This window comes from Flavobacterium sp. H4147 (genome assembly GCF_029360735.1).
In the GTDB taxonomy this organism is placed as follows: domain Bacteria; phylum Bacteroidota; class Bacteroidia; order Flavobacteriales; family Flavobacteriaceae; genus Flavobacterium; species Flavobacterium endoglycinae.
In genome coordinates, this window is record NZ_JARKNB010000003.1 from 173,014 (window position 1) to 230,684 (window position 57,671).

General features: G+C 35.3%; 43 protein-coding genes (2 of these 43 only partly in view). 22 read left to right on the forward strand and 21 right to left on the reverse strand.

From position 1 onward, the window contains the following. The 9 genes from P2W75_RS15035 to P2W75_RS15075 all read right to left on the reverse strand — a co-directional run. On the reverse strand, positions 1 to 771 hold the 5' portion of the coding sequence (locus P2W75_RS15035; RefSeq protein ID WP_207296037.1) for a glycosyl hydrolase family 32. It extends 744 nt beyond the left edge of the window; the window shows 771 of its 1,515 coding nt (coding positions 1–771); its start codon is at positions 769 to 771; its stop codon lies off the left edge, out of view. 155 nt (positions 772 to 926) lie between these two features. Continuing rightward, the gene (locus P2W75_RS15040) at positions 927 to 3,107 is read right to left on the reverse strand and encodes an HAD-IIB family hydrolase (RefSeq protein ID WP_276381095.1); all 2,181 of its coding nucleotides are present in this window, start codon (positions 3,105 to 3,107) and stop codon (positions 927 to 929) included. A 176-nt stretch (positions 3,108 to 3,283) separates the two neighbouring features. Further along, positions 3,284 to 3,712 (reverse strand): hypothetical protein, encoded by a 429-nt coding sequence (locus tag P2W75_RS15045; RefSeq protein ID WP_276381096.1) that lies wholly within the window; start codon positions 3,710 to 3,712, stop codon positions 3,284 to 3,286. Positions 3,713 to 3,893: 181 nt separating this feature from the next. Next, complete coding sequence (locus P2W75_RS15050; RefSeq protein ID WP_276381097.1) at positions 3,894 to 4,661, reverse strand: methyltransferase domain-containing protein; 768 nt, start codon at positions 4,659 to 4,661, stop codon at positions 3,894 to 3,896. 152 nt (positions 4,662 to 4,813) lie between these two features. Further along, positions 4,814 to 5,509: a CPBP family intramembrane glutamic endopeptidase gene (locus tag P2W75_RS15055; protein WP_276381098.1), complete on the reverse strand. Its 696-nt coding sequence runs from the start codon at positions 5,507 to 5,509 to the stop codon at positions 4,814 to 4,816. A 74-nt stretch (positions 5,510 to 5,583) separates the two neighbouring features. Beyond that, the gene (locus P2W75_RS15060) at positions 5,584 to 6,177 is read right to left on the reverse strand and encodes a Crp/Fnr family transcriptional regulator (protein WP_276381099.1); all 594 of its coding nucleotides are present in this window, start codon (positions 6,175 to 6,177) and stop codon (positions 5,584 to 5,586) included. Positions 6,178 to 6,261: 84 nt separating this feature from the next. Then, positions 6,262 to 6,912, reverse strand: coding sequence for a carbohydrate-binding protein (locus tag P2W75_RS15065; protein ID WP_276381100.1), 651 nt, complete (start codon positions 6,910 to 6,912; stop codon positions 6,262 to 6,264). A 70-nt stretch (positions 6,913 to 6,982) separates the two neighbouring features. Beyond that, on the reverse strand, positions 6,983 to 8,317 hold the full coding sequence (locus tag P2W75_RS15070) for a PAS domain-containing sensor histidine kinase (RefSeq protein ID WP_276381101.1): 1,335 nt from the start codon (positions 8,315 to 8,317) through the stop codon (positions 6,983 to 6,985). 1 nt (position 8,318) lies between these two features. After that, on the reverse strand, positions 8,319 to 9,668 hold the full coding sequence (locus P2W75_RS15075) for a sigma-54 dependent transcriptional regulator (RefSeq protein ID WP_276381102.1): 1,350 nt from the start codon (positions 9,666 to 9,668) through the stop codon (positions 8,319 to 8,321). A 287-nt stretch (positions 9,669 to 9,955) separates the two neighbouring features. Between P2W75_RS15075 and P2W75_RS15080 the strand changes: the two genes are divergently transcribed. From P2W75_RS15080 to P2W75_RS15115, 8 genes are all read left to right on the forward strand, one after another. Continuing rightward, on the forward strand, positions 9,956 to 10,666 hold the full coding sequence (locus P2W75_RS15080; RefSeq protein WP_207296028.1) for an ABC transporter ATP-binding protein: 711 nt from the start codon (positions 9,956 to 9,958) through the stop codon (positions 10,664 to 10,666). Positions 10,667 to 10,670: 4 nt separating this feature from the next. Continuing rightward, positions 10,671 to 13,094 carry an ABC transporter permease gene (locus P2W75_RS15085; RefSeq protein ID WP_276381103.1) on the forward strand — a complete coding sequence of 808 codons (2,424 nt, stop codon included), beginning with the start codon at positions 10,671 to 10,673 and terminating at the stop codon, positions 13,092 to 13,094. A 134-nt stretch (positions 13,095 to 13,228) separates the two neighbouring features. Next, positions 13,229 to 14,140 (forward strand): phytanoyl-CoA dioxygenase family protein, encoded by a 912-nt coding sequence (locus P2W75_RS15090; protein WP_276381104.1) that lies wholly within the window; start codon positions 13,229 to 13,231, stop codon positions 14,138 to 14,140. 173 nt (positions 14,141 to 14,313) lie between these two features. Continuing rightward, on the forward strand, positions 14,314 to 16,455 hold the full coding sequence (locus P2W75_RS15095) for a catalase (protein ID WP_207296025.1): 2,142 nt from the start codon (positions 14,314 to 14,316) through the stop codon (positions 16,453 to 16,455). 187 nt (positions 16,456 to 16,642) lie between these two features. Next, a complete protein-coding gene (locus P2W75_RS15100; RefSeq protein ID WP_207296024.1) occupies positions 16,643 to 17,041 on the forward strand; it encodes a YidH family protein in 399 nt (132 codons plus the stop codon). Beyond that, positions 17,038 to 17,760 carry a YqjF family protein gene (locus P2W75_RS15105; protein ID WP_276381105.1) on the forward strand — a complete coding sequence of 241 codons (723 nt, stop codon included), beginning with the start codon at positions 17,038 to 17,040 and terminating at the stop codon, positions 17,758 to 17,760. Before P2W75_RS15100 ends, P2W75_RS15105 begins: the two co-directional genes overlap by 4 nt. A gap of 103 nt (positions 17,761 to 17,863) precedes the next feature. Then, complete coding sequence (locus P2W75_RS15110) at positions 17,864 to 18,022, forward strand: hypothetical protein (protein ID WP_276381106.1); 159 nt, start codon at positions 17,864 to 17,866, stop codon at positions 18,020 to 18,022. Between the two features lie 313 nt (positions 18,023 to 18,335). Then, positions 18,336 to 20,618: a cation:proton antiporter gene (locus P2W75_RS15115; protein ID WP_276381107.1), complete on the forward strand. Its 2,283-nt coding sequence runs from the start codon at positions 18,336 to 18,338 to the stop codon at positions 20,616 to 20,618. An 86-nt stretch (positions 20,619 to 20,704) separates the two neighbouring features. Here P2W75_RS15115 and P2W75_RS15120 read toward each other — a convergent pair whose 3' ends face one another. Together P2W75_RS15120 and P2W75_RS15125 are read right to left on the reverse strand one after the other, a co-directional pair. Continuing rightward, positions 20,705 to 21,751 carry a beta-ketoacyl-ACP synthase III gene (locus tag P2W75_RS15120; protein WP_207296021.1) on the reverse strand — a complete coding sequence of 349 codons (1,047 nt, stop codon included), beginning with the start codon at positions 21,749 to 21,751 and terminating at the stop codon, positions 20,705 to 20,707. A 50-nt stretch (positions 21,752 to 21,801) separates the two neighbouring features. Beyond that, positions 21,802 to 22,893 (reverse strand): hypothetical protein, encoded by a 1,092-nt coding sequence (locus tag P2W75_RS15125; RefSeq protein ID WP_276381108.1) that lies wholly within the window; start codon positions 22,891 to 22,893, stop codon positions 21,802 to 21,804. Between the two features lie 514 nt (positions 22,894 to 23,407). Here P2W75_RS15125 and P2W75_RS15130 point away from each other — a divergent pair. From P2W75_RS15130 to P2W75_RS15160, 7 genes are all read left to right on the forward strand, one after another. Continuing rightward, positions 23,408 to 24,238, forward strand: a complete 831-nt coding sequence (locus P2W75_RS15130) for an AraC family transcriptional regulator (RefSeq protein ID WP_276381109.1) — start codon at positions 23,408 to 23,410, stop codon at positions 24,236 to 24,238. Between the two features lie 84 nt (positions 24,239 to 24,322). Further along, positions 24,323 to 25,213, forward strand: a complete 891-nt coding sequence (gene ygiD, locus P2W75_RS15135; protein ID WP_276381110.1) for a 4,5-DOPA dioxygenase extradiol — start codon at positions 24,323 to 24,325, stop codon at positions 25,211 to 25,213. 71 nt (positions 25,214 to 25,284) lie between these two features. Beyond that, positions 25,285 to 25,941, forward strand: a complete 657-nt coding sequence (locus P2W75_RS15140; protein ID WP_276381111.1) for an alpha/beta hydrolase — start codon at positions 25,285 to 25,287, stop codon at positions 25,939 to 25,941. A 116-nt stretch (positions 25,942 to 26,057) separates the two neighbouring features. Then, positions 26,058 to 26,735, forward strand: coding sequence for a response regulator transcription factor (locus tag P2W75_RS15145; protein ID WP_276381112.1), 678 nt, complete (start codon positions 26,058 to 26,060; stop codon positions 26,733 to 26,735). Next, positions 26,725 to 27,993, forward strand: a complete 1,269-nt coding sequence (locus P2W75_RS15150) for a HAMP domain-containing sensor histidine kinase (protein ID WP_276381113.1) — start codon at positions 26,725 to 26,727, stop codon at positions 27,991 to 27,993. The genes P2W75_RS15145 and P2W75_RS15150 overlap by 11 nt, the downstream gene beginning before the upstream one ends. Before the next feature lie 62 nt (positions 27,994 to 28,055). Then, positions 28,056 to 30,482: a TonB-dependent receptor domain-containing protein gene (locus P2W75_RS15155; RefSeq protein ID WP_276381114.1), complete on the forward strand. Its 2,427-nt coding sequence runs from the start codon at positions 28,056 to 28,058 to the stop codon at positions 30,480 to 30,482. Positions 30,483 to 30,580: 98 nt separating this feature from the next. Next, entirely contained in the window at positions 30,581 to 31,354 is a 774-nt protein-coding gene (locus P2W75_RS15160; RefSeq protein WP_276381115.1) for a phosphatase PAP2 family protein, read from the forward strand. Between the two features lie 162 nt (positions 31,355 to 31,516). Here P2W75_RS15160 and P2W75_RS15165 read toward each other — a convergent pair whose 3' ends face one another. The 4 genes from P2W75_RS15165 to P2W75_RS15180 form a co-directional block, all read right to left on the reverse strand. Then, positions 31,517 to 32,650, reverse strand: a complete 1,134-nt coding sequence (locus P2W75_RS15165; RefSeq protein WP_276381116.1) for an efflux RND transporter periplasmic adaptor subunit — start codon at positions 32,648 to 32,650, stop codon at positions 31,517 to 31,519. 4 nt (positions 32,651 to 32,654) lie between these two features. Further along, entirely contained in the window at positions 32,655 to 37,034 is a 4,380-nt protein-coding gene (locus tag P2W75_RS15170; RefSeq protein ID WP_276381117.1) for a CusA/CzcA family heavy metal efflux RND transporter, read from the reverse strand. 79 nt (positions 37,035 to 37,113) lie between these two features. Next, positions 37,114 to 37,464, reverse strand: a complete 351-nt coding sequence (locus tag P2W75_RS15175) for a hypothetical protein (RefSeq protein ID WP_276381118.1) — start codon at positions 37,462 to 37,464, stop codon at positions 37,114 to 37,116. A 226-nt stretch (positions 37,465 to 37,690) separates the two neighbouring features. Beyond that, the gene (locus P2W75_RS15180; RefSeq protein WP_276381119.1) at positions 37,691 to 38,053 is read right to left on the reverse strand and encodes a helix-turn-helix domain-containing protein; all 363 of its coding nucleotides are present in this window, start codon (positions 38,051 to 38,053) and stop codon (positions 37,691 to 37,693) included. 78 nt (positions 38,054 to 38,131) lie between these two features. Between P2W75_RS15180 and P2W75_RS15185 the strand changes: the two genes are divergently transcribed. Beyond that, positions 38,132 to 39,007, forward strand: a complete 876-nt coding sequence (locus P2W75_RS15185) for an NAD(P)H-binding protein (RefSeq protein WP_276381120.1) — start codon at positions 38,132 to 38,134, stop codon at positions 39,005 to 39,007. Positions 39,008 to 39,100: 93 nt separating this feature from the next. Here P2W75_RS15185 and P2W75_RS15190 read toward each other — a convergent pair whose 3' ends face one another. The 5 genes from P2W75_RS15190 to P2W75_RS15210 form a co-directional block, all read right to left on the reverse strand. After that, positions 39,101 to 40,519, reverse strand: coding sequence for a TolC family protein (locus P2W75_RS15190; protein ID WP_207296008.1), 1,419 nt, complete (start codon positions 40,517 to 40,519; stop codon positions 39,101 to 39,103). Continuing rightward, positions 40,500 to 41,855 carry an HlyD family secretion protein gene (locus P2W75_RS15195; RefSeq protein WP_276381121.1) on the reverse strand — a complete coding sequence of 452 codons (1,356 nt, stop codon included), beginning with the start codon at positions 41,853 to 41,855 and terminating at the stop codon, positions 40,500 to 40,502. Before P2W75_RS15195 ends, P2W75_RS15190 begins: the two co-directional genes overlap by 20 nt. Before the next feature lie 2 nt (positions 41,856 to 41,857). After that, positions 41,858 to 43,513: a peptidase domain-containing ABC transporter gene (locus P2W75_RS15200; protein WP_207296006.1), complete on the reverse strand. Its 1,656-nt coding sequence runs from the start codon at positions 43,511 to 43,513 to the stop codon at positions 41,858 to 41,860. 101 nt (positions 43,514 to 43,614) lie between these two features. Then, the gene (locus P2W75_RS15205; RefSeq protein WP_239023144.1) at positions 43,615 to 43,950 is read right to left on the reverse strand and encodes a hypothetical protein; all 336 of its coding nucleotides are present in this window, start codon (positions 43,948 to 43,950) and stop codon (positions 43,615 to 43,617) included. Positions 43,951 to 44,236: 286 nt separating this feature from the next. Then, positions 44,237 to 44,638: a DoxX family protein gene (locus tag P2W75_RS15210; protein ID WP_276381122.1), complete on the reverse strand. Its 402-nt coding sequence runs from the start codon at positions 44,636 to 44,638 to the stop codon at positions 44,237 to 44,239. Between the two features lie 189 nt (positions 44,639 to 44,827). Between P2W75_RS15210 and P2W75_RS15215 the strand changes: the two genes are divergently transcribed. From P2W75_RS15215 to P2W75_RS15240, 6 genes are all read left to right on the forward strand, one after another. Further along, positions 44,828 to 45,421: a TetR/AcrR family transcriptional regulator gene (locus tag P2W75_RS15215; protein WP_207296003.1), complete on the forward strand. Its 594-nt coding sequence runs from the start codon at positions 44,828 to 44,830 to the stop codon at positions 45,419 to 45,421. Positions 45,422 to 45,432: 11 nt separating this feature from the next. Then, positions 45,433 to 45,645, forward strand: coding sequence for a hypothetical protein (locus P2W75_RS15220; protein WP_207296002.1), 213 nt, complete (start codon positions 45,433 to 45,435; stop codon positions 45,643 to 45,645). Positions 45,646 to 45,648: 3 nt separating this feature from the next. Next, entirely contained in the window at positions 45,649 to 46,887 is a 1,239-nt protein-coding gene (locus P2W75_RS15225) for an MFS transporter (RefSeq protein ID WP_276381123.1), read from the forward strand. A 303-nt stretch (positions 46,888 to 47,190) separates the two neighbouring features. Beyond that, positions 47,191 to 48,123, forward strand: coding sequence for a quinolinate synthase NadA (gene nadA / locus P2W75_RS15230; RefSeq protein ID WP_276381449.1), 933 nt, complete (start codon positions 47,191 to 47,193; stop codon positions 48,121 to 48,123). A gap of 27 nt (positions 48,124 to 48,150) precedes the next feature. Beyond that, positions 48,151 to 49,659 (forward strand): L-aspartate oxidase, encoded by a 1,509-nt coding sequence (gene nadB / locus P2W75_RS15235; RefSeq protein WP_276381124.1) that lies wholly within the window; start codon positions 48,151 to 48,153, stop codon positions 49,657 to 49,659. Between the two features lie 194 nt (positions 49,660 to 49,853). Beyond that, positions 49,854 to 50,300 (forward strand): CopD family protein, encoded by a 447-nt coding sequence (locus P2W75_RS15240; protein WP_276381125.1) that lies wholly within the window; start codon positions 49,854 to 49,856, stop codon positions 50,298 to 50,300. Positions 50,301 to 50,371: 71 nt separating this feature from the next. On the opposite strand, the gene P2W75_RS15245 is transcribed toward P2W75_RS15240, so the two are convergent. Then, on the reverse strand, positions 50,372 to 57,671 hold the 3' portion of the coding sequence (locus P2W75_RS15245) for a T9SS type A sorting domain-containing protein (protein WP_276381126.1). 953 nt of this gene lie beyond the right edge of the window; only the last 7,300 of its 8,253 coding nucleotides appear in the window; its start codon lies beyond the right edge, outside the window; its stop codon occupies positions 50,372 to 50,374.

Genomic DNA, 57,671 nt, shown 5'->3' on the forward strand with positions numbered 1-57,671 from the left:
CTTTCCGTCTTTTACTACTCGGGCGGCATAATTTCCCTGCGGCATTAATACATTGTTATGAAAAGCACAATATTCTCCTCTAAATTCCGGCGCCGACCAATAACGAACTTTAATATCTTCCCGAATTGATCCCAATAAATAATGCGTTCCTTTGATTTCAAACACACACGGACATTCTACGTCATCATACACATACGGAATATGAAGCGGTTTCTGCAGCACAAATCCGGTTTCATCTCTTTTTGCCACGCCAATACAGCCTCTGCGATAAGTTGGACCAGAAGCACTTCTGGCACAGATTAATAAATAATCTTCGCCTTTGTATTGGTATTTAAACGGATCTCGAAAACTAATCCATTGGCGTGGATTGTTGTTTGGACCTTCATAATGTGGTGCTTCACTTTTAAAAGGAAGTCCGTATAGGTTTTCTTTTTTCCAATTAATTAAATCGGTAGAAACGGCTCTTCCAATTTTTTGTTCAATTCCTTTATCCTGACGTTTTAATCCGGTATAATACATTTCATAACCTTCTCCTTCTGATTTTTTGCTCACGTGCATCGTCCACAGCATATCGTCGTCCCATTCTCCGGGATCGCCCACAAAAAGAGCATTTTTAACTCTTTTCCACGATAAACCGTCATTTGAAACGGCATGCGCAATATAATCGTGATTAGGAATAATTAAATGAAATAAATGATGAATTCCTTTTTCATCTATAAATACATCAACATCTCCAATTTCCCAGTTGCTAAATCCTGAACCTGAATACATTTTATTACTTATTTAATCTGTTAGTATTTTTTATAGCCACGAATTCACGAATTCGCTTGAATTTTAAATCTGATGAACTTTTTCAAAGTTTCAAACTTTGAAAAAGTTGCCGTTGTGCTATGTCTCTATGTGTTTATATTTTTTAAGTAAACCAATTACTTTATGATTTTATAATATTTCAAACCTTCTAAAATTCCGGCTGATGCAGCGGTTTTGGCTACGTAAATACTTTTTGTAGTTTCGTACTCTGCTAGTTCTGCACTTCTGTTTCCCACAATAATTCCTTTTACGGGACCTCTAAACATGTCAACATCATTTCCAGAATCTCCTGCAGCAATAACATTTCCTAATGGAATCGACCATTTTCGGCACAAGAATTTAATCGCATTTCCCTTAGAAGCTCTCTTGGGAATAAAATCCAAATACTGACCGTGACTCGCAATAATGTTGACTTTGTACCAGCCCGTTCCTAAAACCCGGATTAATTCATCGTGATCGTACTGTTCCTTATCGTAATAATAGGAGATTTTATACGGGTTTTGCGCCTCTTCTTCTTGAAGTTTAATCCATTTAACGCCGTTGAGTTTATTCACGATTTCTTCTCTTTTCCAGCGGCCGGATAAGAATTTCGCCCAGCCTTTATCGAGAATATATTCTTTTCCGTTGGTATAATAAATTTCGGTTCCAACCGAACAGATAATAAAATCCGGAAGGGGAAATTGTTCTTCATCAATCACTTTTTTAACCAATGCTAAATTCCTTCCAGATGCCATGGCAAAAGCCATTTTATCGGTTCGATTGATTAAATGTGTTTTTAATTCTATTAAACCTGGATTTTCAAGTTTAGGTTCGATCAGTGTTCCGTCAATATCTGAAACTAATAGATTATCAATTTTTCGTTTTAAACGGCTGATATTGATATTTGGATAATGCTGTTTTTTGATTCCCGCGCCAGATGATAAAGAAAGATTTTCATTAACCAATTCAACATATTGATTAACATGGCTGATCCAGCTGTAATGTTTTTGAATATTGATTGCTCCGTTATTCGAATAATATTTCCATTGATTTTCATCAGTAAGAATATTGCGGAGTGCTTTTTTAATCTGGCTTTCTTCCTGCGGATTTACTAATTCTCCGTTTTGGCAGACTGGAATAATTTCCGACGGTCCTCCATTTTTCGTCACCACAACCGGAAGTCCCGAACTAGCAGATTCGATAACGGTCAAGCCGAAATTTTCATGCAAAGCTAAATTCACAAAAACACCTCTTTTTTCGGCAGCATAACGGTAAATAATCGAAACTTCATTTTCGACATCATGCTTTTTCGGAATGGCCATTTTTCCGTATAAATCGTATTTGTCCATTAAGAGAAGTAAATCCGTTAGAACGTTTTTTTCGGATTCCGGCATTTTGGCAATGTCTTTTCGGATTCCGGCAAAAATGACCAAATTGGCAATACTCTGCAGTTCTTTGTCTTTTCCGTACACTTCAATTAAAGTATTCAAGTTTTTGTGTCGGTCAGGTCTCGAAAGGGCCAGAATAATAGGTTTATGCGGATTGGTCAGAAATTTTGAAATAGTTTCGGCAACCCAGTATTTTCGCTGTGCTTCTTCCATATGTTTTTCCGAATCATTTTCTTGAAAATAATACGGAACAAACTTTCGCGTATCGATTCCTGGAGAAATCGCATGGTATTTTCCGAGTTCAAAATTTTTATAGGCTTTATAGGTTTCAATTTCCTGCTCGGTAGAAGTAACAATGAATTCAGCAAGTTCAAGAGTTCGTTCTTCGGCTGTAATTCTGGCTTTGAACTTGAACTTTTTTTCGAGTTCGTCTTCTGGATTTCCGGCTTCAAGTAATTTTTTCTTTTTATAAAAACCTAATGAATGTCCGGTATGTGCAAATGGAATATTTAAAACCGAAGATAATTCCGCAGCAGCGTAACCCGCATCGGCATAATGTGAATGAATCCAGTCTGGAAAAATATTATATTGTTTGATATGCTGCATAACACCATTCACGAAAGTGTCAAGACCTTCCCAGAGCTGTTCTTTTGCTCTGTATTTTTTTCCAAGAAACGGAATACGTCTGATGTCTAATTTGTCATTAAGAATTTCAACAGGAACGGCATATTCTGGTGAAAGTGAGGGATCGTCTATTAAGCGGGTAAAAAGATGTACGTGTTCGACATCTTCATGTTGTGATAAGAATTCTGCTAATTCAAAAATATATTTAGTCTGTCCTCCATTGTCGGCATCGCGTCCAATTTCGAGTCCAGAACCTTTTAAAAGTCCGTGTATATTGATAAGTGCTATTCGTAATTTTTTCATCATAAAATGTATTTGAATTTCAAATTACAAATTATCGAGCACTTTAATGGTATTTTGAGAATGCTAAAATGTTAATTTTAAAGCCAATATGGGAATCCTGAAAATCTTAAGAATGAATTGTATAAAAAGCAGGCTGGCATAAAAAAAGCCTGAGTTACATCAGGCTTTTGTTTTTTTATTTATGCTATCTTCAAAAGTGGCTTTTTTTTATCTTTTTTCACCTGCCATGATCGAACAATTGAATTGATGACTTCTGTAAATTTGTTTTCATTGTACGGAGCTGTAAAATAACTCTTTGCTGGTATTGAAGAACTGTCTACCACAAAACATTGTGTAAACAAAATTGAAAAATACAAACATGGGCATTTCAATTTTAAAAACATATTTTTTTGGTGGCTGGACTGTTTATGGTCTTCGCTAAACTGCAAAACATTGGAAAAAAGTAAAAACGGTTTTATTTTCTCTGAAATAATATGTCTCTGTGCTTCAGCAAATGTTGTAAAACAAAGAAGGCCGTTTTCCAATTCCATTCCTGTGAAAATCTGTTCAAATAATAAACGATTTTCCTTATTTTCCTCAATAAGTACTATAGGTCCTTGTTTGTTCATGATGCGGGATTTTTGGGGGTTACTGTTTTCAGAAATTACTTATACAAAGTTTGTTCTTTTAATCCCTAACGGTTTACATAATTTTCAGCAAGAGTTATATTATTTCCATTTGTTAAAATCCTATTCAAATGATTATCAATTAATTAAAAACTAAAATTTTAACAAAAAATCGTACCAAATTTTACTTTTTCTTTCCATAGAGCAATATTCTCTTAAAAGCATAAATCGCTGGAAACTTTGGGAATGCATTTTCTATGCGTTTTTTATATTCTTTTATAAAAGTCTGCTGCTGTTCTTCCGAAAACCTTTCCATGTACGGAACTAATGTCGATCCAGAAATAAAATCCAGTAATTGCTGTGCATCATCAGCGATTATAGGATAAACCTTCTGCATAATTTGAATATTCTGAAGTCCGCCGTTAAATAAAATCTGAGCGTATTCGTCCATGCTTAATACGGGAGATTCTCTTTTCCAGCCTTTCAAATAGGTTGTATAAGGTTCTTCCTGAACGAGTTCCAGCAGAATTTTATTGAGTACATTATCGGGCTGAACCGGCATTTGCACCGCAAATTGTCCATTTTTTTCAACTAAATTAATCAAATCAGAAAACAGAACTCTATGATTGTCTGACCATTGAAGTGCTGCATTACTAAAAATTAAATCCCATTTTTGTTTGGAAGCAATAATATCTTCCGTCGTGCCCAGTTTGAATTGTAAACGGTCATTTTGCAAATTCTGTGATTTAGCCAGCATTTCTTCAGAAGAATCAATTCCTATAAATGCAGCCGATTCAAATTTTTCAGAAAGAATATAGGTTTGTTCTCCCGTTCCGCAGCCCAGATCGATGCTTTTCATTTTTCCGTTGTCTTCGATTAAATCAATCAAATCGTAAAAAGGCTGGTAACGAATATTTTTAAACTTGTTGTAGATTTCAGGATTCCAAGGCATTGCAGCATTTTTTAATATTAGACTTTCCTTAAAATTAAAAATTTTATGCGTAATCCTCTTTTAATTTTCTCTTAAAAAAAAGCTGGAGAGAAATCTTTATTTCCCTGCCAGCATTTCTAATAAACTGATTAAAATATAAAATATCGTGATTATCATACTGTTTCCTGAGTTAAAGATGGTTTCTTTTTACGGTCGTACATAATTACAAAACCAATCCAAACTGCTAATAAAACAACAATTAAAATTAGTTCTCTATCGTGAATTCCATTGCGAAAGAAGTTGTTTAGCGAATGTACACCAGCAACAGCCAGCAATGATCCTGTTTTTTTGTATATTTTTCCAATTCCCCAAGTTCCAAAAAAGATAATTCCTAAGAAGACCATGTACTGCGTATTCATCTCAATATTTACGTGCCATAAAAACCAAAGAATGGCAATAATTACAGTTGAAGTAAAAGTAGGAAGCGATTTTAATTGTTCTTGTAGAAATCCTCTCCATCCTATTTCTTCTAAAAGTCCGTAAACCAAAACAGTAAACATTAATAGAATGGGAAATTTACCTGCCATAAAATAATCCGTTCCTGCAATTAAAAAAGCCGGAAGAATCCAATAGACTAAAAATGGCAAAGCGGCAGTTTTGTAAATTCCTTTTAAAGAAAGTGGATTCGAAAGCGAAAACAATTTGATGGCAGCAAAAGCACCTAAAGCGGGTCCTACGCCGCGAAGAAGAATTTGTGCATATCCATTTTCGATTCCAGATAATAAATCCGTTTTAACCGCTATATATCGGCAGATAACTGCGATTACATAATATACTGCGATGGCTCCAAAGTTAATTTTACGTGTCATAAGTTATTTTGTTTGATTAGGTGAGACAAACTTAGTAACTGCGTTTTAAAACAAAATTGACTTTGGGTAAGAAATCATTTTTCCATAACTCTTTTACGGATTCGGCTTAGGCTTTCTGCCGTTAATCCAAGATAAGAGGCAATAATTTTTAAAGGTGTACGCTGAAAAATGGCCGGACGTGATTCTATAAGTTTGAGATAACGTTCCTGCGGTGCAAGCGTTAAAAGTCCGATTTGTTCTTCTTGTTTGCGAATGTAAAGCATTTCAGAAATGGCTTTTCCTATGCGTAAACCCGTTTCAGATCTTCCGTATAATTCATTCAAATCTTCGTAGTTAATCGACCAAAGTACAATATCTTCTAGAGCTTCGGCTTTCATTACGGTTGGTTTTTGTCCCAAGAAAGAAAGATAATCACTCATAAAACTATTTTCATATAAGAGATTAATGCAGATATCGCGGTTTCCGTCCCAGACAAATAATCCTGCCGATCCTTTAATAATAATATTTAGATAGCGTTCTACGGTATTATATTCCTTGATAATATCGGCTTTATTAAATTCCCTTACTTTAATTTTTTCAGAGAATCCTTTCCAGATATTAATCTCGGCTTTAAAATACAAATCGAAAACTTGTTTTACCTCTTCGGGGGAAGGTCTTTGGTTATCCATAAATAGGTCAGCTTTTGGTATGACGAACTATTTACCAATATTACAAAGATTTTAGATATTCTCTTACAGAAATTATAATCTATTCTAATTCGGAATAAAATTTAAATAGTCAAGATTCATATTTCCGTTTTTTACAATATGCAAGGTTAAAAGCTGTTTCCCTTTTTTGAGTTTTATTTTTCCTAATGATTTAGATTCGTTCCAATGGTGCCATTGTCTCCAGTCTACAGGATCTTTATCATCATGTGTCGATTCAATTGTAAGCAAACCTGTGGCATCTTTTCCATTTACATCAATAGAAATAGCTCCGTCGCCATTTGCTGTGTACAAAACTCCAATAGTGTAAGTTCCTGATTTTTGAACTTCAACCGAATAATTAATCCATTCCGAAGGCTGCGTCCAGCCCAGATAAAGCTGATTTAAACTTCTGGATACTTTATTAAATGAAGTATTATCAATATCTCCATCTTTGGTATACGAAATATCAACGCCTTCTTTAATTCTAAATTCATGCAGCGGATTTCCATTTACCGGATTTAATTTACCGCTTCCGTTATTATCGGTATCAGTATCATGATAGGCAATTCCTTCGCCTCCTTCATCGTAAAATTCACATTCGATTTTACCTGGAATCTGCTGGAAAGTTCCTTTCCAGGGTTTTCCAATATCCACTGGTTTTACAAATGACAGCAGACCAACGGCAATTCCGCAGATTAACAGACTCCAAGCTTTCATAACTAATCAGAATTTATATTATTGAATTTCTATACTCTGAAACAGAATATTTCTTTAATTTAAAAAATAATTACTCTACAATCAAACAGATTTCAAATACCGTTTTTTCGTTTTCTCTTTTATGCGAAATATAACCGCCGTGCGCTTCTATAATATTTTTAGATAAAGTTAAACCAATTCCCGCGCCTTCGTTACGGGTAGTGAAAAAAGGCAGAAAAATTTTGTCTTCGATTTCTTTTTCGATTCCCATTCCGTTGTCGGCTATTTTTATGAAAAGCCTGTTTTCTCTGGCTTCCACCGAAAGTACAATTTGTTTTTGGAATGTATTTTTTAAAGCATATAAAGAATTTGTAAGCAGATTAATAAAAACTTGTTCAAACTGCTGCGTATCAGCCCAAACAGAATGTTTGATGGAAATCGTATTGAGAACTTCAATTCCTTCATTTTTCAAAAGCGGATTCATAATTTGAAGTGCGTTTTCGATCAAATCTGTTACATCTGTTTTTTGTTTTTTAGGCGAAGGCAGCATGGCAAGTTTTCGATAGCCTTCTACAAATTTCTGAAGATGATCACTTCGTCTCAGCATTGTTTCAACGCTGGTTTTGATATCTTCCAAATCTTCGTTAGAAAGCGAATCCTGTTCAACCAAATCCTGCAGATTCTGGCAGATGGAACGAATGGGCGTTATGGAATTTAAAAGTTCGTGCGAGATCACTTTCATTAAATTAATCCACGCGTCTTTTTCTTTTTTCTCTACCACATTTTGAATCGAATCTAGTAAAACGATACAATATTCTTTCTCAAAAATTTCAGTTCGTGAAGCTTGTAAAACAAACGTCTGCTTACTTTCCTGATTGATACTAATATCAATTGCCGTTTTTATTTCGTGAAAATCATCTTCTTCAATTACTTCGCATAAAGAAGGAAGCTGATTTTTAAGGTATTTCCATTTTGAAACTTTCGGTACCTTAAAATGATTCGAAAAGTAATCGTTCATCAAAAAAATTGTCCAATCAGTTTCTTGTTTTTCTAAAATAATAACGCCCGATTCGATATTATTTAAAATTGAACGATAAATAATATCTCTTGAAATTTGTTCATTTTGTCTGCCTTTCAGCGTTTCGTATAAATGAAACAAATCGTCGTAGGTTTTATTGAATTTATGTTTTGAAAAATCAGAACTAAAATCATCCTGCAAGATCGAAGAAATTGTTTTATCGTAAATCTGTACAAAATTCTTGACATAAAAATACATTTCCCGTACCAGCAGAAAAACCACGCAAAACCCAAACACTCCCGTAAAAATCAAGTCGATTTTAAAAAAATACATCGAAAACTCGATTGCAATTACGATCAGGATTAACCGCAGAAAAAGCAGTTTATAAGTTTGTAACGATTTAAACATATTAGTTTATATTGATATTATATTTCTCCAAACGTCGGTACAAAGAACCTCTCGACAAACCAAGTTCTTCTGCCGTTTTACTGATATTATTGTTATTTTTGAGAAGTGCCTTTTCAACCGCAGCTTTTTCAACCGAGGAAAGCTGGCTGTCGTCTGAGTTTTCTTCATACGGTGTAATGGTTTCCAAATCCAAATCGGCAACGTTTATCGTATTGTTTTCGCAGAGAATTACGGCGCGTTCAATTTTATTTTCCATTTCGCGGATGTTACCGTTCCAAGCGTGTTTTTCAATTTGTTCGAGAACTTTTTTATCAAAAGTAATTTCCTCTCTTTCATATTTTTCGATCATTTTATCGAGAAGATATTCGGCAAGTGGAATTTTATCTTCGTATCGTTCTCGCAGCGGCGGCAGCACAATTTCCATTGTATTGATTCGGTAATACAAATCTTCCCTGAAATTTTTCTCGGCTACTTCTTGTTTCAGGTTTAAATTGGTTGCTGTGATAATCCTGACATTTAAAGGTCTGGCTTTGGTTTCTCCCAAACGCGTTATGGTTTTGGTTTGAATAACCTGCAGTAATTTGGATTGCAGATGAAGCGGAACATTGCCTATTTCATCGAGGAAAATAGTTCCGTTCTGCGCCATTTCAAAACGTCCGGGTGTATCATTTTTAGCATCGGTAAAAGCACCTTTGGCATAACCAAACAATTCACTTTCAAAAATATTCGAATTCAAAGATCCTAAATCAACCGCTACAAAAGGCTGGTTTTTTCTTTCTGACTGGCTGAAAATATGATGCGCCAGCACAAATTTTCCGGTTCCGTTTTCACCTAAAATCAAAACATTGGCATCCGTTTTAGCGACTTTATCAGCCAGAGAATAGGCTCTTTTTATACTTTCTGAATTGCCTATAAAAAATTCATTTTTAATTTCGGTTTCTTGATTTTTTCTCTGTTCTTTCCGGCTTTTGTCTACGGCTTGTTTCACTGATTCCAACAATTTTTTATTCTCCCACGGTTTTAAAATGTAATCAAAAGCACCGTTTTTTAAACCTTCGACAGCGGTTTCTACTTTACCAAAAGCGGTCATTAAAATTACAACGGTTTTTGGCGAAAGCGTTTTTATTTCTTTCAAAACATACAAACCTTCTCTTCCATCTTCAAAACCTATTCTGTAATTCATGTCCAATAACACCACATCAATAGTATTTTTTGCCAGCAATTCGACAATATTTTTCGGATTATTAAGCGTATAAATGTTTTCAAAATACTTTTTGAGGTACACTTTTGAGGCAAAAAGGATGTCTTCCTGATCGTCTATGATTAAAATTGAAGCGTTTGTCTTTTTCATCTATGTTCAGTTTTGGACGAAAGGTGTCCATTAATGGACAGTCCAGTTCACTTTCAAAAAATAATGTTTTAAAAATAAGGCAGTTACAGCATTTAAATTTCTGGCACGAAAATCCTTTTTAGAACTGGTAAATCATTAATAATTAACAGCTTTCGAAAGTAAAAATAACAAAATAAACCTCGAAAAATCAGCATAAATTATCTTAATTTTCAGGTCTGTTTCTTTTGCTTTAGAAAGTATAATAAATCGAAAAACGAACATCAATCAAACAATTAAAAAATCAATTTATGATTAACATTCAAAAACTTTCTAAAGTATTTAGAACCGATGAATTAGAAACCAGAGCTTTAAGTGAAATTTCATTAACTATTAACGAAGGCGATTTTATCTCGATTATGGGACCTTCGGGAAGCGGAAAATCTACTTTATTAAACATTATTGGTCTTTTAGACAGCGCTAGTTCTGGAAGTTATCAGCTTCTGGAACAGGAAATGGTGGGCTTAAAAGAGAAATTGAAAGCAAAAGCACGAAAAGAAAACATTGGATTTATTTTTCAAAACTTCAATTTAATTGATGAAATATCGGTTTTTGAAAATATCGAACTGCCTTTGATTTACAATAATGTTCCTGCTTCCGAAAGAAAAAACCGAGTAAATGATATTGCCAAAATATTAGGAATTTCACATCGCTTGAAACATTTTCCGCAGCAGCTTTCGGGCGGACAACAGCAGCGTGTGGCTGTTGCCAGAGCTTTAATCAACAATCCGAAAATTATTCTGGCAGATGAACCAACAGGAAACTTAGACAGTAGAAACGGAAATGAAGTGATGGAATTACTGACTGATCTTCATGCAAGCGGTTCAACAATTTTGATGGTAACACATTCTGATTATGACGCTTCTTTTTCGCAGAAAACCATTTTGATGAAAGACGGTGTTATTCTTTCAGAAAAAATGAATCAGAAAAATGTGGATGTTTTGGTAACTTCTAAAATCTAAGATCATGCTGAAAAACTGGATAAATGTATTTACGTATCATGTAAAGAACAACAAGCTTTTTACAGCTTTGAATATTTTAGGTCTCAGCATTGGGATTGCGGGATTGATTTTTGCCATTTTGTACTGGAACGACGAACATAGTTATGACCAATGGAATCCTAATAAAGACAATGTTTTTCTGGTTGCCAATCAAATGGATCCTACCACATATTGGGCTTCGAGTTCAGCTCCTATAGGTTCTGCGATTAAAGAAAATGCTCCAGAAGTCGAATCGTATTGTTATATAAATGGTTATTATGAAAATGATATCATTCGTTTTAACAACAAAAAAGTCCAAACCGATAAAATCGTACTTGCTCAAAAAAACTTCTTCGATTATTTTCCTTATACTTTTATTGAAGGAAATCCTAAAAATGCTTTGCCAGATGTTAACAGCATTTGTTTGTCTGACCAGCTGGCCTATCAAATTTTTGGCAGCGAAAGTGCACTAGGACAAAAGGTTGTTTTACGAAACAAAGTACTGATAGTAAGAGGCGTTTATAAGCTTGACAAAAAATCAGCCTATAACCCATCGTGCGTGGTTAATTTTATGGACAAATATATAAGCAGCACTATTTTATATTGGGGAAATTTTCAATTTGTACTGCTTGTAAAATTAAAAAATCCTGAAGATCAGCATCGTGTCGAGTCTAATCTTTATAAATTGTATTTTGAACATCTGACAGCTCCACGTGCTAAAGAAGAAGGCATGAGTTCGGAAGATTTTATTAAAAAGTATGGCGCTGTAATACCCCATTTAGAACCTTTATCAACTGTTCGCCTACACAGTAAAACTGGCGGAATGGCAGAACCAAAAGGAAATTACCAATTTCTCCTTATTATGATTGGATTGTCGGTTTTAATCCTGATTTTGTCTATTGTCAATTATGTAAATTCTGCAACAGCAAACGCCATAAAAAGAGCCAAAGAAGTGGGTGTGAGAAAAATTATCGGTGCTTCAAAATCAGCTATAATCCAGCAGTTTATTTTTGAAACTGCTATTATAACCTTATTTTCAATTTTGATTGCGCTGGTCATAGCCGAACTTTCTCTGCCGTATTATAACACGTTTTTAGAAAAAACATTAGTACTACAAAGCAGTCAGTTTTATGGACAGCTTGTGGTTATATTTATCGTTACGGTAATCGCCGCAGGAATATTTCCAGCACTTTATGTCGCTAATTTTGAAGCTTTAAAAGTTTTAAAAGGAAATTTTGGACGAAGCAAAAGCGGTGTCTGGCTCCGCAACGGAATGTTGATTTTTCAATTTGCTGTGGCTTCTTTCTTTATCATTGGTTCGTATATTGTGTATCAGCAGATTGAACACATGAATTCGAAAGAATTAGGTTTTAACGGAGACCAAGTCATAAACATTACTTATCGAAATATGTATGGTGATGGCATGACAGACCAAACCCGAATTGACCGATATGACCAAATTAAAAATCAATTACTGCACTTAAAAGGTGTTAAACAAGTAGCTGGAGGTGCTTTTGTAATGGGCAATGGAGCCAAATCAACAATCTCTTATCATTATAAAGATATTAGTGTAGACGGAGATAATATTCCCGTTGATTTTGGAGCTTTGGAAATGTTGAAAATCAAAATGGTTCAAGGTCGTTCTTTTAGTCCAAAATATTCTCAAGATACGATTAACAGCATGCTGGTTAATGAAACTGCCTTGAAATTATTACACGAAAAAGATCCTATTGGCAAAAAGATTGTCTGGAACGGCCAGGAAATGTATTTGGTTGGAGTGGTAAAAGATTTTAATCTTGAAAATCCTAGTGAAAGCATTAAACCAATGTCTTTTTTTCACTTTAAAACTGTAAAATGGTTTGCAGGTTCACTAAATAATATTTATATAACTGTGGATCCTAAAACGATGAATGAAACACTTTCTGAAATCGAAAATTATTGGAAAAAGAATGTCGATTCAGATTATCCGTTTATCTATAATTTTGTAGACAAAGAATACAAAAAATCATATAGCAGTTATGTGAAACAGAAAAATCTTTTTTCGCTGCTAAATATAATCGTAATTGTGATTGCCCTTTTTGGCTTATTTGCTCTGGCTTCTTACTCGATTGAAAGACGCATGAAAGAAATCGCCATCCGAAAAACATTGGGTGCCGAAACGAATGTTTTATTAAAAGAGCTTTGCAAACAATATGTAATTTTCAGCATTATCGGATTTGTGATTACAATAGTTCCTGTATATTATCTGCTGAATAAATGGCTGGAAAATTTTGCTTACCGAATTCAAATTTCAATACTTCCATTCATAATCGGGTTTAGTGTTTTATTATTGCTGACCTTGCTTGTAGTACTTTCAAGAGCGTATCAAGCTACAAAAGTAGATGTGCTGCGTTATTTAAAATACGAATAAACGATTTCAATTTTATAAAAGCTTCAGGTTTTCCTGAGGCTTTTTTTATAAAGCAAAAAACAGGTATTTTTACTTTTCATACAAAATTTGAAATGCCTTATTTTTGGCTTTGTATCAACCAAAAAACAAAACTTATGCCTTGGACTGTGCTTGAACCTTTATGGAAACGTGCTGTAGAACCTGAATCGGCAAAAACCGATCATTCCAATTGGGACAATGAAATTAAAACTTTGTATCAATTAGGAATTGGTATGGAAGATACGCTGCGTTATTTACATTTAGAAAAGCCAGATTTTGAATCGTTTAAAAATTGGATCAACAATCGAAAAAGAGATACTTTTTATGCCATAGAAGATTTATCCGAAAATGTCCTTTCTGAAGAAGACCTTGAATTCTGGAATCAAAATGGTTATATCGTAGTTAAAAATGCTATTTCGAAAGAAGACTGCGAAAAAACACAAAAGGCTATTTGGGAATATTTAAAAATTAATCCTAACGACAAGCGAAGCTGGTACATTCGACATGAAGATCAAAAAGGATTAATGCTTAACTTTTCGGATCATGAAACCTTAAACCGCAACCGTTTTTCGCCACGAGTAAAAAAAGCATATGAGCAACTTTACAAAACCACTAAAATATACAAAACGATAGATAAAGTAAGTTTTAATCCGCCGGAAACAAACGATTTTGTCTTTTTAGGAAGTCCGCTTCATTGGGATATGAGCTTAAGAAAACCGCTTACATCTTCACTGCAAGGATTATTTTATCTTACTGACTGTGGACCAGATGATGGGGCTTTTCACTGTGTTCCAGGATTTCATAATCGAATTAACCAATGGCTGGACGAACTTAAACCGCATGAAAATCCACGGGATAAAATACTAAATGAACAAGCCAAACCTATTGCAGCCAATGCTGGGGATTTTATCATTTGGGACAGCAGACTGCCGCATTGTGCAACGGCCAATACTGGAGAAAAACCAAGAATGGTGCAATACCTTACCTATCTTCCAGACGATTATAATGCTTCGGGAGACTGGATTTAATTCTTTATGGCAATTGTAGAACATACAATTCTAATTTTATAAAATCATAAAAATCTTATGAATTAATTTTGAAGAAGAATATCAGACCAATTGTAACTATTTATAAATCTGCATTTAACAATTGAAAAAATATTCTAATAACTTCAAAAAAATTTAACTAATTAAGATATTTTATGGAAAATTTTCAAGACGAAAAACAGCGCGACTTATCAAAAAATATATCTGACGGAACCGACCAGTTTTTGACTACTGATCAAGGTGTTAAAATCAATGATGACAACAACTCGCTTAAAGCTGGCGAAAGAGGACCTTCATTATTAGAAGACTTTATTTTAAGAGAAAAAATTACGCATTTTGACCACGAACGAATTCCAGAAAGAATTGTTCACGCAAGAGGTTCAGGAGCGCACGGTTATTTCGAAGTAACCAATCCAATTCCAGAATTAACCAAAGCAGGCTTTCTTCAGGAAATGGGACAAAAAACACCTGTATTTGTTCGATTCTCAACTGTTGCTGGATCGAAAGGATCTACTGATCTTGCGCGAGACGCCAGAGGATTTGCCGTTAAATTTTACACACAAGAAGGGAATTATGATTTAGTTGCCAATAATATTCCCGTATTTTTTATACAAGATGCAGCCAAATTTCCAGACTTAATTCATGCTGTAAAACCTGAGCCTCACAACGAAATGCCTCAAGCAGCCTCTGCACATGATACTTTTTGGGATTTTATTTCACTCATGCCAGAATCTATGCACATGATTATGTGGGTCATGTCTGATCGAGCGATTCCAAGAAGCTTTCGAATGATGGAAGGATTTGGAGTGCATACTTTCCGATTGGTGAATGCTAAAAATGAATCTGTTTTTGTAAAATTCCATTGGAAACCTAAACTGGGAACACATGGAGTTGCTTGGGACGAAGCGCAGAAAATCTCAGGAAAAAATTCAGATTTCCATAAAGAAGATTTGTGGGAAGCGATCGAATCAGGGAATTTTCCAGAATGGGAATTGGGTGTTCAAATCATTCCTACTGAAGATGAGCACAAATACGAATTTGATTTACTGGATCCTACCAAAATTGTTCCCGAAGAATTAGTTCCCGTTACCATAATTGGGAAAATGGTACTAAACAAAAACCCTGAAAATTTCTTTGCTGAAACGGAACAAATCGCTTTTCATCCCGGACATATTGTGCCTGGAATTGATTTTACAAACGATCCATTATTACAAGGAAGATTATTTTCTTATACCGATACACAACTTTCTAGATTAGGAAGCCCTAACTTTCATGAAATTCCGATCAATAGAAGCATTGCTCCTGTTCACAATAATCAGCGTGACGGTCACATGCGTCAGGAAATTAATAAAGGACAAGTTAGTTACCACCCTAATTCGCTTGGAGGCGGGTGTCCATATCAGGCAATGATTAAAGATGGTGGTTTTTCGAGTTTTAACGAACGTGTTGATGCTCATAAAGTGCGTGAAAGAAGCGAAAGTTTTAACGACCATTTTGGGCAAGCGAAATTATTTTTCAACAGCCAGACTGATGAAGAAAAAAGCCATATTGTAAAAGCCCTGCGTTTTGAACTTGGAAAAGTAAAATCTTCTGCTGTAAGAGTTCGAGTGCTGGGATTATTATCTCAAGTTGACAAAAAACTGGCTGAAAAAGTAGCCGTAGGATTGGGTGAAAAAGTTCCAGCATCACCAGAAACCCCAATGAATAAAGGTGTTTCTCCTGAAAATGAAGGTGGAAACCAAGAACCAACTACGAGTAAACAATCGGTAAAAGAATCTGCTGCCTTAAGTATGATTAAAAATCCGACAAATTCTCCAACCATTGAAACAAGAAAAGTAGCTGTGATCTGTACGAACGGCGTTTCAGAAAAAGCAGTTAACAATATTAAAAATGCGCTTTTAAAAGAAAAAGCTCAGGCAAGCATCATTGCACCAAACTTAGGATCAATCTCTACCGATACCGGCGGAGCCATAACTGCAGATTTCAGTTTTTTAACTGCGTCATCTGTATTGTTTGATGCCATTTATGTCCCTCACGGATCCGATTTAAGCGAGATAGCAGACAGCGGTGAAGTTCAGGAATTCCTTAACGATGCCTATAAACACTGCAAAGTAATTGGTGCTGATGGTGAGGCTTCTAAAATAGTAAGCAATGCGCCTTTTATTGCGGAAATTACCAATTTTGATTCGGGAATTGTAATGACTAGCGAAATAGCAACAGCTGGTTTTGCCAAGGAATTTATAAATGCCATGAAAATGCACCGTTTCTGGCAGCGCGAACCAAACTTATACAATTAAAATACCTGTTTAATACTTTTTCATTCTTTATCTGAAAAACATCTGTGTTTGTGCACAGGTGTTTTTTTTATTTCAAATAAAACCTTAATAATCAAGTAGATATTTTATAAAAATTTGCAATTCATAGTATAAAAAGAATAAATGAAGAGTTTTTAAATTTAAATTAAGAATTAAAAATAATACCATTATGGAGAAAAATAACAAACAAATGATTAATGAGCACATGTCAAATGAAAGAACATTTTTGTCTTGGATAAGAACCGGAATCGGAATCATGGTTTTTGGATTTGTGATTGTAAAATTTTCTTTGTTTGTCAATCAGCTGCCAGCGTCATTATTTCAAGAATCTAATATTCCAAAAAACGGTTTCACAATTGTGATTGGTATTGCACTTGTACTGACCGGAGCATTAACAATTGTTTTATCCTATTGGAAATACAAACAAGCTCATAAATTACTTCAGGAAGGCAGGTATTTATATTCAACTTTATTACTTACCATACTTACTGTAGTAATTTTTGTAATGAGTATCATTATTATAACCTATTTAGTCATAGCGGCATATCCGTTTAATTTCTCAATATGAGTACCGTAGATAACATATTATCCGATAGTTCGAACAGATATTATCCTCTTCGGCAGAAAAAATGGAAATATTATCAGGAATGGCATACTACTGTATTTTTTCACTGGGAAATTCCCCTCTATTTTATTGAAGAATACATTCCAGACGGGCTTGAGATTGACACTTTCAACAATATGGCCTGGATCTCACTTGTATCATTCGAAGTAAAAAAAATGCGGTTGAGAAACTTACCAGCCTTTCCGTATATCTCTAATTTTCAAGAAATAAATCTAAGAACGTATGTCAAGAAAGATGGAATTCAAGGTATTTATCTTTTTTCAATTGAAACTAATAAATTGATTCAAGTTCTGCTTTCAAAAGTTTTTATAGGTCTGCCTTACCAAAAATCAGAAATAATACGCTCTGGAAATCATCTTCAATCTAAAAATGATGAACTAAACCATCAGCTTGATATGGTTATGAGGCAGAATACACCTTTAAAAAATAAAACAATAATAGATACCTGGCTTACCGAACGTCATGCTTTATACGAAATGATTAATGATGAACTGTATCGTTTTGATATACATCATAAAGAATGGAATCTTCGAGGTTTGGATATTTTGATAAAAGAAGTTTTTTATCAAGCCGGAAACTATACCGCTAATACCTATCCTGACATTATTCATTATGCAGATAAATTGGAAGTCATTTTATGGGGAAGAGAAAAAACCCCTTAGTGTGAATTCTATAACATTGGACAATAATTATGTAAAAACGGTGTATATGAGATTTATATTTTCGAATTGAAATAATTATCTCACAAAATATAAAATTATCCCCATGAAAAATCAAACTTTAAGAATTTCCGTACTCGTGCTATTAATCTCGCTTCTTAATTACAGCTGTGCACCGCACTGTGATGACGAAGATTACAGAAAAGATCCGCCACAAGCCAATATTTATAAAGTTGATTCGCTAAAAGTTTCAGATTTGGACTAAGTTCAAATATTGCCTTAGAATTGTCATGTTTAAATCCCGCCCAAAAGCGGGATTTTTTACTGTATAGAATAAAGTTTTTAACAATCTTTCTCAGTCAAAATACGAATTGGTTTTAGCAGCATCTTCCTGCACGTCCTTATTTCATTACAATTTTTTTCTAGCTTATTACAAAATTGGATTATGTGCATTTGCCGTCCGTCTATTTTGTTATAAAATTGCGCAGAATTTATAAACCCATCTCGATAAGCCAAACAGTTTTTGAGTACTTTTAATGACTAAAAACCGCAGTCGAGAATATCAAATTAATCAAGGAATGAAAAAGTTTAGAAACACTATTTTTTATGTCGGCATTATCGGAGGATTCTCCGTTTTAATGTATTGGATTATTCTAATGGGCGTAAAATTAGAAACGGGAAGAAACCTTAAAATACCCACCTCAGATAAAAGCCAATGGAATGAATTTCTTGATTCTCTTATTAAAAACCTACACCACCCACTGGCGCTTTTACTAGCTCAGATTGTTACCATAATTTTTGTGGCGCGTATTTTTGGATGGATCTGCATCAAAATGAAACAACCTGCTGTTATTGGCGAAATGATTGCGGGAATTGTAATGGGGCCTTCCTTAATTGGAATGTATTTTCCTGAATTTTCAGCCGTACTTTTTCCCACAGAATCACTTGGAAACCTTCAATTCCTGAGCCAGATTGGTCTGATTCTTTTTATGTACATCGTAGGTATGGAGATCGATATGAAAATCTTAAGAAACAAAGCCCACGACGCTGTTGTCATAAGCCACGCCAGTATCATTATACCTTTCGTTTTAGGAATGGGTCTCGCCTATTTTATTTACGATGAATTTGCTCCTGCTGATGTTCAGTTTACTTCATTCGGATTATTTGCCGGAATTGCCATGAGTATTACAGCTTTTCCAGTTTTAGCAAGAATTGTGCAGGAACGCGGTATTCATAAAACAAGATTAGGAACTATTGTAATTACCTGCGCTGCAGCAGACGATATTACTGCTTGGTGTATTCTGGCAGTTGTAATTGCCATAGTAAAAGCAGGTTCATTTGGAAGCGCTATTTACACCGTTCTTTTAGCTTTAGGATATGTATTTTTAATGATAAAAGTTGTTCGTCCGTTCCTAAAAAGAATTGGTGATTTATATGCAGCAACTGACAAATTAAGCAAACCAATCGTTGCGATTTTTTTCCTTACCTTGGTTGTATCTTCTTATTTAACTGAGATTATTGGTATTCACGCTTTATTTGGAGCATTTATTGCCGGAGCAATTATGCCTGAAAATATCCGATTCAGAAACTTATTCATTGAAAAAGTGGAAGACGTTGCGTTGGTGCTTTTACTGCCTTTATTCTTTGTATTTACAGGTTTAAGAACCCAAATTGGTCTATTAAACGAACCTTATTTATGGAAAATAGCTGGATTGATTTTCTTGGTAGCTGTAGCTGGTAAGTTTCTGAGCAGTACGCTGGCGGCCAAATTTGTGGGTCAGAGCTGGAAAGACAGTTTATCAATCGGAGCATTGATGAATACCAGAGGTTTAACTGAATTAGTAGCTTTAAATATTGGTTACGATTTAGGCGTTTTAACTCCAGAATTATTCTCTATGATGGTCATTATGGCACTTGCAACAACATTTATGACTGGACCTACCTTGGATTTGATTAACTGGTTTTTTAAATCCAGTAAAGACGATACGGAAGAAGATATTATCTTAAAAAACAAATACAGAATCTTATTGTCATTTGACCGACCAGAATCTGGAAGAGCCTTACTTAAAGTTGCCGACGGCCTTACGAATAAAAGAGCCGAAAGTTCTGAAATTACAGCCATGCATTTGCTTCCAATCGAACAAATACATCATTACAATACAGATACTTACGAGATTGAAAAATTCAAAGAAGTCATTGATGAATCAACTGCTTTAAACCGAAATATTACAACGATGTTTAAAGCTTCTGCCGATATTGATAACGAAATCGTAAATGTCGCGAATAAAAGTAAAAACGATTTACTGCTTATTGGTCTTGGGCAGTCCATTTATGAAGGAAGTTTGCTGGGACGTGTTCTTGGTTTTACAACTCGAATGATTAATCCTGAAAAGATTTTAAATACCGTTACCGGAAAAGAAAACATCCTTGAATCTGCTCCATTTGATGATGGTACAAGGCAGATTATCGCCAAATCGCAGATTCCAGTTGGAATTTTAATTGACAAAGATTTAACGGATATCTCAACGATTTTCATTCCGCTTTTTGAAACAAAAGACTGGGAATTAATTGAAAATTACGTTCAGAAATTCATTCAAAATATCGATCCCAGAATTATTATTCTAGACGCCCAAGGAAATATCGAAGCCGATTTAGACACCAAAGAAAGAATTAGATTAATGGAGCAGGCAGCACCCAATCAACTTTCATTTAAAAAAGAACAAACAATAGATAAAGATTTCTTGGAACACCAGAATCTTATGGTTATCAGCATTGACAGCTGGAAACATCTAATGGATACAAAAAGCCCTTGGCTGTCTAATATTCCTTCTACTTTAATAATTTCAGACGATAAAAAATAATCGTTTTAATTCTATCACCAATAAAAAGAGAAAAGCCTTTAGAATGAACTAAAGGCTTTTCTCTTTGTTTGTTTTAAAATGAAAAATTACTGTTCTATTAAAACACTTTCTATTTCAGCAGTTTTTGCAAAGGTTTCAACGTCTCTTTTCTCACGCATCACACCCCATTTCAAACACGCAGCTCCCCAAGAGAATCCTGCTCCGAAAGTAGTAATCAGTAATTTTTGTCCTTCATTAAAATCATCTTTAAAATCCCATAAACACAATGGAATCGTTGCCGATGTTGTATTTCCATAACGCTGGATATTTACTTTTACTTTTTCCGAAGGAATATTTAAGCTTTCGCCCACTGCATTTATAATTCTTAAATTAGCCTGATGCGGCACAACCCAGTCAATATCATCAGAATCTAATTTGTTTTTAGCCAAAACATCTTGAGAAACCTGGCTCATAGAAGCAACTGCTCTTTTAAATACAAAAGAACCATCTTGTTTCAAATAATGATCTCTGTGTAAAAGACTCTGCATAGCAGCCGGCTCTTTAGAACCTCCAGCAGGAACTAACAATGATGCTGTTCCGCTTCCATCAGTACGAAGAATACTTTTCATTAATCCGTAACCTGATTCTGTTTTTTCCAATAAAACCGCTCCTGCTCCATCGCCAAAAAGAATACAAGTATTTCTGTCTTCATAATCTACAATTGAGCTCATTTTATCGGCACCTACGACCATTATTTTTTCATAACGTCCGCTTTCAATCATATTCGCGCCCATTTCAAGAGCATATAAAAATCCGCTGCAAGCCGCATTAAGATCTAGTCCAAAGGCATTTGTTAAACCACTCATTTCGCAAACCTTACTTGCTGTTGGAGCTAAAATATGGTCTGGAGTGGCAGTTGCTAAAATAAGTACTTCGATTTCCTCGCGGTCTACTTTATAATTTTTAATCAAGTTATCGATAGCGGCACAAGCAAGATCAGAAGTTGCTACATTATCGTCGGCAATACGGCGTTCTAAAATTCCTGTTCTTTTTTCGATCCATTCTTCAGAAGTATCAACTGTTTCTGAAATTTTTTTATTATTGAGGATAGCAGGCGGTACATAACCTCCAACTGCTGTTATTACTGCATTCATTGTTTTTGTTTTTTGTTTCTGCTTGCGTTTGTATAATCAGGTGCTGATTATTACATATAAACGCTTTTTATTCTTTTTTTATTGGGCTTTCTAAACGATTCATAACAACTGAATGCTGTTTTTAAAAGCGCTGTACCTGGAAATAAGGTCAAAACACTAGAACCTATAATAAAGGTTCCCATAACCATTAAATCCTGAAAAGATTCTTTATGTAAATCGTTAAAATGGACTGCCAGTATTAGGAAAATTACCATTACCAGACCTGAAGCCAAAACCATAAAGAATGTTTTTGCCGTAGCATTTACTACTGCATCTTGAGTTTTTGAGGCATTTTTATAATAACCGAATGCCGTATCGGTTTGAAGAAAAGCTGCAATTGCTGCGATAGTTATACCTCCAAAGAAAGAAATCTGCATTAAACTCTCTGAATTCCAAACTAATATCTTACAAACGTAAGAAAGCAGGAAATAACTAAAAATAAGCGATAAAAATGGCGCGGATGCCAAAATATAACTCTTGTAACGCATTACAATAAATAGAAAATACACTAATCCCAAAATCATGAAATAGTAATCTTCGGCATTTTCTATGGTTAATTCTAAAACCAGACAGGCTGTAACCAATATGGCGGTCAAAAAACTGATGATTTTATGAGTCAGCACAACACTTACTGCTTTAACCAATGCAGTAATACCTTTCTCGATTTTGTCATTTGCTTTTTGAAGTATTCTTTCTGAAAAAGAAAGTTTCAAATCGTCTTGCTGGCGTTCTTCATTAATATGACCTAATGACAAACTGCCTAAAACAGGCAGAAGCATAAAAGCATTAATGACTGCTATTGATAATCCTGCAGCTGACACCCACACAAAATCTTTAAACGGGACAAACTGAATCTGGAACCCCCAAACAAGCAACAGCAGTAAAGTGATAAAGGAAAGTACAACTGTCCAAAAATTTACTGACACTGCTTGTCTAACTGCCAATTTTGCATCCGTTTCTGAAGATTTTTTATTTTGATGTACAGAATACAGTAGTATCGTATTTACCAGCAGCGAAAATCCTAAGCTTAAAATGATGGCCGCTGTTAATAATGATGAATACTCTACTTCAAATAAATCGATAAAAAAAAGTACTCCAAACATTACATTTAGCGAACAGCCAATACTAATCAGGACCGAAACTAAGTCTTTGAGAAATAAATAACTAACTGCAAATAAGCCAATGAACATAGTCAAAATTTCGTAAGTCTCGATTTTGTAAAATGTTATTGGCAGTCTTTCAAGCGACAAAAAACCCGAAATTAAAAAAAATACAGGCAGTATACTGAGTATCACGGCCTTATTATGAGAGTCGATTTTCATTACATATTCTATTGTTTGATTAAATTGTTAAAAAAAACAATTGTACCGCAATCATTGTGCCGTACATGGCTTTTGACACTAATAATTTGGAAATGTCAAATAATACAAATCGGGTGTCAGTATTATTTTTGTTCTAGATTCAATTATCATAAAAAACTAATTTTCAATTGACAATTATAAAATCATTACCTAAAATTATAAATTGAATATGAAGTTTAAATGAAGAAATGCAATATGTATTTCAGGCAAATCCATTACAAATTTGTACTTTTAAATTTTTAACACACAATTAAAAATGGAAGAAATCTTTAAGATCTTCAAAATTAATATCGCAGAATCCGATAAAATTCAGCGTTCTGTAAACGAACCCCATTATCATGATTTTGAAGAATTAATTATTGGAAAAGAAGGACGGCTGGAACATTTTATAGATTTTCAGTCCGATCTTATTGATGCTCCATTTATCAGTTTTGTAACTCGCGGAAAAGTGCATCGGGCAAAACCACTGCCAAAAGACGGAAAATGTGATATGTGGGTTTTGCGTTTTAAAAGTGAATTTGTAGCAGAATCGGCATTTCAGCTCTATGCTTCTTTTCATGAAAATGCTAATGTCGAAATGCCGGAACACAATTGTTTTGGAAGACTTGCTACAATCTGCGAAATCATTTATGATGAATATCAGCAGGAAAGACCCGATCTTGCCGTAATCCGACAATTACTGAGCGCCTTATTTACCATAATTGAATCGGAAAGACGAAAGCTAAATCTCAACAACGAAGAATCCAAAAAAATACAAGGATCAACTTTTAGAAATTTCCTTCGTCTCCTTGAAGAATATTACAGACAGCCAAAAGACGTTCATTTTTATGCCGAAAAATTATTCATGACAGTTCGAAACCTAAACAACATCTGCCAGAATATCTTACAGCAGAGTGTTTCTGAAATTATAGAAACTCGAAAATTGACGGAAGCCAAAAACCTTTTAATTACAACCGACAAAACGATTTCTGAAATTGGTTTCGAACTCGGATTCAAAGAAAAAACGTATTTCACCCACGCTTTTAAAAAGAAATCAGGAATGACGCCAACCGAATTTAGAGACGATATGTCGAAACTCATTTCCTAAAAACACAATCATTCTTCCGATTTGTGTTACCTCATTTCTTGACATTATACCGAAATTTGCATCCTAATCATCCACATAAATTTTATGGAACGCAAAGATTTTTTAAAAGCCATGGCCATTTTGCCTTTAGGAGCAAGTGCTTTACAACTCACCGACCTGCAAAAAGCAGCAAAAAGTTTTGAAGCCACGCCTAGAATGCCTGTTCTGTTTCTAGGACATGGTAATCCAATGAATGCGCTTTACGATAATACTTTTACAAGAGGATTTCAAAATATAGCCAAAGACCTTCCAAAACCAAATGCCATTTTATGTATTTCGGCACACTGGGAAACAAAAGGAACATTTGTAACCGCAATGGAACAGCCTAAAACCATTCATGATTTTGGAGGATTTCCGCAGGCTTTATTTGATGTCGAATATCCAGCTCCGGGAAGTCCTGAACTAGCTTTGGAAACCCAAAAATTAATTACATCAGTTCCAGTTGGTTTAGACCACAATTGGGGACTCGATCACGGTTGTTGGACAGTTATCAAATTTTTATATCCAAATGCTGATATTCCTGTTATCCAGATGAGCATCGATTATACCAAACCTGCTTCGTACCATTATGCTTTAGCTAAAGAAATTGCGGCACTTCGTCATAAAGGAGTTTTAATTGTTGGAAGCGGTAATACGGTTCACAACCTTAGAATGGCGGCGTGGGATAAAATGAACGAAGTTGGATATGCTTATGACTGGGCGACTGCTGCCAATGAAAAAATGAAAAAAATGATTTTAGAAGGCGATCACCAATCTTTAATCAGTTTTGAAAAACAAGGGAAAGAATTCCTGCTGGCAGTTCCTACTCCAGAACATTACATGCCTTTGATTTACACCTTGGCTTTACAAGAAAAAGACGAAAAGACAACCATTTTTAACGACAGCATTCTGGCAGGATCATTAAATATGATGTCGGTTAAAATTGACAAAGCCTAATGAAGAAAAAGTTTTTATTCCTTTCTTCCGCCTTTATTCTGATTATAACCATCTCTAGTTTTAATGTAAAAATGAACACAATAGCTCAAAAACCAAAACTGTATTACAAAGCAAGGCAGCCTAAAATAAAATCTGAAAAACCGCCTTTGGTAATTCTGCTTCACGGAGTGGGCAGTAACGAACAAAATATGTTTTCCTTTGCTGATGCATTACCAGATCAATATCTGGTAGTTTCTGCCAGAGGTCCGCTGACATTTGGACCTATTAGTTTTGCTTGGTTTCAAGTAGATTTTTCAACTGGAAAACCTATCATCAATGAAAAACAAGCCGAAGAAGCCCGAATTGCCATTCTTGAATTTATTGATGATTTAAAAACCGAACAATCATTTGATGAAAACAAAGTGTATTTGGCAGGTTTCAGCCAAGGAGGAATTATGAGTTACAGTGCAGCTCTTACACAGCCTGATAAAATAAAAGGTATTGCCGTAATGAGCGGCCGACTGCTTCCGGAAATAAAACCAATTATTGCTTCTGAAGATCAGTTAAAACCATTACGCATTTTTATTTCACACGGAAACCAAGATCACGTTTTACAATTTCAATATGCGCTGGACGCTCAGGAATATTTGAAATCAAAAAATCTCGAACCTGAATTTCATCAGTATAATGAAGATCATACCATTAACCACGAAATGCTTAAAGATCTCGTAAAATGGCTTAATCAGTAAAATACAAACCTGCAGAAAAATTTATCTGCAGGTTTTTTGTTTTAAAAAACACTTCGAAACCGCATCAATTTGAAAAAATTCAAAATTCATTCAAAATTGATTTGCTAAATTGCATTATGAAAATCCTGATAATAGAAGACGAACGTGAATTGGCTCAAAGTATTAAGAACTACTTTCAGCCAAATGGTGTGCATTGTGAAATGGCTGGCAACTACAAAACTGCTCTTCAAAAAATAAGCATTTACGATTATGACTGCATATTATTAGACTTAATGCTTCCCGATGGAGATGGTTTTGATATTCTGAAAGAACTCAAAAACAAACAAAAAACAGAAGGCATAATTATCATCTCGGCAAAAGAAACTCTGGATACCCGAATTGAAGGTTTTACTCTCGGTGCCGACGATTATTTGACCAAACCTTTTCATTTATCAGAACTTCTGGTGCGTATTCAGGCGCTTGTACGACGAAAAAACTTCAAAGGCAGTAATAATGTTGTCTTTAATGAAATTAGTATTGATATATTTGCCAAAACGGTTTCGGTACAAAATAAACCCGCAGATTTTACCAAAAAAGAAATCGATCTTTTACTATTTTTAATCGGAAATCAGAATAAAGTTTTATCAAAAGGCGCAATTGCCGAACATTTGTCTGGAGACATGGCAGATATGCTTGATAATCATGATTTTGTTTACGCACATATCAAGAATTTAAAAAAGAAACTAACCAAAGCCGGAAGCGGTGATTACATTAAAACAATTTATGGTTTAGGTTATAAATGGCATGAAGAATAAAAAATTACTAAATACAACCACCAGTAGTTTTCTGGTTTATGCCGTAATTATTTTACTGCTTAGTGCTCCTGTCTTTTATGCGATCAGCCAATGGCTTTATATTTATGAAACCGATGAAGTACTCCTGTTTCATAAAGGTTCTTTTATCAAACAAAGCCATAAAAGTTATACCGAATCAGATATTGCAGCCTGGAACAAATACAATCGAAATGTTGATATCGTGGCCGATATGGGCGTAAAAAAAGATTCGATTGTAAGCAAAATGCTGTTCGATTCTATTGCCAATGAAAAAGAACCTTTTCGCGTGCTTTACACACCAGTTCAAATCAACGGAAAGAAATACACGTATATCGAAAGAAGCAATATGGTCGAAATGGAGGGCATGGTTTACAGCATTGCCGTCATGTTTTTATGTGTGATTATTATTTTAATGATTGGGATTATTTGGATTTCAAAAGCTACAGCGGCCAAAATCTGGAAACCTTTCTATAACACGCTTGAACAAATTCAGGATTTTGAAATTGATAAAAACAAAGCACCTCAGTTTATTGAAACTGATATTGACGAATTTGATCGTTTGAACAAAAGTTTGGAACGTCTTATCGAAAAAAATACTGCTATTTATAAAAGCCAAAGAGAATTTATAGAAAATGCTGCCCACGAATTGCAGACTCCGTTGGCACTTTTTCAAAGTAAAATCGATACATTATCCCAATTTCCTGATTTATCTGAAGAACAGTCAGAACTTTTGGGTTCGCTGAACAATGATGTTTCGCGAATGAACCGATTGAATAAAAACCTGCTGCTATTGTCTAAAATTGATAATGACAGTTATTTTGAAAAAACCACTATTTCTCTGGATGCTTCCCTAAATCGTCATTTGGACTTTTTTATCGAACAAGCCGAATCCAAGCATTTATCTGTAAATATTGAAACCGAAACCGATATTACTATTCATTCGAATACTGTTTTAATCGAAGTCTTGATTAATAATTTGTTTTTAAATGCCATTCGTCATAATGTTAAAGGCGGAAAAATAAATATTTCAACCACTTCTGATGCCCTTACTTTTTCGAATACAGGAAAAAATACCGCTTTAAATTCGGAAAAACTTTTCAATCGTTTTTCAAAATCCGATCCTTCTTCTCAAGGAAATGGACTTGGATTGGCTATTGTCAAAAAAATTACTGAACTCAACAACTGGGATTTGGTCTATACGTTTGATGAAAATCTCCATCATTTTACTGTAAAATTCTAAAATTCAAATTTTCTCCAAAATCACATTAGAAATTCGCTGTATAAATTTTAAAATATACAATCGTGAATTTTCTAAAAGCCATTCTTCCACTAAAAACTATCTCTAGTATTGTATGCGTGCTGTTTTGCATTTTGAGCACCGCGCAGACTAAAACGGTCACGATTTCAGGAACCATAAAAGATCATACTGCTAAAACGGCACTTCCGTACGCCAATGTCATTTTAAAATCAAAAGATCAAAAAGTCGCATCTGGAACCGTTACCAATGAAAAAGGAATCTTTACCATTGAAAATATCAAACCCGGAAATTATATTCTAGAAGTCAGTTCTGTTGGTTTTATGACTAAAACCCAAAGTCTATTTGTGGGTTCTATGTCGGATTACTTAAACATTGACAATATAACTTTATCTGAAGATGCTCAAACTCTTAACGAAGTTGTGGTCAATTCCAAGCAAGAATCCGTTACCAATAAAATGGATAAAAAAAGCTTCAATATGAGTGATAATATTACGCAAAGCGGAGGTTCAGTTTTACAAGCCATGCAGAATCTTCCGGGCGTAACGACTCAAGATGGAAAACTTCTTTTAAGAGGAAATGACAAAGTCATGATTTTAATTGATGGAAAACAGACTGCTTTAACCGGATTTAATGGTCAAACGGGTTTGGATAATATTCCGGCATCTGCCATTGAAAAAATTGAAATCATCAACAATCCTTCTTCTAAATACGATGCAAACGGAAATGCTGGAATTATCAATATTATCTACAAGAAAAACAAACAAGAAGGTTTTAACGGAAAAATAGGTCTTACATCTGGCTATGGTTCTTTGTGGGAACGAAAAGCCAATCTGCCAACCATTACGCCTCAATACAAGGTTACTCCGAAAATAAACCCTTCTCTTTCTTTAAATTATAAAAAAGAAAAAGTAAATGTTTATTTTCAAGGCGATTATCTGTATACCGAAACGCTCAACAAAAATGAATTCGTGACCCGAACTTACAATGACGGAACGATTATAAACCAGCAGACGAAACGAAATCGCGATACACAGTTTACCACTTTTAAAACTGGAATCGACTGGGCAATTAATGAAAATAATAACTTTTCGTTTTCTACTTTATATGGAAGTGAAAAAATTCTGGATCACGGAGAAGAACCTTTTTTCAATGCTGATTATTCTGAAAGACAACGTTTATGGAAGTTTATAGAAGATGAATTAAAAACTACCATTACAGCTTCGACTTCTTATCAGCATAAATTTAAAGAAGCAGGTCATGTTTTAAATGCGGGACTTAATTATACTTTTCACAGAGAAAACGAAAAATATTTCTTTGATAACATAATGCCTGATTTTACCGGAAAAGATGCATTTAAATTACTTTCGGATGAAAGTGTTTTGGATATCAATTTAGATTATACAAAACCTTTAAAATACGGCCGATTTGAAACGGGTGCCAAAATTAGAAGCCGAAACATACCAACCAACATGCAGTTTTTTCCGGGAACTAATTCGCCAATCGACAGCAATGCCGGAGGAAAAGCCACATATGAAGAAATTATTCCGGCTGTTTATGGAAATTACATTTTCGAATCGAACCGGATTGAAGCCGAAGCCGGATTGCGAATGGAATACATCAACCTGCAATATAAAGTAAATCCAAATCATCCGACTTATAAAAGTGATGGATATAATTATTTTCAGCCTTTCCCGAACGTTCGTCTAGCTTACAAAATAAATGACACACATAAATTATCGCTTTTTTACAATCGCAGAGTCGATCGTCCCAATGAAGTAGACATTCGAATATTTCCGAAATACGATGATGCGGAAATTATCAAAGTTGGAAATCCAGGACTTCGTCCGCAGTTTACTAATACGCTGGAATTGGGTTATAAAGCTTCTATAAATAATGGCTATTTTTTCGCTTCACTGTATAACAAATTCGCCAACGGAACCATTACGCGCATTGCTGTAACACAACCCAATAGTGATTTGATTTATAATGTATTTCAAAACGCCGGAAAAAGTTCTATGACGGGAATGGAAATGATTTTTTCTAAAAAGCCTTTTGCATGGTATTCTTTTAACCTGAATGCAAGTTTGTATCAGAATGTTATTAATGCTTTTACGGTTCATATTTTATATCCCTCGCCCATTACTTTTTCAGATGAAAAGCAAAACATTACCACTGGAAATATCAAATGGAACAATACGTTCAATTTTTCTAAGACATTTACAGGACAATTATCGGCTGTTTATCTAGCTCCCGATATTATTCCGCAGGGAAAAATCGATGCTAGATTTTCGATAGATGCTGGTATTAAAAAAGCTGTTCAAAAAGGAAAAGGAGAATTCTTTGTAAATGCCACAGATCTCTTGAATTCACTGGTAATTAAAAAAGAAATAAACGGAACCAATTTCAGTTATACAAGCCATGATTATTACGAAACTCAGGTCGTTCGTTTTGGTTACAATTACAAATTTTAAAATTCAAAATTAATTCAAAATCATATTAGAATTTCGCTTTATAATTTAATCGAAATCTTATTGCTATAAAACTACGCTTACTTTAAATTTCCTCAAAAATGAACAAAAGCATTGTTTTATTATCGTGGCTGATCTGTACTTGTACGCTTTCTGCGCAAGAAACTGTTCAAAATGATAGTATTCAAACGGATACTATTAAGCCTTCAAAATTCAGTTACAAACAACTTATTATTCCTACTGCCCTTATTGGTTATGGAGTAATTGGTATTGAGAGCGATCAGCTGAAAAGCTGGAATTCACAAATTCGTGATGAAGTAAAAGAAGATATCGACGAGAAAATTTCGATAGACGATTTCAGTCAGTGGGCGCCCGCCGCTTCGGTTTTTGCATTGGACGCTTTTGGCGTAAAAGCCAAACACAGTTTACGAGATCGAACCGTAATTTTTGCAACTTCGTATGCTATTATGACCGCAACGGTTATGAGTTTAAAGTCCATAACTAAAGTCGAAAGGCCTGACGGAAGTTCTAAAAACTCTTTTCCTTCTGGACATACCGCAACTGCTTTTGCCGGAGCCGAAATGTTATGGCAGGAATACAAAGATAAGTCAATATGGTACGGAATTGCGGGTTATGCCGTAGCAACCGGAACAGGACTTTTTAGAATTTACAACAACAGACATTGGTTAACGGATGTCGCAGCCGGCGCCGGAATTGGTATTTTAAGTACCAAAATGGCGTATTGGCTGAATCCTTATATTACAAAAACTTTATTTGGTAAAGATCACCAAGAAAGTAAACCTACAACTTTCGTAATGCCAAGTTACGATCAGAACTCCAAAACCATTGGGTTGAGTTTTGTCAAGACTTTTTAAAAGTTGAGTCATAACGTTTTTTTACCACAAAGGCGCTATGGTATAAATAATAAAATTAAAAAAGGCAGTGATCATAAATATCACTGCCTTTTTCGTTATAAACTAAATTGTATTTTCGGTTCCAATAATTGGAATTTGGAATTTAAAAATTTGAACTTACACTTATTGTGCACTTTCATTCATTGCTTTCATCAAAAGCGTATACGCATTTTTAATCACTACTTTTGAAGAAGCAGTAATAACTTCCGAAGAAAATTGTTTGAATCCATTTTGAGCAATTCCTGCTTTTACTTCTACTAATTTATAGCTGTTGTTTCCGTTATCTTCAAAAACATAACTTTTACCTTTCCAGTCTGCAATCGCATTTTCAGGCAGGGTTAACTGTTTTTTATTGCTAATATGAATATCGGCATTTACGAAAAGTCCCGGCAGAAATAAAGGATTATAACGATCTAATCTTGCGATAACTTCGGCTGCACGATCCTGATTCAAACTGTGATTGATAAACTGAATTTTTGCAGTGAATTTCTTTTCTGGATTTGAATTGCTGTAAACTTCCAGCTTTTGTCCTTCTTTAAGCGACTGAACATCTTTTTCGAAAACATTAAAAGTCAGCATTACATCTTGAATATTCGTCAATTCAAAAAGCATTTCCGTTGGCGCAACATATTTACCGTTATTGATGTTTACTTTCGAAACCAAACCATTTACGGGAGAAACCACATTAATTGCTTTGGTAATGGTTGAAGCCGTTAATCTATTTACGTTAAGCCCCAGCAATTCCAGTTTTTGTGCCAATGATGCCATTGCAATTCGCTGTGTTTCACGTTCGGCTGTAACTTGTTCAAAAACTTTATCACTGCTTGCTTTTTTCGCATTCAATTCTTTCTGACGGCTGAATTCTAAATTCGCTGCTTTAAACTGCTCTTTGGCAGTTAAATAATCCTGTTGCAGCTGAATGTATTGCATGTCTTCAATTACAGCCAGAACCTGCCCTTTTCGAACATGCATTCCCGCTACAATATTGGTCTTTTTGATATAACCTCCTAACGGAAAAGTGACATTTACCAGACTGTTTGGCGGCACGGTAACTTCTCCCTGAAGCTGTACAATAGCGCTGAGTTCTTTTTCTTGAGGATTTCCGGTAATTATTCCAGCATTTTTAGCTTGTTCAGCCGATAAGGTTATGATATTAGAATCTAATTTTACAGCTTCTGTTGGTTTATTTTCTTCTTTTTTACCGCATGCTGCCAGCATCAAAATGGCTGTAAACGCAAAAATGATTTTCTTTTTCATTGCATTATAAGTTTGTTATCGTTTGCAAGGTTATCAAAGCCTTGTTGTAATTATTTACCGTATCCAAATGTTCATTTTTAATCGTAATGGCTTGATTTACGACCAAAACCCATTGCAGATAATCAATATCTCCATTTCGTAACTGGCTGTTGGCAGCATCAATAATTGTCTGCGCGTTTGCCAATCCTTCATTTTCATAATATTGAAGGCTTTGTTTGAATTTCTGAACTTCTTTGGAAGCATTTTGTATTTGTGCCGAAACCTCAATTTTTACCGCTTCTGATTGTGCTTCTAGATTTTGGTATTCAGCTTTTGCCGCTTTGCTTTTAGCAGATTGGCTCCCGAAAAACAACGGCACGCTTACTCCTGCCGTGATGTAACTGAATCGGTTACCAGAATCATAATACACTTCCTGACCAGCAGCATTGGTTTGAAAACCCGAAATGCTCAAATTGTTATAACCTAAATTTAAATCGGGCATTAAACGCGCTTTCTCTGTTTTCCAACGCCATTTTGCGGCTTCGGCTTCTTGTTTCCAAACTTTTGTCATAGGTAAATCGTCTGTATTTTTAACTTCCGAAAGCTGTCCCGAATCCATTTTTAAGTTTGTTTTTTGAGGCGAATATTGTTTGTCATCTTGCAGCAATGCATTAAACGAACGAAGCGCAATATCAACATCCAATTCTAACATATTCAACTGATTGGTATAAAACTGTCTTGCCGATTGTGAAGCACTTTTTTCTAAAACATTGGTTTCTCCAGCTTTAAATCTCAGTTGTGATTTTTCTTCCATCAAACGATAAATACTGTCCGCATAATGCAAAAGATCGCGTTTGCTGTTGAGCCAAACCAATTCATAATATAATTTACGAACTGATGATTTTACTTCCTGCTGCGTCAGCTGGCTTTGTGCTTTTGCAGCTTCAGCTCCTGCCGTAAACGCCTTTTTCTGGCGAGAATATACCGTTGGGAAATTAATCGTCTGACTGATACCAAAACGTGTATCGTTCAATCGGCTGTTGAATTGTCCGTAATCGGCATCGATTTGTGTTTTGGGAAGATCATAAGCGGATTTATTCAAAAACGTTTTGGATTCTTCGTTGAACTTTGCTGCTTTGATTCTGCTGTTATTTTTAAGCGCAATTTCAATAGATTGCTGCAGCGAAATTTTTTCTGTCTGTTGTGCGTAAACTCCGTTAAAACCATTTAACAGAAATAGCACAACAATAATGGTCGTGATGTTTTTCATTTTCTTTTTCTTTCTAAAAGATTTCATACTATACGTCATCAGGTAAATGGCTGGAAGTACAAAAAGAGTCAATAATGTAGCAGTCACCAATCCGCCGATTACTACGGTTGCTAGCGGACGCTGTACTTCTGCTCCTGCTCCATTGCTTAGCGCCATTGGCAAAAATCCTAAAGAAGCCACCGCTGCGGTCATTAATACTGGACGAAGTCGGTTTTTAGTTCCTGTAATAATGATATCAAAAGGATCTGTGATTTCGCCGTGTTTTTGGATTCGGTTGAATTCTGATATTAAAACAATTCCGTTTAAAACTGCTACTCCAAAAAGCGCAATAAATCCAACTCCTGCCGAAATACTAAACGGCATGTCGCGCATCCATAAAGCAAAAACACCACCAATTGCCGATAACGGAATGGCTGTAAAAATGATAATTCCTTCTTTAAATGATTTAAAAGCAAAATACAATAAGGCAAAAATCATCAATAACGCCGCAGGAACGGCAACTCCAAGTCGGCTTTTGGCTTGCTGTAAGTTTTCGAAAGAACCGCCATACGTAATATAATATCCGGGATCCATTTTGATCTGTGCATTGACTTTCTGCTGTAATTCGTTTACGATACTTTGTACGTCACGTCCGCGAACATTAAAACCAACGATAATTCTACGTTTGGCATCTTCTCGCTGAATCTGGTTTGGACCTTCAATTTCCTGCACCGAGGCCACTTGATACAATGGAATCTGAGTTCCAGAAGGCGTTGCCACCAAAAGATTTCTAACATTTTCAATTCCTTGTCGTCCGCTGTTTTCTACACGTACAACCAAATCAAAACGTTTTTCACCTTCATATATATTTCCGGCAACAGCTCCTGCAAAAGCGGCATTTACAGTTCTATTAATGTCTTGTACATACAAACCATATTTTGCCATTTCTGCCCAATTATAATCAATTACAATTTGAGGCATTCCGGTGACTTTTTCCACGTATAAATCGGCTGTTCCTTTTACGGTTTTGCTGATTGCTCCAAGTTTTTCTGAATATTCGTCGAGTTTGTCCAAATCTTCACCAAATATTTTACAAACGACATCTTGTTTCGCTCCTGTCATTAATTCGTTGAAACGCATTTGCACTGGAAACTGAAAACCTGTTGTAACACCTGGAGCAACATCTTGCACCGTTTTTGCCATTTTTTCGGCTAATTCAGAGAAAGATGCTGCACTTGTCCATTCTGATTTGTCTTTTAAAACAATAATCATATCGCCGCCTTCAATTGGCATCGGGTCAGTCGGAATTTCGGCACTTCCTATTCGGGAAACAACTTTTTTGACTTCGGGATATTGTTTTTTCAATTCAGCCGAAATTTTGACAATGGTTTCTGTTGTAGTCGAAAGATTGGTTCCTAAAAGCATTCGGGTTTCAACTGCAAAATCTCCTTCTTCTAACTGCGGAATAAATTCTCCTCCCATCAATCCGAATAAAAATACTGCGAAACCAAAAAGTACAACTGCCGTAATGACAATGCTTTTTTTGACAGCCAACGCTTTTGTAAGCGCTTTTTCGTACCAATTTTCTAACTTCAGCATGACACGATCGGAAAAATTAAGTTTGTGGCTTATTTTTTTGCTGATGAAAAGCGAACTTACCATTGGCACATACGTCAACGATAATATGAAAGCTCCCAAAATGGCAAATGCAACTGTCTGAGCCATTGGTTTGAACATTTTTCCTTCAATTCCCTGAAGCGATAAAATGGGCAGATATACTATCAAAATGATGATTTGGCCAAAAACAGCCGCGTTCATCATTCTCGAAGCCGAGCCCGAAACTTCTTTGTCCATTTCTTCCTGAGAAATGCTGTCGATAGTTTTGTATTTTTTGGATGTATGAATGTGATGCAGAATAGCTTCAACAATAATTACGGCACCGTCTACAATAAGTCCAAAGTCGAGTGCTCCTAAACTCATTAAGTTTCCGCTTACGCCAAAAGTATTCATCATAATAATGGCAAAAAGCATGGCTAACGGAATTACCGATGCTACAATAAGTCCAGCTCTCAAATTTCCTAGAAATAAAACCAAAACCAGCACTACAATCAAAGCACCTTCCATCAAATTGTGTTCAACCGTTCCGATGGCGTTGTCTACCATTTTGGTACGATCTAAAAAAGGTTCTATTTTAAGACCTTCCGGAAGGATTTTTTCGATTTCGGCTACTTTAGTTTTCACGTTTTCAATGACATTACTCGCGTTTTCACCTTTCAACATCATCACAATTCCCCCAACCGATTCGCCAATATCATCTGTCGTTAAAGCGCCGTACCGTATAGCAGAAGATAATTTTACTTCTGCCACATTTTTAACTAAAACCGGAGTGCCAGCCTGAGTGGTTTTAATGACAATATTTTCAATGTCTTCGATCTTTTTGGCAAGACCAACACTTCGAATGTACGATACCGTTGGACCTTTTTCAATATAAGCGCCTCCTGTGTTCTGATTGCTTCGGCTTAGAGCGGTAAAAACATCACTTATGGTTAAATTCTGCGCTTTTAATCGGGCAGGATTTACGGCAACTTCGTATTGTTTTAACTTTCCTCCAAAGGTTGAAACATCAGCAATTCCGGGAGTTCCTAATAATTGCCTTCTTACAGTCCAATCTTGAATTGTTCGTAAATCGGCTAATGAATATTTACTTTCATAACCGGGCTGTGATTTTAAAACGTATTGGTAGATTTCGCCCAATCCTGTTGTTACGGGTGCCATTTCGGGCATATTGGCATTTTCGTCAATTTCGACTTTCTGTAAACGTTCGGTTACTTGCTGGCGCGCCCAATAGACATCGGTATCGTCATCAAAAACAATCGAAACAACTGATAATCCGAATCTTGAAATACTTCGGCTTTCTTTTAACTGCGGAATATTACTCACCGCTTGTTCAATTGGAAAAGTAATCAGACGTTCAACATCTTCGGCTCCCAATGATGGAGCTGTGGTTATAATCTGCACCTGATTATTAGTGATGTCAGGTACGGCATCGATTGGCAGACGGGTTACTTCAAACACGCCGTAGATAATCCACAGCAATGTAAAAATACCAATCGCCAGTTTATTATTAACTGAAAATTGTATGATTTTATTAAGCATATTTTCTTTTTTTGGAATACTAAAATGCAATACTCGCGCGGTTTAAACAGCACGGCATTGTTACTTCCGATAAAAAGAATTACGCTATTGGAGGTCTGAACAGACTTCCTAAATAAGGATTGATATGAGAATCGTGTTTGTAATTGTTTACAAACTCGGAATCTACAGGAATTACATGTAATGTTGAAGTGTAAATACGACCTGGAATAAAAACAAGATGCTGCGAGTGTGGATCGACTTTTTTAAATGGAAGCTGCATATCGCGTTCATCATCGTTATCGTTGATGTCCTGCCCCAGGTAATGCATAGCGATAAAATCAGTAAAGGCAAGCCCTTGTCCGTTCGACCTTTCCTGATGTTCCATAAAATGCTGTACAAGCACCGGAATTTTAGACAACTGCCCAAAAAAGCAGTTATTAAAATTGATCAAAAGGATTAATATGTACAGGGAAATTTTTCGCACAGCACAAAAATATTAACATTTGACTTTAAGCACAAGTCTTATTTGTTAAATGTTTACCATCAAATGGCTCTTTTAGTGTTTCTAATTCAAAATTTCATCCCATTGGTCTAAATCTTTTAGAAAAAATGCATTTTTTACTGAAAGATTTGTACGATTTTAAGATTAGAATTTAGCATTTCGGCGAAAGCCAGATTTAATCAAAAACTCCTTCTTTTACTTTAAATGTCCAAGCTGCCATTGCTTCGATAACCGGCATTAATCCTTTACCTGCATTGCTGAGTCTGTATGTTACAAAAGGCGGTACAACGGGTTTTGCTTCTCTTATCACCAGTCCATCGGCTTCTAATTGTTTAAGATGCTGGATCAGCATTTTCTCGGTTATTGCCGGAATGGCTCTTTTTAGTTCACTGTAGCGTTTATCGCCTTCACCTAAATGATATACAATAATAGGTTTCCAGTAGCCTCCTAGTTTATCCATAACAAAAGTTACTGGACATTTATCTAAGGCATACTGCTTATTTTCCTGAATGGTCGATGATTCTTTAATTGCGGTCATAATACATACTTTAGGGTAAGTACTTGTATAAAAGTAAGTACAAATATACCTTTGTCTCAACAAATAAAAAAATATATTATGAAAATTATAATTTCTGGTTCATTAGGAAACATAGGAAAACCATTAACAACAAAATTGGTTAAAGCCGGACACGACGTAACGGTAATAACAAGTAGTGCCGATAAAAAAACGGCAATTGAAGCTCTAGGTGCAGAAGCATCTGTAGGTTCTGTAAGTGACAGTGATTTTTTAACTCAAACCATTAACGGAGCTGATGCTTTGTTTGCCATGACACCGCCAAATTTAGGCGGACAAAATGTTATTGCCAATACTACCGAAGCAGGTAAAGCTTACGCAAAAGCAATTCAGGAAACGAATATAAAAAGAGTGGTCATGTTAAGTAGTTTTGGTGCTGATTTACCAAACGGAACGGGGCCAATAGCTGGTTTATACAATATTGAACAATTGTATAATGTTCTTGATACTTCTATCACATTTTTAAGAGCGGGTTATTTTTATACTAACTTTTACAGCAATGTTCCGATGATAAATGCTGCGGGAATTATTGGTGGTAATTATCCTGCTGATTTACAGCTTCCAATGGTACATCCAAATGATATTGCAGATGCTGCGGCGGAAGAATTGCAAAAAATTCCAGCGGGAAAAAACATTCGTTATGTAATGAGTGATATTCGTACTTTGGACGAAGTGGCAAAGGTATTTGGAACTGCAATAGGAAAACCTGAATTACCTTGGGTTGAATTTACTGATGAACAATCGCTTGGAGGTATGATTGAAGCGGGAGTTCCTGAAGAAATCGCTCAACTCTATACCGAAATGGGTGCTGGTTTACGAAGCGGAAAAATTGCTTCACATTTCTTATCTGTAAATGCTTCTGTTGATGGAAAAACAAAATTAGAAGATTTTACTAAAGAGTTTGCTGCGCAATTCTAATAATTAAATTCTGATATAATAATAAAAAAAGCAGCAAATGGTATTTGCTGCTTTCTTAATTAACAATAATAACTAAGTCGAAAAATAAATTTTCTAATCTGGGTTTGCAAGTATCTTGTACAATTCGGCGTTTGAAATATAAAATTGATTCTCAATGCTGATCTGCGATAACTTCGCGCTTACCAGATTATTTTCTCGTGAATTGATTAAAAAGATAGAACTTTCGCCAAATGAAAACAGTTTTTCTTCTGAGTTCAGCATGGTCGTATAGTCTTTAACCAAATTATCAATCACACCTTTTTGTCTTCTTAAAGAAGCTATTTCGGTTTGCTGTGCTTTTATTTTATTTTTAAGTTCAAGTCTCTGCTGTTCGATATCGTACTTTAAATCCTGAATTTTCAGTTTGGCAATTTTCAAACTTCCACGTTCTTTTCTTAGGAAAATCGGAATACTGAAATCGACATTAAACTTATAATCATCGGCATTAAAGGAATCAAAATAAGCAGGTTCTGAAATATAATTGTACCCTACATTTAATTTAGGAAGCAATGAATTGGCTTTTAATTTTCGACCAATTTCCAGCATATCCATTTTAGTTTCTAATGCTTGAATTTTAGGATGCGATTCCAGACTTTCTACTTCTACTAACATAGCATCTGTTTTCAGCGTTCCTTCAACGGTAAGACTTAGGTTTTCTTCTGGTTTTACCATTTCGCCCAATTCTACCGGAACGTTTTCAATCCATAAATAATTAGACAGATACAGTTGTGCTTTGGCTAATTTCAGATTTCCGTTTTCTACGTTTAATTCACGGTTTCTTACGGTAATTCCAGCTTCAACACTGTCAATTGAAGGCGCGTCTCCTAATTCAATCAGTTTTTTTACACCTTGAAAACGAGTGCTGGCAAATCCTAAATATCGTTTGTACAATTGGGCTTCGTTGTAGCTTTTTCTCCATTCAAAATAAGCTTCACTTGCTTTATATAAAACTTCTATTGCTCGTAGTTTTCGCTGTGCCTCACTTAATTTAAGCTGTAATTTTCCTTCTCTTACATCGGCCATACGCTGATTTATGAACATGCCCTGCCCTAATGCCACGCTTACACCAAGAGAAGTCAATCCGGCTTCCGGCGTACGATTCTGCGGGTTGTAATATTGTCCGTCTGTATCATCAAAACCAGCTTTAATTTCAATTCCATACCACGTCGGAATTTTGAAACTGCTGTTTAAGAGCGAATAATATTCGGTTCCTTTGAATTCTTTTTTACTGTAATCTACTTCAATTTTAGGATCAAATCCGCCTCGTGCCATCATAAGGGCTGCCTGTGCATTGCTTATTTCTAAATTGGCTTGTTTTACAAGCGGATGGTATTTTTTTACATATCCCAAAAATTCGCTGTAACTTAATTCTTCTTTATTAAAATCCTGACTGTAAAGAGTCGAAAAACTGAATAAAAATAAAAGAGAAAACAGTTGTACAACGTATTTCAATTTATTTTTTGTCTTTTCCATTTTTTGCCTCTTTTTCGTCTGATTTATAATAATTTGGCGGAAATCCGTTTAGGTTACGCCATATTTCATACCATACCGAAACGGTTTCAAGCAATGCAATACTTTGTGCCCCTGCTCCTATGCTCAGTTCCTTCGGCCATTTATTATCTGGTCCGTCTGGAGAAATCAGGACTCTGTATTTTCCGTTGGCGCTGATAAAGTTTTCGATTGCTACTACTTTTCCGCCATAAGTTCCGTATGATAAACCTGGCCATCCTGAAAATACAATTCTAGGCCATCCGTCGAACCAAACACGTACTTTTGCACCACGATGTACCAGCGGCAAATCGATTGGATCTACATAGGTTTCTACTGCAATATCATAGCTTGCCGGCATAATACTTACAATTGGTGTTCCTTCTTTAATAGTTTCTCCCAAACCTGCTAATAAGGCACGGTTTACATAACCGCTCTGAGGTGCTGTAATGTAATACAAACCGTTTCGCAGACTGTAATTTACATATTGATTCTGCAATTTATTTACCTGAGCTTCTGTATCGTATTGTGTGCTTAAAGCGGTAAATTTGTCACTTCTTGATTTTGAAATTTTCTCAGCATATTCAGCGGTAATACGGCTAATTTCGACTTTGGCATTTATCAATTCGTTTTTACTGCTCAAAAGTTTATTTTGCTGTGTAATGATGTACGCTTCAGATTCCTGAAGTTTTAATCTTTTCTGCTCAACATCTGTAAGTGGTTTTAAACCTTCTTTGTTTAATGCTGTTGAACGGTCAAATTGTGTTTTGGCGATTCTTAACTGTGTTTTTACGGCTTCAAGATCCATGCTGTCGCTTTTTATTTTAAGCTGCGCTTGTCTAATCTTGTTTTGAGCCTGCTGTAATTTCAGTTCTCTTTCTGTATTAAGAGATTTCGCCTGAACTTCTAGTGAATTTACTTTGTCGCCATACGATTCAACAGCCATTTTTTTGGCATCAACCTGTTGTTTTGTATTGCCTACCAAATTTGGATCAAGGTAATCTTCTTTTACCTCAGAAATAAAAACAATAGTATCTCCTTTTTTCACATAATCACCTTCTTGAACGTACCACTTTTCGATTCTTCCAGCAATGGCATTGTGAACAGTTTGTGGTCTTTGATCTGGTTTTAAAGTGGTAACGGAACCGCTTCCAGATATATTTTGTGTCCACGGAAGAAAAAGACATCCTACAGCGAATATCAAAAATCCGATTATTACTTTGTTTAAAATTCTATAATGAGGTCTTCGGGCAACACTTGTAATAGACTTGTATTTGCCCGGAGTTATTAGTACATTATTTTCTTTAGATATATTAAGCATGATTAAAGCTTTATGTCGTTAATAATTTTCCCATCGTCGATCGTTATCATACGGCTGCATTTGTTCTTCCAAATATCATTTTTAGAAGTTACAACTACCGTCCAGTCATTTTCTTCAGAAAGTAAAAAATCAACAATTTTACTCGAAGTCAATTCATCCATTTTATCAACTGGATCTTCAAGGAACAATATATTAGGTCTGTGAACAATACTTCTGGCCAAAAGAATTTTTTGAACATCTGAAGCCGAAAGTTCATTTCCGCCCGGATGAACCTGATGTTCTAATCCGTTCGGGAAGGTTTTAATGTCTGGCGTTAGACCTACATTGTCTAATGCCCATTTTAAATCGTCTGTATTAAGAGCTTCGTTTCCAAAAAGAATATTTTCTTTAATGGTTCCCGCAAAAAGGGTGTCACCTTGTAAAAGAGTTCCTGCTTGTGCTCTGTAACTATCTTCGTTAAGACGATTCATAAAATTGTCAGTTACATACATGGCACCACTTTCTGGTTCAAGCAATCCTGCCAGAAGTCGTAATAAGGTACTTTTTCCAGCTCCGTTAGTTCCTCTTAAAATAATTTTTTCGCCCTGATTGATTTTCAGGTTGATGTTTTTAAGCGCTTTTTTATTATGATCTGGATAGTTATAAGCAATACTTTCGGTTTCAATTGTAATTCCAGTTTCGCTGATGGCAGAGGTTTCTGGAATACAGGCAATTTCCAGATCGGTTACCTGACCAATTTTTTCTACAGATGTTAATACATCATAAAAAGATTCTAAACCAAAAATGATTTTTTCTACCGAATTGATTAACAATACAATTACGATTTCAGCTGCTACGAACTGCCCTATATTCATTTGGTGGTGAATTACCAGAAAACCACCGATTGATAGTAAGGCAGCTGTAACAATAACTTTAAATATAGTTAGCTGAATGTATTGTTTTTTCATTACCTGAAAGTGTTTTTCACGGTAGTTTACATATTGTGATACGTAGCCATCGTTGCGTTCCAACGCGTATTCAAAACCTCCTTTTTTACGGAAGCTGTCGCGGTTGCGGGCAATTTCCTGAAGCCAGGCAGCTACTTTATATTTGAATTTTGATTCGTTCAAACTCGTTTCTAATCCATCTTTATAAGAGAATTTAAAAATGATGTATAAAATGGCGATAAATAAAAGTCCGATTACCATAAAGAAAGAATGATACAAAACCAGTAGAATAATCCCCAGGCCTACTTGCAAAAAGGCGGTACAGAAATCTAAAAGCAGTTTTGCGGTTCCTTTCTGGACCATAAGCGTATCGAAAAAACGGTTGGCTTTTTCTGGCGCATATTCTGAATACATTTCTTTAAATTTAATCAAAGGCAGTCGGTAAGCGAATTCAAAAGAAGAACGAACAAAAATTCGCTGCTGCAGATTTTCTACAATTCGCAGCTGAAGAATCGTTAACACTCCTCCAAAACCAACTCCAATGGTTACCAAAATAACCAGAACAATCCACGATACGCTAAGTTGTCCGCTTTGAATAAAATTAATAATGGCCTGAATTCCTAAAGGCAGTGAAAGATTTACTAAACCGGCAAAAGCGGCATAAAATATAATTTGATATACATCGCGCTTGTCCAGCTTGAGTAAACTAATAAAACGTTTAAAAGGTGTCATGAATTTTATATAAATACAACGTTAATAGATAGATGTTACTATACGGTAAAAACCGTATTAAGGAAATTAGAAATTATTCTAATCCTAACAAAATTAAGTATTTATACAATAAGTCGCGGAGGCGGTAGATGAATTTTACCGTGAAATCCGAAAGAAAAAATCGGATTGTCGATGTATTTTTTTCCGCGTGTTCCCATCTGGAAATACAAACCTGCCAACGAAGTATGCGCAGGCACTAAATAATCTAATAAAGGAATTCCTTTTGCGAGTTTAGCAGTTTTAGTGTCTTTTGTTTCATAATCATCCAGTTCTTCTGGGATTCCGTCACATTTAAAGATTTTTTTAAGAAAGTTACAGGTGATTCCTTTTACAGTATGCGTCTCGGTATTGTTTTTAATGATACGTCCGAAGGTGCTCGAAATATTTATACTGCTCATTAAAAAATAGCCGATAAGCAACGCCTGCAGGCATTTACATAAGATACTATTTCTAATTTGGCTCAACATTTTTTCAATCCTTAATGGGGTGCAAGTTAGAACGAAATCTTGGGCGCAACATTAAAATAACATTAGAATTTAGGTTTTTCGGGGTCTGGGGCTGTTATTTTTTTCTTAAAATAATGCATCAAAAAAGAGGCTTTACAGCCTCTTTAATTTATTTGTAGAATTTTATTACAATTTATTGATTACCTGTATTATTATCTTCAATTTTAGAATTTAAATTTTAATCCCATTTGTTGTTTTTTGAAGCAGCCAGACTTCCTCCTCCTGTAAAAAACAAAGCAAGCGAACCCAAAAAGTACAAACCTAATAGTTCTAATGCCCAGCCTCCAGTTTCACTCAGCTTGCCCACATCGCCTGTGTGAACTAGTAAAAATGCGACTAAACAATTTATAGCCAGTAACAAAGCTCCGATTCTAGTTCTAAAACCAATTATAATTAAAAGAGGTGCTAAAATTTCGCCTATTAAAGCGCCATAGGCTATAAAACTTGGAATTCCTTTTCCTGAAAGCATGCCGCCTATGAATTCTATGCCTCCGTTAAGTTTTCCAATACCGTGGAAAAGCATTAATATCCCTACTGCAAGACGAAGTATCAGCAGACCAAAATCGTTGTTTTTTCTCATGTTTGTGGTTATTAAATGTTAGTAATGCAATCAGTATCTCATACAAAATCAGATTCATATGATAGCTGTTAATAGTAAAAATAATAAAAAATATAAAACTGAAGATTCTAATTTCTAAAAAATAATTATTCATAAATAAGCAAACATTCATTTATTATTATATATTTGCATCAATAAAATCCTTTTATATTGAGAACGAGAGATACTAATAAAGAAGAAATAGTCAAACAGAAAACCATAGAAATGATTGTAAAGCATGGCATCGAGGGCTTTGCAATGAACCGATTAGCAAAAGAATGTGGTATATCTGTCGCGACTCTTTATATTTATTATACTGATAAAGAAGATTTAATTAAAAAAGTGGGAACCGAACTGGGCACTTATTTTTTTAAAAGTTCTTTAAAAGGTTTTTCACCAGACATGCCTTTTGCAGAAGGTCTTGCTAAACAGTGGGAAAACCGTTCTAAGTTTATGATGGAAAACACCGATAAAATTGCCTGCTGGGGAATTCTTCAAAACACTAATTATGGCGAAGAAATAGTGAATGAAAGTCTGGCAGAATTTAAAGAAATCATGACACAGTTTCTAACTGGAGCGATCGAAAGAAAAGAGATTGTTCCGATTTCTAAAGAGGTTTTCTGGAGTATCGCATACGGACCTTTATACAATCTGCTTCGTTTTCATGAAAAAGGAAAAGGACTTGGCGGCGAAACGCCTTTCACGCTGACCAAGGATGTACAAAAAGAAGCATTAGAACTAATAATTAAAGCATTAACACCTTAAATTTTTATGTTATGAATGTATTGATATTCGCAACTAATATAAAAACAGAGTCTAGTAAAAACAAAATCGCAACGTTTCTAAATGCGAACAAATCAATATTGCAATGGACTATTGACCAAGAAGATATTGACTGCGTACTTAGAGTTATAAGCGAGAAACTAAATGCAGGTCAAATAATCGATTTGTTGAATTTTCACAATTTTGACTGCAAAGAATTACAATAATATATGAACGAAAAACAAACTCAATCAACAAGTTTTAATGGTTACCAAAAACTTGTTATATTTCTATTAGCCATAACCCAGTTTACGGTTGTACTGGATTTTATGGTGATGTCTCCTCTTGGAGATATTATGATGAAAACATTAAAAATCACGGCATCACAATTTGGTGTTGCGGTTTCGGCTTATGCTTTTAGTGCCGGGATTTCCGGATTACTAACTGCTGGTTTCGCCGATAAATTCGACCGAAAAAAGCTTTTGCTTTTCTTTTACGTTGGATTTACAATAGGAACTTTATTCTGTGCCCTTGCTCCTAACTTTTATTTATTGGTTGGAGCACGTATTTTCACCGGATTATTTGGCGGAGTAATTGGTTCGATCTCAATGGCAATTGTAGCTGATTTATTTACTTTACAGCAGAGAGGAAAAGTAATGGGGTTTATCCAGATGGGATTTGGTGTGAGCCAGGTTCTTGGAATCCCAATTGGACTTTACATTGCTAATGCATGGGGATGGCACGTGCCTTTTTTATGGATTGCCGGAATGGCCGTAATAATCATTGCTATTTTATACTTTAGATTACAGCCTATTGCAGAACATCTAAACCTGAAACAGGAAAAAACAGCTGTGCAGCATTTACTTCATACTATTTCAAAAAAGAATTATCAGGTTGGTTTTATGTCTACTGCCCTGCTTTCTATTGGAGGTTTTATGATGATGCCTTTTGGAAGTGCTTTTGCAATTAATAATCTAAAAGTAACTAATGACGAACTGCCTTTATTATTTATGGTTACCGGAATTGCGACATTGATTTCAATGCCTTTTATCGGAAAACTAAGTGATAAGGTCAACAAATTTAAAATCTTTGCTTTTGCTACGGTATCCGCTGTGATTTTAATTAATATTTATTCGCATTTTGGTCCAACATCATTTTCAATTGTCTTACTTACGAATGTATTTATGATGGTTACAATCATGAGCCGAATGGTTCCGTCGACTACTTTAACTTCTGCGGTTCCTGATCCTCAGGATCGAGGTGCTTTTATGAGTATTAACTCGTCTTTACAGCAAATGGCTGGAGGATTTGGAGCGGTAATCGCTGGATTGATTATTGTACAAAAAGACAGTTATGCACCGCTTGAGCATTATGATATTTTAGCCATGGTGGCTTCATCGATTATGTTACTTACCATTTATTTAGTTTTTCGCGTAAGCAAAATTGTCGATACTAAAACAAGAATCTAAAATATTCTAAACAGATTTTTTAAAAGCTCTCAATTGCAAAATTGGGAGCTTTTTTATTTGGAAAAAGTGTGATTTTACAAATTTTGGATGAATTACAAAAATGACTTAGAAATGAAGTAAAGATTTGAGTAAAATTTCAATGGTAACAATATAAAAATAAATATAAACAAGTATGATTAGAATCATATTTTAAAAAGAATGTTGATAATACATTTACGCTATTAAAATTACACGTAAGAACATTCCAAAAACAAATAAAAACAAACCACAGTTTTACAAATGTGGAAAATGATGATTGACGAGATGGATAAGAACTTTTTAGCACAGGAAATAATCCGATTGAAAAAAGAAAAGAATGCGGTTATTCTGGCTCACTATTATCAAGATGATGCCATTCAGGATGTAGCTGATTTTATTGGAGACAGTCTTGAATTAGCTAAAAAGGCTCAGAATACCAACGCTGCTATTATTGTTTTTGCCGGAGTGTATTTTATGGCCGAAACTGCCAAAATATTAAATCCTGACAAGAAAGTAATAGTACCAGATTGGAAAGCTGGATGTTCACTTGCAGATGGTTGTAGTCCTGAAGATTTTAAAGCATTTAAAGAAAAATATCCAGATCATGTGGTAGTTACTTACATAAATTGTTCTGCCGAAATAAAAGCTATGAGTGATTTGGTTTGTACTTCGGCAAATGCCAAAAGAATAATCGGTTCTATTCCGGCTGATCAGAAAATTATCTTTGCTCCTGATCAAAATCTGGGGAATTACCTTCAAAAAGAAACCAAACGTGATTTTGTTCTCTGGAAAGGTTCTTGTGTGGTGCACGAGGCCTTTTCACTGGACAAACTTATTGAAATTTATACTAAAAATCCAACTGCAAAAATTGCAGCCCACCCGGAGTCTGAAAGTCATATACTGAAAGTGGCTCATTACATTGGCTCGACTTCGGGTATTATTAATTTTATTAAAACGGATCCTGCTGCCGTTTTCATTGTGGCTACAGAAGCCGGTATCCTTCATGAGCTTTCAAAAGCTGTACCTGAGAAGACACTGATTCCGGCTCCTTCCACAGAAGACAACAGCTGTGCTTGCAGCGAATGTGCTTTCATGAAAATGAATACACTCGAAAAATTGTACTGGTGCCTTAAAAATGAAAGTCCTGAAATATTGATTCAAGAAGATCTTAGGACAAAAGCGCTGAAACCTATAGAGAAAATGCTTGCCTTATCATAAATATACAATAACTCTAAATCAAATAACATGATTAAAACGGATATACTTATTATAGGTTCTGGTATTTCAGGATTATTTTTTGCTATGAAAACCGCAAAAAAACGTCCAGATTTATCAATTGTTATCATGACTAAAGAAAAGGCAAAAAACACCAATACACAGCTCGCTCAAGGTGGAATTGCAGTAGTAACTGATCTTATAAAAGACAGCTTTAACAAACATATACACGATACACTTCGTTCTGGAGGAGGCTTATGTGATAAAGAAGTTGTTAATATGGTGATTAAACAAGCTCCAGAAAGGCTTCAGGAATTAATTGATATTGGGACCATTTTTGACAAAAACGAAAAAGGCAGATGGGATTTAGGTCTGGAAGGCGGACATTCGCAGCACAGAATACTACATCACAAAGACAGTTCGGGATTGGAAATTGAGGAAAAGCTGCTTAAAATCATTAAGAAATTGCCCAATATTGAGCTTCTGGAAAACCATATGGTGATTGATTTGAATACCGAAACCAAAAAGAATAAAACTATTTGTACGGGCGCTTTTTTTTATGAAAAAAAACATAACCGCATAAAATACATCAGAACACGAGCTATTGTCCTGAGTACTGGAGGATGCGGACAACTTTTTGAAAACACGACAAATCCTAAAATTGCCACTGGCGACGGATTGGCTATGGCTGCACGTGCTGGAGCAGAAATAGTAGATATGCAGTATATTCAGTTTCATCCAACGGCTTTGGTTTCTAATGAAAATCCGTTGTTTCTAATTTCTGAAGCAGTGAGAGGTTTTGGTGCTCATATTGTAAACGAAGAAGGCAAACGGTTTTTATTTAAATATGATATTCGAGGCGAATTGTCTACGCGAGATATGATATCTGATGCTATTAGTAAGGAACTTCAATTGACTGGAAAAGATCATGTTTATTTAGATTGCAGACATTTAAATACGGCTGAATTTTATGCGCATTTTCCAATAATTGCGGGACATTGTAATGCATTGGGAATAAAACCAGAAAAAGATCTGATTCCAGTTGTTCCTGCGGCACATTATCAATGCGGAGGGATTAAAGTCGATCAAAACGGGGCAACTAAAATAAGTAATTTATATGCTGTAGGCGAATGTGCCAGAACAGGACTTCATGGAAAAAATCGTCTGGCATCAAATTCTCTTCTTGAAGCTTTGGTTTTTGCACATCAGGCTTCAGAAAATATCGATAGAACAATTGCCGAATTTACTTTTTCAACTAAAATATTAATTCCGAAGTTTCCTAAAGCAGAACAATCAAATGATTATCACGCATTTACGATTTTAAAAAAAGAACTTCAGTCTCTTGTTACCGCTTTTTATACCAGTGAGGATCGCAATGCAGATCTGGCCATTCAAAAAATAGAAATGCTCAATAACACGGCTGCATCACTTATAGAAACTCATGAAATTACAATTCCATTTATAGAATTTTCAAATATGCTTGCTGTTGCACTTCTTATTATTAAACAATGTAAAGCATCTCAAAAAGAAATTTGCTAAGATTATTTTTAATTGCTATCCCGTAAAAAAGATACAAAAATTTCAATCTGAATATTAAAAAGCCTGATTCATGATCGATTATTTGATTATGCTGCGCCAGATTTAAAAGTCCTCCTGATACTTTTAAGTCATAACGCAATCAGGCTTATTTCCTGAATTTGATTTTGACACTGGGAATTTAAACCGAATTAACTATGAGCTTACACCACGTTATCCTCATTTTTCATCTTTTGGCTGCAGCAATTTGGGTTGGCGGACATTTATTGCTGAGTGTTTGTTATCTGCCAGCAGCTTTAAAAAAGAAAGATCCGCATATTATTCTCGATTTTGAGAAAAAGTTTGAAACACTTGGTATGTCGTCATTGGTTGTTTTAATTATAACCGGAATTTGGATGGCTTATGATTTCGGAGTCACGTTCGAAACCTGGTTCAGCTTTTCAGGTGGTTTTGAAAAAGTAATTTCAATTAAATTAATCTTGCTTTTCCTGACTTTCTTTTGTGCTGTATGTGCCCAATTTTATGTAATCCCAAACCTAAATGAAACCAACATTAAGAAAATTGCTGTGATAATTTTATCTGTTACTGCAATTGGAATTACTATGCTTATTTTAGGATCTACGCTTCGTTACGGTGGGATTTGAACACAAGCCTTAATTATATCTGCAGAATTTATTATAAAAAAAGAGAGGTCATGTGACCTCTCTTTTGGTTATTACTTCACCAAGAATTTCGTTTTATAATTCTTATCTGCTTTTTGCAGGATTAAGAAATACATTCCTGAAGATTTTATATGGGTTTGGATTTCTTTTCTAACACTGTCTGTGATTGGCAGTTTATCGTGTTTGTAAACTGTTTTTCCGTTTACATCATAAATTGTTAGATTGAAGATTCCGTCATCGCCTGATAAAGTCATTGTGAAAGTTCCGTTGTTTGGAACCGGAGCAAGTACTAAACCATTTTTACCGAAGACAGGATTATCGTCTACAGATAAAGTGGCATCTACTTTTACATCTAACGATGTCGCTTTATCACATAAAGCTGGCGTGCTGTAATTAAGCGTAATCGTCTGGTTTCCTTTTTCTGTCCATTTAACCGTAATTGTGTTATTGATTTTTTCTACGATTTCACCTCCGGTAACTGTCCAGCTGTAATCGGTCATAAAATCTGTTGCAGTATACGTTGTTATGGCATTAGAGTCTGTAATAAGCAATTCTCCAGTAATTGTCGCTGCATTATGTTCAAATGGCTGTACGGTTGCCGATACTGCTCCTTTACCTTGCAAACCACTTGATTTTTTATTCAGTTTTGTCAAGTCAACTCCAAATGAGTGACTTCCGCTAAATGACTGAAGGTTTCCAATTTCAAACTCTTTATCTGATATTTTTTTGAATGTAATACCATCATTTGGAACCACAATTCCGCCTGATTTCACGATTACTTCGCTTTTCGTAAATCCAGATGCTGCAATTTCATCATCAAACTGAACTTTTAAAGCGTCGGTTTCAGAACAATCGTTGTTTAGGCTTAACGGCACTATTGTACAGTTTAAATCTACAATATCAATATACGCTTCTACTTTAGAAACATCACTTGCATTTCCGAATTCATCATAAACGATAGCTTCAAAAGTATTTTTACCAGAGTAATCTTTAACTGAAATCAGAAGTTGTCCTGCGGTTTCCTGAGTCTTTTTGCTTACTAATGTTCTTCCTGTTGGCGTTACCACATACAATTCAACTGTTTGTTTGTTTCCTGTTGTAGTAAGTGCAATCGATACATCGTTACCGGAAGTAATATTATCGGTTTGCGAAACTCCTCTGTCTGGCGTAATACGCATGTTTTGCGGTGCAGTTGGTTTTCCAAATTTCACTTCCCACATTGTGCTTGCACTTCCAGTTCCTAAATTACCAGAAAGATCTTTTAAAGCTGACTGGTCGACTACCAGTTTGTAACCACCTTCTGTCTGCGTATATTCTCCTAAACCAGAAATCAAGTAATGTAAATCATCTTGTTTTGTAACCGTTACGTTTGCATTTAGGTTTACACTTCCTTTGTAAAGCGTAATCCAGTTTTTGTCGAAACTGCTTACGGGTTTGTTTAGTGTTATAAGCATATCGGTCACGTTCTGACTGTTTACTGCTCCTTGGAATTTAGGCGTAAAGACATCAATCTCCGGAATGGTAATATCTACTTTCCATTTTGTTGACTGTACAATTAATCCAAAAGTATTGTCTTCTGCTTTTATGGTTGGCAGATCAACTGAAAGTTCGTATTGTCCGCTTACTTTATTGTACTCGCTTAATCCTACGATTGTATATTTCAGATTATCTTCAGTAACAATCGAGATATTTTCAAGAGGCTGTCCGTTTAAAGTCAGCTTGTCTTTTGTAAACTGAATTGGTTTTACTGGTTTGTTAAACTGAATTTCAACGCTGTTTACTGCCTGCGCTTCAATTTGGTCTTTTTTGAATTGAACAATTCCTAATTCGCCTATAATCTGAATCCAAGAAACGGCTTTTCCTTCAACACCTTCATTGCCTTCTAAATCTTTGATTCCGGCACATTGAACGGTTAATTCATAGTAGCCTGAAGCAATTGACAATGTTTTAATATTTAGAACATAAGTGGAATCATTTACTTTTCCGATAAAACTGTCATCAAACGGAATTGTATTTCCTTGATGAATCAATTTAATATTTTGAGCTGTAAATGTATTCGGATCAATAGCTTTATTAAAGTTTACCTGAATCGATTCTACTGCTTTTGTAGTTGTCGATGGCACTTCTCCAAAAGATTCAACTCTTGGCACATTGTTATTTATTACTGTATAGTATAGAGTGTATTTCTCTAATCCTGATATTTTATCCAAGAAATGAAGGTTGTTTTCATACCTTGGTTCTGCACCATCTCTTAAAGTCACAAAAGTCTGCCAGAAGTTTTCAATTGGCAGTTCCAAATTATCACTTTGTCTTACAACTCTCAACAACTTGTATTTATCTGCTCCAGGATCGGTTATATTGCCATAATTCCAACCTGTTTTTGACGAATCCATAGTTAGGGTTGTCGTTAGTTTACTTGGTGAAATAGCATTCGAAACTGTTCCTGTTTTCACTTTATATACTTCGTCGCTTTCTCCGTTAGAATAGTAAATAGCATCTGGTGTGTCATGAATATCTACAAGATCATTCACTAAGAAATCATTTACATTGTCATGTCCGTCACCATAAGCTCTTACACTCTTAATCAATTCATGAACGTACGATGCTTTAATGAGACTTAGGTTTTTGTTTCCGTAACTGCTTAAATGTTTTATTTTAAGGTCGTATTCGACAAAATGTCCTAATAAAGTACTGGTAAACCACCATTGTCCTATAGCTGATTTTTGAGGTTCAATATTTCCGAAATCAACATTTAATAATCCTAATTGTTTTGGTTCATTATTGAAGTTACTTCCAACAATTTCAAAATCAATTAAAAGACCTTTTTTGTTTTCGATAATTTCTGGCTGAACAGATTCTACCTGAACATTTTTAGCTATTCCGTATCCTTCGTTTTTAATTAATAATGCCATTTCTGCTGGAACCATTGGTTCAACTTTTTCTGTAAGCGCATCATCTCCTAAAATATCACGCTGCATGAAATAGTGCATGACTAAATCCGGACTTGGGTTTACATCTAATGTTACTGGATAAAGTTGTACACTAACTCGGTCTCCTGTATTTGGATCTAAATATGATAATGTACCTCCAAAAGAATATGATTTAGGTACTGTTGGCGCTGCATCTTTTGTTGGAATAAAAATCACTGTTCCAGATCCGCTTGTACTTGGACCAACTGTTCCTGTTCCACTTAAGAAAGCATCTTTGTTGATTTGGAACAAATGTGTCATGTCATTTCCTGCATCATCTTTTACTATTAAATCTAAATTTAGATCTTTAATCGTATTTGAATCACTTCCATTGTTTAGTGTTAAAGTTCCTTCAAACGCTTCTCTCGTCATAGTGATTTTTTGAGAGAATTTAACTGTAACAGTAGCGCAAACCGAAGATTTGTTAGATCTGTCTTTGATATATTCATCAAGGTCTTTTAAATCTTTTTCATGCATTTCTGAAGCAGACATAAAACCTCTATCGCTTGTGCGTTTAATTAATAAATCTCTTACTCTGTCATATTCATCAAGATCATTTTTATTGATGATATTTGGATATTCTGCATTCGGAACTTTAATATTTTTATTCCATGCTTCAAGGGTTTTGTTCCATCTATTACAGAAATTATCGATTTCTTGACTTGATATATCTGAAGCGGCCAGATTTATTTTAATTTTAGCAATGTCATCTGCCGAAAATGGTTTTCCAGTATCAACATTTACTGCTATTTGTTTTATAAAGTCATGAAAATTGGCACTTTCCAGTAATCGATCATTGCCTAAATAGGCCTTGACTCTATTTAAAGCTGCCTCCTGCCCATCTTTAATAATCTGCATATCGTTATACATCAGGTCAATAAAATCTGTGCTGTTTGCTTTTCCGGTCATACTGCCATAGCAAGTATAAAGTGCTGATGCTACCCCAACAGTACATCCTATAGGACCTGGTATACAAGAAGCTGCTGCAACTGCAACCCAGAATCCTGTGTTTGCTGTTGCAAGTGAAATCATACAGCTTGCTACCGCTGCGGCAGGTCCACCAAAACATCCTCCAGCAGCAGATGCTACAGAAACCAGACATGGATAATCACAAATAGTTGGAAGTGCTGTAACTATATTTCCAATTGCAGTTCCAATAGGAATTAATCCTCCAAAACCACCTCCATTGAAGTTTGGACTTCCTCCAGCAACTGGCGTACTTGGAGTATAACAAGTCAATTTGTAATAAGGTTTAAAAGCTGCTGCATCTTTTTCACTGTCGCAAACATAAGTTCCTTTTGTTATTAAGTTATAACTACAAATTTCACCGGCCATACTTTTTCCTGTTGAAGCTGTTCTTGTAATCAGAATTGGAACAATGATCGTTGACTTAGCATTTAACGCATCCATTTTTTCAATCATAAGCTTAAACTTATAATCTCCTTGGCTATCAACATTAAAAGTCACATTTGATAATGCAATTAATCCGTGGTTGGTAACGGTTGCATAACTCATTCTGCTTTCGCCGACATTTAAGTCCAGTACTGGATTATCGATATCGATAACAATTACTGGTTTTGGTACGTTAGTTTCGAATTTAACTACTAAATCTAATTGGTATTCATCTGTAATTTCAGTTGGCTTAACAACCCATTCGTAACTAACTGCTTGATACGAAATGAATACTTTTTGTGTGGTTACTTTTCCTGGATCAACTAATATGTTATTTTGATACGTATCGTGCTTGTCTGCTGTTACTGTAAGTGTGTAATATCCTTCTGGAATTTGTTCTGTATTGAATAATCCGTTTTCATCAGTTACTCCTTCAGCTATAACCGCACCAGAGAATGGGTGACGCACTACAACTTTTGCTCCTTTTACGTGCGGTGCTCTTTCGGTATTATAAGTGTATTCGTCAACTACATCAACCTGCAATGAACCTTTTGATTCTGAAACGGTTTCAATTCTAAAAGGTACTGCTACTCCACCTCCGTTCTGCGGATTTAAAGCTAAATTACCTGTCAATGGTACATTTAATTGCTGTTTATCTGTTGGAACTAATTCTAAAATTACTTTTATAGTTTCGTTTGGAGCAATTTTTTCAATTACAAGGGCACTTTTCAGTTTCATCCATTCCATATTCGGAACTTCAACTTTTACATTTTCAGCATTTATAGCTCCTGTATTGGTTACTGCAAATTCATAAAAACGAGAGCTTCCTTTAATCATCGTTGTATTGATGCTTACTGGATTTACAGCTAGTTTTGGCGTTTGTGCTTTGGCATGGTAATACGCTAAAACAGCTAGTTTTGCTCCTTCATTTGATACAATGTTGAAATTAATGCTGTAGTATTTTTGTTCTGCAGATGGTGTTTCGGCTAGTATTGTATAATTCAAAATAGCTTCTTGTCCAGCTGCCAATGTTAATGGATCTGTTTGAATTGTAAATCCGGCATCGGCTGGTAATTCTATTTTTACATTTGTTAAAGGTGTTTTACTGTTGTTTTTTAACTTAAATTCACCTTTGTACGGAACTTGTGTCACAACATCCCATTTTAAATAATCTGCCGGTTTGTTAGTCCATTCAAAACCAACAATATCAAATTGTGCTTGTACTGCATTTGTAGTTCCGGGATAACCTGCGCTTACCGTATAATGACCACTTTCTGCCTGTAACGGTTCGAAGTTATAAACGAAGTTTCCAGAGGCGTTTGTTTGTACTTTAAAAGCACGTGAAAAGCCTTCGTTGATAATAATGATTTCGACATCTTTATTAGCTGCTGGAGAATTATTTGTCAATTTAGCCGATCCTGTAATCGCAACCACTTCACCAGATTTGTATACTGCTTTAGAAACTGCCGCTGTCGCTGAATAACTTGAATTCAGTTTGATTGCTACAAAATCTTCATTGTTGGTGTATGACAATTCACTTACTTTCTGATCTGCATTTACAGCGGCTACTAAGAAATAATCACCAGCCTGCTGTGGAAGTCTGATTGATTTTACAAAATCCAGTTTCTTACCCGATTCAATATCTTTATCGATTTGAAAAGATGTAATCAGTGTGGCATTTTTAGTGGTTTTATCTTTTGATAAATAATATTCGATTTTTGTTCCTTTTGCCAAAAGCGCAAATCCTTGATTGGTGATCGAAGTCGTAACTTCAACCACATCATCTCCATTCGCTTGAGCTACTGTTTTTACCGAATTAACAATGGCATCTGGTTTATTTTGATCGGTTACTAAAATCCAAGCAAAACCAGAACTGAAATTATCTGCTTCAGCTTGAATACGAACTGTTTGATCTCCTGTTTTTGTGGCATCGATAATCGTATTAACATCTACGTCAACACTTTCTTGTCCTATTGCAATTTTTACGGTTGCAGGAATAGAAACAATAGTAGGAGCGTCAGATGAAAGCTTAACCGTAATTTCTGTCGATTTGTCTACCGTGTTTCTGGCAATGTTTATTTTAGAAGCTTTTTCTACTCCTGCTTTGACAGTCGACGGATTGGCTTTTACATTTAAAGCAGGACCATTGCTGTCTAAAACAGTAATATTTTTACTTAAAGCACTACCGTTTTCTCCGGCTGGAAGAGTACAATTACAAGAAGAAATATATACTTCTGCCGTAACACCAACCGTTTTTGTTCCATCAACAATACCGTTATTTACTGCTCCAATATTGAATCGTTTCTGATTAACATTCGCAGGAAAATCAATAGTTTCCGGCAAAATCAAAGCATTGGACACACTCGCTTTTAAACGAATATTAGTGCTGATTTCTGGTTTGCTTACGCGTTTAATTGTGGCATAAGTAGCGTAAACTCCATCAGCTTCTGAAATGGTCTGCGGAGTAATTTCTAATTCAAAAGCTGGGACGTTTGAACTTTTAATGGTAATGTCTGTATTTCCCGCCTGAAAACCTTCGGCTCTTAAAGTCAGCTTACCAACAACGGTTGGTTCTGGAACTCCGTTATTTTTAACTGTAATGGTAAAAGAAGTCGTTTTGCTTCCTGAAGGAAGAATAACTTCTGTTGGAACTGTCCAACGTGAACTTTGATCTGCTGTAATAACAAACTTAGGATCTTTTGTTTTAGCAAAATCAGTTGATACATTCACGGTTATTGTTTCGCCGTCTGTTACTGAAATTTTTGATGGTGTTAAAGTAATAACCGAGAATTCGTTATCGATAATTTCGATGTTTTCTGAAACTGCTGTGTAATCATTTCCTGAAACCGAAAGATTTACGGTTCTGTTTCCGTCATTTACCGTATTATCAATTGTTTTGATGTAGAAAACAACCGAAGACTGATCTTTTAAGATTTTTACATTCGCATCAAATTGTAACTGCGAAGCCAGAGAAGCTGCAAGTGCATACGTT

Coding starts and splice junctions, on each gene's coding strand:
- P2W75_RS15040 (WP_276381095.1), bottom strand. CDS start 3,107: ATGATGAAAAAATTACGAATAGCACTTATCAATATACACGGACTTTTA.
- P2W75_RS15045 (WP_276381096.1), bottom strand. CDS start 3,712: ATGAACAAACAAGGACCTATAGTACTTATTGAGGAAAATAAGGAAAAT.
- P2W75_RS15050 (WP_276381097.1), bottom strand. CDS start 4,661: ATGCCTTGGAATCCTGAAATCTACAACAAGTTTAAAAATATTCGTTAC.
- P2W75_RS15055 (WP_276381098.1), bottom strand. CDS start 5,509: ATGACACGTAAAATTAACTTTGGAGCCATCGCAGTATATTATGTAATC.
- P2W75_RS15060 (WP_276381099.1), bottom strand. CDS start 6,177: ATGGATAACCAAAGACCTTCCCCCGAAGAGGTAAAACAAGTTTTCGAT.
- P2W75_RS15065 (WP_276381100.1), bottom strand. CDS start 6,912: ATGAAAGCTTGGAGTCTGTTAATCTGCGGAATTGCCGTTGGTCTGCTG.
- P2W75_RS15070 (WP_276381101.1), bottom strand. CDS start 8,317: ATGTTTAAATCGTTACAAACTTATAAACTGCTTTTTCTGCGGTTAATC.
- P2W75_RS15075 (WP_276381102.1), bottom strand. CDS start 9,668: ATGAAAAAGACAAACGCTTCAATTTTAATCATAGACGATCAGGAAGAC.
- P2W75_RS15080 (WP_207296028.1), top strand. CDS start 9,956: ATGATTAACATTCAAAAACTTTCTAAAGTATTTAGAACCGATGAATTA.
- P2W75_RS15085 (WP_276381103.1), top strand. CDS start 10,671: ATGCTGAAAAACTGGATAAATGTATTTACGTATCATGTAAAGAACAAC.
- P2W75_RS15090 (WP_276381104.1), top strand. CDS start 13,229: ATGCCTTGGACTGTGCTTGAACCTTTATGGAAACGTGCTGTAGAACCT.
- P2W75_RS15095 (WP_207296025.1), top strand. CDS start 14,314: ATGGAAAATTTTCAAGACGAAAAACAGCGCGACTTATCAAAAAATATA.
- P2W75_RS15100 (WP_207296024.1), top strand. CDS start 16,643: ATGGAGAAAAATAACAAACAAATGATTAATGAGCACATGTCAAATGAA.
- P2W75_RS15105 (WP_276381105.1), top strand. CDS start 17,038: ATGAGTACCGTAGATAACATATTATCCGATAGTTCGAACAGATATTAT.
- P2W75_RS15110 (WP_276381106.1), top strand. CDS start 17,864: ATGAAAAATCAAACTTTAAGAATTTCCGTACTCGTGCTATTAATCTCG.
- P2W75_RS15115 (WP_276381107.1), top strand. CDS start 18,336: ATGAAAAAGTTTAGAAACACTATTTTTTATGTCGGCATTATCGGAGGA.
- P2W75_RS15120 (WP_207296021.1), bottom strand. CDS start 21,751: ATGAATGCAGTAATAACAGCAGTTGGAGGTTATGTACCGCCTGCTATC.
- P2W75_RS15125 (WP_276381108.1), bottom strand. CDS start 22,893: ATGTTTGGAGTACTTTTTTTTATCGATTTATTTGAAGTAGAGTATTCA.
- P2W75_RS15130 (WP_276381109.1), top strand. CDS start 23,408: ATGGAAGAAATCTTTAAGATCTTCAAAATTAATATCGCAGAATCCGAT.
- ygiD (WP_276381110.1), top strand. CDS start 24,323: ATGGAACGCAAAGATTTTTTAAAAGCCATGGCCATTTTGCCTTTAGGA.
- P2W75_RS15140 (WP_276381111.1), top strand. CDS start 25,285: ATGAACACAATAGCTCAAAAACCAAAACTGTATTACAAAGCAAGGCAG.
- P2W75_RS15145 (WP_276381112.1), top strand. CDS start 26,058: ATGAAAATCCTGATAATAGAAGACGAACGTGAATTGGCTCAAAGTATT.
- P2W75_RS15150 (WP_276381113.1), top strand. CDS start 26,725: ATGAAGAATAAAAAATTACTAAATACAACCACCAGTAGTTTTCTGGTT.
- P2W75_RS15160 (WP_276381115.1), top strand. CDS start 30,581: ATGAACAAAAGCATTGTTTTATTATCGTGGCTGATCTGTACTTGTACG.
- P2W75_RS15165 (WP_276381116.1), bottom strand. CDS start 32,650: ATGAAAAAGAAAATCATTTTTGCGTTTACAGCCATTTTGATGCTGGCA.
- P2W75_RS15170 (WP_276381117.1), bottom strand. CDS start 37,034: ATGCTTAATAAAATCATACAATTTTCAGTTAATAATAAACTGGCGATT.
- P2W75_RS15180 (WP_276381119.1), bottom strand. CDS start 38,053: ATGACCGCAATTAAAGAATCATCGACCATTCAGGAAAATAAGCAGTAT.
- P2W75_RS15185 (WP_276381120.1), top strand. CDS start 38,132: ATGAAAATTATAATTTCTGGTTCATTAGGAAACATAGGAAAACCATTA.
- P2W75_RS15190 (WP_207296008.1), bottom strand. CDS start 40,519: ATGGAAAAGACAAAAAATAAATTGAAATACGTTGTACAACTGTTTTCT.
- P2W75_RS15195 (WP_276381121.1), bottom strand. CDS start 41,855: ATGCTTAATATATCTAAAGAAAATAATGTACTAATAACTCCGGGCAAA.
- P2W75_RS15200 (WP_207296006.1), bottom strand. CDS start 43,513: ATGACACCTTTTAAACGTTTTATTAGTTTACTCAAGCTGGACAAGCGC.
- P2W75_RS15205 (WP_239023144.1), bottom strand. CDS start 43,950: ATGAGCAGTATAAATATTTCGAGCACCTTCGGACGTATCATTAAAAAC.
- P2W75_RS15210 (WP_276381122.1), bottom strand. CDS start 44,638: ATGAGAAAAAACAACGATTTTGGTCTGCTGATACTTCGTCTTGCAGTA.
- P2W75_RS15220 (WP_207296002.1), top strand. CDS start 45,433: ATGAATGTATTGATATTCGCAACTAATATAAAAACAGAGTCTAGTAAA.
- P2W75_RS15225 (WP_276381123.1), top strand. CDS start 45,649: ATGAACGAAAAACAAACTCAATCAACAAGTTTTAATGGTTACCAAAAA.
- nadA (WP_276381449.1), top strand. CDS start 47,191: ATGGATAAGAACTTTTTAGCACAGGAAATAATCCGATTGAAAAAAGAA.
- nadB (WP_276381124.1), top strand. CDS start 48,151: ATGATTAAAACGGATATACTTATTATAGGTTCTGGTATTTCAGGATTA.
- P2W75_RS15240 (WP_276381125.1), top strand. CDS start 49,854: ATGAGCTTACACCACGTTATCCTCATTTTTCATCTTTTGGCTGCAGCA.